A 56,018-nucleotide genomic window follows, 5' to 3' on the forward strand; every position below is an offset into this window, starting at 1 on the left:
CGAGGCGCTCTACAAAGGGAGAATGGCGAATTCCGCTTCCAGGGCGGCTGGCATGTCAATGCCTTCATCGCCGCCGGTATCGGCGCGGTCTTCTCCTCGATCCTGCCCAACTTCACCAGCCTGCTGCCGTCATGGTGGGGCGTCTATGGCTGGTTCTTCGGCGTGGCAATTGCCGGCGTCATCTATTACGTGCTGCGCACGATGGCACTCGGTGCCGGAGCCAGGATAGCCAAAGCTTGAGCGATTCGGGGCGGCGCAAGCCGCCCCGTTCATTCTGCGACCATCTCGGCCAGGCGGCGTACGGTGTTCCAGTTGCGCGAGGTGCCGATGCCCAGGCGTTTGTGACTGACCGCTGCAAGCAGCCGCGAACTCGGCGTCTCGCGCGAAAAGACGATCCAGATGTCGCCGCCGACAATCCGCAGCTTCTCGCCCTTGCCGGCATAGGCCTCAAGCGCCGCGGCGGCCTCGTCGCGAACGGGCGCCCGCATCACGCGCACCGCCACCTGGTCCGCGGCCTCAGCCGATTCGGCTGGGAACGGATTGCCGGCCGCCAGCCCCAGCCAGCAGTCGGCGCGGCGCACGATGATGTCCACGTGGCGGCCGAAAGTCTTTACGAACGCCGCCTCCAGCCGCTGCTCCAACGCCGCAAGTTCTGTTTCTTGCGCCTCGAAAACAAGATTGCCGGTCGCCACCAGCGTGCGCGGGTTATTCAGGCCCAGGCCTTCGGCCATCGCCTTCAGATCGGACATGACGACCCGCCGCCCCTCGCCCAGAACAATGCTATAGAGCAGCGCGACGTAAGTTTGCATGGGCGGCTGTTTAGACCAGACGCGACTGCTCTACCGCCGCTTCGATGAAGCTGGCAAACAGCGGGTGTGGATCGAGCGGCCGGCTTTTCAGCTCGGGATGGTACTGCACGCCGATGAACCAGGGGTGGTCTGGATATTCGACCGTTTCCGGCAGCACGCCGTCCGGCGACATGCCGGCAAACACCAGGCCGCAATTCTCGAGCCGCTCCTTGTAGTCGACATTGACCTCGTAGCGGTGACGATGGCGTTCGGAAATCTGGGTATCGCCATAGATCGCAGCGATCTTCGATCCCTTGGCGAGGTCGGCCTGGTAGGCACCAAGCCGCATGGTACCGCCAAGGTCGCCGGTTTCCCTGCGCTTTTCCAGCATGTTGCCCTTCAGCCATTCGGTCATCAAGCCGACGACCGGCTCCTCGGTCGGGCCGAACTCGGTCGATGATGCGTGCTCGACGCCGGCCAGCGAGCGCGCCGCCTCGATGCAGGCCATCTGCATGCCGAAGCAGATGCCGAAATACGGCACCTTGCGCTCGCGCGCGAACTTCGCCGCCAGGATCTTGCCCTCCGAGCCGCGCTCGCCAAAACCGCCGGGGACGAGAATGCCATGGACCTTCTCCAGCCATGGCGCCGGGTCTTCCTTCTCGAATATCTCGCTTTCGATCCAGTCGAGCTTGACCTTCACCCGGTTGGCGAGGCCACCATGCGACAGCGCCTCGATCAGCGATTTGTAGGCGTCTTTGAGGCCGGTATATTTGCCGACGACGGCAATGGTCACTTCGCCTTCCGGATTGTGGATGCGGTTGGACACCGCTTGCCACCGTTCCATGCGCGGCTTCGGCGCCGGATCGATGCCGAAGGCGGCCAGCACTTCCGAATCCAGCCCTTCATTGTGATAGGCCATCGGCACGTCGTAGATGTGCGGGACGTCGAGCGCCTGGATGACGGCGCTTTCGCGGACATTGCAGAACAACGACAGCTTTCTGCGCTCTTCCTTGGGGATCGGCCGGTCGGCGCGGACCAGCAGTATGTCGGGTGCAATACCGATGCCGCGCAACTCCTTGACTGAATGCTGCGTCGGCTTGGTCTTCAGTTCGCCCGCGGTCGGAATGTAAGGCATTAAGGTCAGGTGGACGTAGACGGCGTTGTTGCGCGGCAGGTCGTTGCCGAGTTGGCGGATCGCCTCCAGGAACGGCATCGCTTCGATGTCGCCGACGGTGCCGCCGATCTCGCACAGCACGAAATCGTAATCGTCATTGCCGTTGAGGACGAAGTTCTTGATCTCGTCGGTGACGTGCGGAATGACCTGCACGGTGGCGCCGAGATAGTCGCCGCGCCGCTCGCGCTCGATGATGTTCTTATAGATGCGGCCGGTGGTGATGTTGTCTTGCTGGTTGGCCGAGCGGCCGGTGAAGCGCTCATAATGGCCAAGATCGAGATCGGTCTCGGCCCCGTCATCGGTCACAAAGACTTCGCCGTGCTGATAGGGCGACATCGTGCCGGGATCGACATTGAGATAGGGATCGAGCTTTTTGATGCGTGCGCGATAGCCCCGCGCCTGCAAGAGAGCCCCAAGGGCCGCCGCAGCAATGCCTTTTCCAAGTGAGGAAACCACGCCGCCTGTGATGAATACATATCGCGCCATGGGAGTCATCGCTTAACGCGGCCGAATTGATTCCGCCAGAGAAAAAACCGCCGCGAAGGCTTTTTCCCAAGAAGGCGCTCTGGTCGTTGGCGTATCAAAACAAAAGGGCCGGCGAGGCCGGCCCTTTTGGCACGATCTGTCAAAGCGTCAGATGATGACGACTTTGGTGCCTACTTTCACCCGGCGGTAAAGGTCCATGACGTGCTCGTTGATCATGCGGAAGCAGCCATTGGAGGCGCTGGTTCCGATCGACTGCGGCGCGATGGTGCCGTGAATGCGCAGGTGGGTATCCTTCTTGCCGTCGTAAAGATAGATGGCGCGCGCACCGAGCGGATTGTCGCCGCCGCCGGGCATACCGTCCTTGTATTGGCCATAGTGCTTGGGTTCGCGCTTTTGCATATCCAGCGTCGGAATCCAGCGCGGCCATTCCTGCTTGTCGCCGACGGCAACCGTACCCTTGAACTGCAGGCCTTCCCGGCCGACCGCGATGGCATAACGGCGGGCGGTTGACGATGATTCGACGAGGTAGAGACGGCGAGCGCTGGTATCGATGACGATGGTGCCCGGGTTGTAGCCAGTGAATTCGACCTCCTGCGGCACGAATTCCGGCTTGACCTTGAACTGCCGCTTGGCCTGCTTCCTTTCGAGTGCGGCGTCGAGCGCGCGTGTTTCCGGAAGCAGCGACATTGACGACGAAGTTGTGCCGCCGAACAGTCCCGCGAACAGCCCGACGCTCTGCGGCTTCTGCCCCACCGGTTCGCTGCGCAACTCGCCATTGTTGCCGGTCAGGGCAACGTTCATGGCCTCGGCCGGGATCGGCTCGGCCGACTGGATCGGCGCAATGGGTGCAATCGGTTCGATGATGTTGAGGGTCTTCTTCTTGGCTGGCGTAGCGTCAGCCACCTTCGCCGCCGCGAGCGGCTGGCTCTTCTTGGCAAGGAATGCCTGCCGTTCCGCATCGGCTTTGGCTTTCGCCGCCTCCCGCATCGCCAGCTTCCTGGCTTCGAGTGCTTTGGCGCGAGCGGCTTCCTTGTCGGCTGCGATCTTGGCTTCGATCTTGCGGATCTGCGCAAGGTCGTCCGGCGTCGGATCTTTCTTCTTCTTGAGGAGCTTCAATTGCGCCGCATCGCTTTTGGCAGCGACGTTGACGACGTCGGTTGTTGCTGCGGCTTTATGGGCCGAGTTTGCCGTCGGCATGGCCGCGTAAGCGGGCGCACCTAGGCTGAGCACGGCACAAAGGCCGGCAAAAATGAAGCTGCGAAGCTGCATGGGGAAGATCCGATCGTTCAATGCTTGTTGCCCACGGCATCGCCCGGCGCCCCCCAAGGACGCCGAGAATGCCGCGTGCAACCTATAATCGATTAGCCGGAAGCGCCTCAAGCGCGCGGTGCGGTCGAATCTTCGTGATCGTGCGGCATTTGCCGCGACTGTGTTCAAACGACAACAGATCGCGGCATAAGATGCCCGATTACTGGTTGGGGACCTGCGGCGTGGCCGGCGCGGTGGCGCCGTTTGTCGCTGGCGGCGTCGCCGGAGCGGTTGCCGGCGGCGTCGTTGCCGCGCCATTGCCGGACGGCGGGGTCGGCGCCGTGGTGCCCGAAGGCGGCGTCGGCGTCGTGGTTCCGGGCAATTGGTTGAGTACGCCCTTGCCTGCCCCGTCCGAGGTCGCCGGCACGCGATCGAGAATGTCGATCGGCTTCTCGCCATAGCGCGCTACGATCGACAGTGTCAGCGACGTGACGAAGAAAGCCGCGGCCAGGATCGCCGTCGCCCGCGTCAGCGCATTGGCGGCGCCACGCGCGGTCATGAAGCCCGATCCGCCGCCGATGCCGAGGCCGCCGCCTTCGGAGCGCTGCAGCAGCACCACGCCGACAAGCGCGAGCACGACCATGAGGTGGACGACGATCAGTACGGTTTCCATAATTTATCCTGGCAAGGCCTGGTGCGGCCGCTGATTTGGAGGCGGCTCAATACAATGCTTTGACGGCATTTCCAAGCCCGTGGCCGGAATATGGGAAGCAATGCGTCCTTTGCAACGATTTCGGCGCCGGCCGTCCGCTCAAATGCAGCAAGCAGCCTTGTATCAAGCGATGTTTCGATAGGCTTCCGCGATGCCGAGGAAGTCCGCCGCCTTTAGGCTGGCGCCGCCGACCAGCGCGCCATCGACATTCCTGACGCCTAGCAACTCGACGGCGTTGGACGGCTTGACCGAGCCGCCGTAGAGAATGCGCATCTTGGCCGCCGTATTGCCGAGCTTCCGGGCCAGTTCTTCGCGGATATGCGCATGCGCCTCGGCGACGTCGGCGGCGGTCGGGGTCAAGCCGGTGCCGATCGCCCATACCGGCTCATAGGCAATGACGGTGTTGGAAGCCGTGGCGTTTGGCGGGACCGAGCCAGCGACCTGGCGCGACAGCACGTCGAGCGTGGCTCCTGCTTCGCGTTCGGCTCTTGTCTCACCAATGCAGATGATGGCCACCAGCCCGGCACGCCATGCGGCGGAGGCCTTGGCCTGCACTAAGGCATCGTCCTCCTTGCGATCGGCGCGGCATTCGGAATGGCCGACAATGACATGGCTGGCTCCTGCATCCTTCAGCATCTCGGCCGAAATGCAGCCGGTATAGGCGCCGCTTTCCTCGGTGTGGCAATCCTCTCCGCCGGCCCGCACCGGTGTGCGCGACAGAATCTCGGCGGCGTGCGCAAGTAAGGTCGCCGGCACGCAGAGCACCGCTTCGGTCTCGGCGTCGAGCCCGCTCATGAAGCCGTTGCCGATCATCCTGAGCTCGTTGAGCGAGGCGCTGGTACCGTTCATTTTCCAGTTGCCGGCGACGAGCGGGCGGATTCCAGGCGTCATGGGATTGTTTCTCCGGGCAATTTCCAGCTGGCCCTCACTATCAAAATCAGGCCACAAAGCAATCGACAGTGAGCAGGAAGGGCGCTATTGCGCTTGTTTCAGACTCGGCGCATGCGAAATGCGCAAAAATCGGAAGTACTCATGCTTGGTATGTTGAGAAGTGCGGCGGGGACCTGGGTCGCGAAACTGCTGCTGTCATTGTTGGTGTTGAGCTTCGCCGTCTGGGGTATCTCGGGACGGCTGATGGGCGGTCTTGCCGGCCATGACGCCGTGATCACGGCCGGAGGCACCAAGGTCTCTATCAACGAATACCGCCTCGCCTACGATCGCCAGCTCAGCGTCATGTCGCAGCAATTCGGCCAGCGCATCAGCCGTGAGCAGGCGACGGCGCTCGGCATCGACAACCAGGTGCTGGCGCAACTCGTATCGGGTGCCGTCCTCGACGAGCAGGCCCGCAAGCTCGGCCTCGGCCTGTCCAAGGACCGGCTCGCCGAACTGACGCGTGAAGACCCGGCGTTCAAAGGGCCTGCCGGAACCTTCGACAGGAGAACGTTCGAGTACCTGCTTCGGCAGATCGGCATGCGGCCGGAAGACTATTTGAAGAACCGCGCCCAGGTCGCGGTCCGCCAGCAGATCGTCGAGGCGGTTTCGGACGGCCTCAAGGCCCCTGATACATTCTTCAAGGCGGTCGCGCTCTATCGCGGCGAAGATCGCACCATCGACTACCTGACCTTGCCGAAATCGCTTGTCGAGCCGATAGAAGCGCCGTCCGACAGCGTGCTTTCGGCCTATTTCGAGGAAAACAAGAAAACCTACGCCGCTCCCGAATACCGCAAGTTCTCCTATGTCAGGCTCGAGCCGGAAGACATCATGGATTTGAGCGCGGTGACCGACCAACAGGTCAGCGACGACTACAACAAGAACAAGGCGCGCTACACCACGCCGGAGATGCGCACCATCGAGCAGCTTGTATTCAAGACGCCTGATGCCGCAAAGGCGGCGCTCGATTCGCTCAGGACCGGCGCGACCTTCGACAAGATCGTCGCCGCCGAGGGCAAGACCCCGGCCGACACGCTGCTCGGCACGCTGGCCAAGGACAAGATCGCCGACAAGGCGGTCGCCGACGCTGCCTTCAAGCTCAACGTCAATGAGGTCAGCCCGGTCGTACAAGGCGCATTTGGTCCCGTTCTGCTGCGCGTCACCGAGATCAAGCCGGAAGTGGTGAAGCCGCTGGCCGAAGTATCCGAGCAGATCCGCAAGGACCTGGCACTGGGCGAGGCAAGCCGCATCTTGCTGGACGTGCACGACAATTACGAGGATACGCGCGCCTCGGGCAGTTCGCTCGCCGAGGCAGCCGCCAAATTGAAGCTGAAGGTCGTCACCATCGACGCCATCGACCGCACCGGCCAACGGCCGGATGGAAGCATCGTCAAAGACCTGCCGGAATCGCCGGCGCTCATCAAGGCAGTGTTCGAATCCGAACCCGGAACCGACAATGAAGGTCTCACCACCGCCGATAACGGCTTCGTCTTCTACGACGTGAGCGCGATCACGCCGGCCCGTGACCGCACGTTGGACGAAGTCCGCCAGAAGGTCGTGGCCGACTGGACCGCGGCGGAGACCACCAAACGGCTCACCGCAAAAGCACAAGAGCTCGAGAAGCGTCTCAAGGCCGGCGCCACGCTCGAGGTGATCGCCGGTGAGCTCAAGCTCGAAAAACAGACCAAACGCGGCGTCAAGCGCGATGCTGACGACGTCGATTTCGGCAAGGAAGGGGCCGCCGCGATGTTCGGCGTCGGCGAAGGCGGCACCGGGCTGATCCCCTCGCCCACCGGCGACGGACAGATCCTGTTCAAGGTTGCCGAGGTATTCGAGCCCGCCGGGGCCGACGCCAGCTCAGTACCCCAGGACGCACAGAAATCCTTCACATCCGGCATGTCCGACGACCTGCTCGACCAGTTAGTAGCGCAGTTGCAGACGCAATATGACGTCCGCATTGATCAGACTGCCGTAACCCAAGCCCTGGCCAGATGAGCGCACTGAAGATCCACATCGCCAAGGTCGCCGCCGGCAGCGCTCTTTCTTTCGAGGAGGCGCGCGAGGCCTTCGACATTATCATGTCGGGCGATGCTACTCCGGGCCAGATAGGCGGCTTCCTGATGGCATTGCGCGTGCGCGGCGAGACCGTCAGCGAGATCGCCGGCGCTGTCGCCACCATGCGCGCCAAGATGCTGCGCGTCGAAGCCCCCGAGGGCGCCATCGACATTGTCGGCACCGGCGGCGACAATTCGCACAGCGTCAACATTTCGACCGCATCCGCCTTCGTCATCGCCGGCAGCGGCGTGCCCGTCGCCAAGCACGGCAATCGCGGACTGTCCTCGCTGACCGGCGCCGCCGATGTGCTGATCGCATTGGGCGTCAAGATCGACATCCCTCCGGAGACGATCGGCCGCTGTATTCACGAGGCCGGCGTTGGCTTCATGTTCGCTCCGGCGCATCACCCGGCGATGAAGCATGTCGGCCCGACCCGGGTCGAGCTCGGCACCCGCACCATCTTCAACCTGCTGGGCCCGCTTTCCAATCCGGCCAGTGTCAGACGGCAGATGATCGGCGTGTTCCTGCCCGAATGGATCATGCCGGTGGCAGAAACGTTGAAGGAGCTTGGCGCCGACCACGCCTGGGTCGTCCATGGCGACGGCTATGACGAGATCACCACCACCGGCGAAACGCAGGTCGCCGAATTGGCCGGCGGCGAGATACGCAGCTTTGTGCTGACCCCGGAAGCAGTCGGGCTGACGCGTCACACCAAGGACGAGTTGCGCGGCGGCGACGCCGCCCACAACGCCCAGGCACTGCGCGACATGCTGGGCGGCGCCGCTGGCGCCTTTCGCGATACGGTGCTGATGAATGCCGGCGCCGGGCTGGTGGTAGCCGGCAAGGCGACGACGCTTGCCGACGGCATGGTAACGGCGGCGCAGGCCATCGACAGCGGCCGCGCGCTGAAAGTGCTCGACAGGCTGGTCGAGATTTCGAACGGTTAAAACCATGTCCGACATCCTGCGCAAGATCGAGGCTTACAAGCGCGACGAGATCTCGGCGGCCAAGGCACGCGTGCCATTGGCCGAGATCAAGGCACGGGCGACGGATGCCGACGCGCCGCGCGGCTTTCTTTCCGCCCTTGAAGCAACGCGCAAATCCGGCGGGTTTGCGCTGATTGCCGAAATCAAGAAAGCTAGCCCATCCAAAGGCCTGATCCGCGCCGATTTCGATCCGCCGGCGCTGGCCAGGGCCTATGCGAAAGCCGGTGCCGCCTGCCTTTCGGTGCTGACCGACACACCCTCTTTCCAAGGCGCGCCCGAATTCCTCACCGCTGCGCGCGCTGCCGTCGAGTTGCCTACCTTACGCAAGGATTTCCTGTTCGACCCCTATCAGGTCTACGAGGCCAGGGCATGGGGCGCCGATGCCATCCTGATCATTATGGCCAGCGTCGACGACGCGTTGGCAAGAGAACTCGAAGCGACAGCTTTCGGGCTCGGCATGGACGCGCTGGTCGAAGTGCATGATGAGGCGGAAATGGAACGTGCGCTGCGGCTGTCGTCGCGGCTGATCGGCATCAACAATCGCAATCTCCGGACTTTCGAAACCAGCCTCGAGACCTCGGAACGGCTGGTACCGATGGTGCCGGGCGGCCGCCTTCTAGTCAGTGAGAGCGGTATCTTTTCGCATGACGATTGCCTCCGGCTGGAGCGGAGCGGCATCGCCACTTTTCTGGTCGGCGAGAGCCTGATGCGCCAGCAGGACGTGGCTGCGGCAACGCGCCTGCTTTTGACGGGCAAGGCGCCGGCAGAGGCGATCTGAGATGGCGGCCGCCCTCACCCATCTTGGCGCGCAGGGCGAAGCCAACATGGTCGATGTCGGCGACAAGGCTGAGACGGTGCGCACGGCAGTCGCGGAAGGTTTTGTGGCGATGCGGCCCGAGACGCTGGACATGATCCTCGCCGGCGACGCCAAGAAGGGCGACGTGCTGGGCACCGCGCGCATTGCCGGCATCATGGCGGCCAAGAAGACGCATGAACTGATCCCGCTTTGCCATCCGCTGCTGCTGACCAGGATATCTGTCGATATCGAGCCGGACGCCGCACTGCCCGGCCTGAAGGTGACGGCATTGACCCGCGTCATCGGCAAGACCGGCGTTGAAATGGAGGCCTTGAGTGCCGTCTCGGTCGCTTGCCTGACCATCTACGACATGGCCAAGGCGGTCGACCGCGCCATGGTCATCTCCGGCATCAGGCTGGTTGAAAAGACCGGCGGTAAATCCGGCGACTACAAGATCACCGGAGACGAGGCCACCGAGGCAGGCCGATAATGGCGCTGGTCCCAGTTGCCGAGGCGCTCGAGCGCCTGCTGGACGGCGCAGCAGCGCTGCCGGGCGAACGCGTCGCACTGCTGGATGCCGCCGACCGCGTGCTGGCGGAGCCGGTTGTGGCGCTCCGCACCCAGCCGCCGTTCAACGCCTCCGCCATGGACGGCTATGCCGTGCGGGCGGCCGATATCGCGTCCGTACCGGCAAAGCTTTCGGTGGTCGGCATGGCGCCGGCCGGACGCGGCTTTGCCGGAACGGTGCAGCAGCGGCAGGCCGTGCGCATCTTTACCGGCGCGCCGCTTCCCGAAGGCGCCGACACTATCGTCATCCAGGAGAACGTCCGCGATCTCGGTGGCGGCAGCGTCGAAGTGACGGAACCGACGGTGCAGGGGCGCAACATCCGCCGCCTCGGGCTCGATTTCGCCAAGGGCGATGTCCTGCTGCCCAAAGGCCGCCTGCTCGACCCGGCGGCCTTGTCGCTGGCGGCATCGGCCAATCACCCCGAGGTGCGCGTGGTCAAACGGCCGCTGGTCGCCATCATCGCCACCGGCGACGAATTGCTGCCGCCGGGCAGCGATCTTGGCCCCGACCAGATCATCTGCTCCAACGCCTATGGTGTCGCTGCCGCCGCACAGTCGGTCGGTGCGCGGGCGCTCGACCTTGGCATCGCGCCGGACCGCAGGGAGGCGATCGCTGCGCTGGTTGAAAAGGCCGTGAAGGCTGGCGCGAACGTCATCGTCACGCTGGGCGGTGCCTCGGTCGGTGACCACGACTTCGTGCATGACGTGCTGACCGGGCAAGGCATGACGCTCGATTTCTGGAAGATCGCCATGCGGCCGGGCAAGCCACTGATGTTCGGGCGGCTGGGAGACATTCGCTGCATCGGCCTGCCCGGCAATCCGGTGGCAAGCCTGGTCTGCACTCAGCTCTTCCTGAAGCCGCTGCTGGCGCGGCTCGGCGGCCGCGCCTTTCAGCAGGATATACGTCGGGCACGGCTCGGTGCCGCCATGCCGGCCAACGATCTCAGGCAAGATTATGTGCGGGCTGTTGTCATAGATGACGCCGGTACGCTCGTGGCGACGCCGTTCGGCATCCAGGACTCCTCGATGCTGAAAATGCTGGCCGATGCCAACGGGCTGATCGTTCGCGCGCCGTTCGCGCCTGCCGCGGCGGCGGGCTCCCCCTGCGACGTGCTGATGCTACGCTGAACCTGCCTCACTCCGAGATCAAGGTCCGGGTCAGCGGATGGTCTGGATCGGCCAAACCGTCGATGATGTTGAAATGATGCCGGTCAGGCTCGACGACCGAGCTGGTCGCGGTACCCAGGCCGATCCAGATGTTGGCCAGCAACGCGCTCTGACGCAGGAATTCGGCGCGCTCGCCGCCGCCGGCCCAGCAGGTCAGGCGGGCCTTGTCCATCGGGCGCAGCAGCACCGGGCTTTCGGCCTGCGCCTCGGCCTCATCGATCGCGATCGTCTTGTTCATGCCGGTGCGCATGATCGGGCGCAAATCATGCACCCCCGAGATCGACACCACGTGACGAACGCGCCGGACGACTTCGGGCGCCAGCGGCGTCGTCGCCGTAACCATCCGGCTAACAAGATGGCCGCCGGCCGAGTGCCCGGTCAGCATCAGCGGCCCTGGGACCATCGCCGCCGCCTTGCCGATCGCCGCGCCGACTTCCTTGACGATTCCGCCAATGCGTATCTGCGGACAGAGCGTGTAGGACGGCATCGCCACCGCATAGCCGCGATCAACAGGGCCAGCGGCAAGATGCGACCAGAAATTCTTGTCGAATTCCATCCAGTAGCCGCCATGAACGAACACCACGAGTCCCTTGGGCTTGATGGCCGGCAGGAAAAGATCGAGCCGGTTGCGTGGGTTGTCGCCATAGGCCATGTCGAGCCGCGCCCTGCCCTCGGTCGAAAGCACGTCGCGGAAAACCCGCGCGGGCTCGATCCAGGCCGCCGGCCAGCGATCGCTGCCGGCTATGTTGGCGCCGTTGGCATAGGCGTTGTCCCAATCGGCAATGTGACGTTCGAACACCCTGCGCCCTCCCTGGCAATATGGCCTTGCAACCTAGCCGTGAGCATCGCGCGGCACGTCGTCGCCAGCCTCACGATTCCAGCTCTCGCATCAATCTCAAGTGACAGCTGCTTTGATGGCGAAGCGCGCATCCTTCCACGCACCGGTGCGCAGGATATCCTCAAGCACTTTGACGGCCTGCCAGACATCGGCATAGCCGACATAGAGCGGGGTGAAGCCGAAGCGCATGGTCGATGGCGCGCGAAAATCGCCGATCACGCCACGTTCGATCAGCGCGCGCATGACCTGGTAGCCATGCTCATGCATGAATGAAATCTGGCTGCCGCGTTTTTCCCCATCGCGCGTGCTTTCGAGCGTGAGCCCGTAAGTGCCGCACTTTGCCTCGACAAGCTCGATGAACAGATCCGCCAGCGCGATGCTCTTCTTGCGCACCGCCGTCATGTCGACATCGTTCCAGATGTCGAGCGCGCCCTTCAGCGTGCGCATCGACAGGACCGGCTGGGTGCCGCACAGAAACCGGCGGATGCCGGTGCCGGCCGCATAGCCTGGCTCGAAGGCGAAGGGCCGTGCATGGCCCCACCAGCCGGTGAGCGGCTGCTGGATGTCGGAAAGATGCCGCTCAGCCACATAGATGAAGGCAGGCGCGCCCGGGCCGCCATTCAGATATTTGTAGGTGCAGCCAACGGCAAAATCGGCGTTTGCCTTGTCGAGCTCGACTGGCATCGCGCCGGCGGTGTGGCAGAGATCCCAGACGATCATCGCCCCGGCTTCCTGAGCCCTGCGCGTCAGCGTCGGCATGTCGCGCAGTTCGCCCGACTTGTAGTTGACGTGGTTGACCAGCACCACCGCGGTGCGTTCGTCGATCAGCTCTTCGATGGTCGGCGCGTCGACCCCCGAGAGGCGCAGCAGCGCATCTTTTCGCGTCGAAACCACACCCTCAGCCATGTAGAGGTCTGTCGGAAAACTATCGCCCTCGGCGACGATGACCTGCCGCTCCGGTCGCATGGCCATGGCGGCGTGCAGCAGCTTGTAGATGTTGACCGACGTCGTATCGCAGACCACCGTCTGGCCGACCGCGGCACCGATCAGGCGCCCTAGCTGGTCGCCAAGTTCAAGCGGCATGTTGAACCAGCCGGCCGTGTTCCATGCGCGGATGAGATCATGCGACCATTCTTCGGTCGCGGCCTTGTACAATTCATCGAAAGCGGCACGTGAAGCAGCTCCTAGCGAATTGCCGTCGAGATAGATCACTCCTTGCGGCAAGACAAAGCGGTCGCGCATCGCGCCCAGCGGATCCGCGGCATCCATCGCCTTTACGGCCACGAGATCGGGAATTCCCGTCATGATTTGCCTGCTCCCTCAAAAAATCCAACGCAACGCCGGACACGCATCAACTGTTCTTCCATTACCGGGTAGCGCGTAGCAAGGCTCCACCGGCGAGAAGCAGCCTGACCAGGCGGTGGAAACCTGGAGTTAGCCCGAGGTTGGCGTTTTGAGTTCGTTTCGTTCACGGTGCATTGACCAAACCGCACAGTCGATACGGGTTCAATTCCGTGCCCTTTGCCGACCGACGGCCGATGCCAGTGCCGCCTTCAAGGAGGCCAGAACGGCGCAAACGAAAGCAGAATCAAGGGGATGAGGCTCGCGGCGGTGAAAATACGGTACGCCGGTAGGGGACGTCGTTTGTTTCCCGAGCCTTAACGCATTCATTAAACTTTAAACAGTTGCGGAACACAACTGGAACAGATAGTGTCTGTTCTGGGTTTGTTTTCTGATTCTGTTGGGGGTCGCTATGCTGACACGCAAACAACACGAACTGCTTATGTTCATCCACGAAAGGTTGAAGGAAAGCGGTATCCCACCTTCCTTCGACGAGATGAAGGAAGCGCTCGACCTGGCTTCCAAATCCGGAATCCACCGACTGATTACGGCGCTGGAGGAGCGCGGCTTCATTCGCCGTTTGCCCAACCGGGCCCGTGCGCTGGAGGTACTACGCCTGCCTGACTCGATCGCCCCCGGCCTCAATGCGGCACGCAAGTTCTCGCCGAGTGTCATCCAGGGCAGTCTTGGGCAAGGTGCCCCTCGGCAGGGCAAGCCCACATCGTCGCGCGTCCCTGCAGCCGGCAATGACGACGATGTCGTCGCCGCCGTTTCGATCCCGGTAATGGGCCGCATCGCCGCTGGTGTGCCGATCGATGCTATCCAGCACCAGACGCATTCGATTTCGGTGCCGCCGGATATGATCATGGGCGGCGAGCATTATGCGCTCGAGGTCAAAGGCGATTCGATGATCGAGGCTGGCATTTTCGACGGCGACACGGTGATCATCCGCAACGCCGATACGGCGAGCCCCGGTGAGATCGTGGTGGCCTTGGTCGACGAGGAGGAAGCGACGCTGAAGCGGTTCCGCCGCAAGGGCGCCTCGATCGCCCTGGAGGCCGCCAATCCGGCCTACGAGACGCGCATCTTTGGACCAGACAGGGTCAAGGTGCAGGGCAAGCTCGTTGGGCTGATCCGCCGCTACTGAGTTGCGCCCTTGGTGCCGGCTTTTGGATTGTCGGCTCTGCGGTATGGCGGCAGGCCGCGCGCCGCGCGTGAAAATTTCCGCTGCACGTGCCAGGGCCGGTATGATTTTTCGACGGCGAAGCGGATTTCGGCGCGTGTTGCCGCTTGTGGATCGAAATAGACGGCCGCACTTCCCGCGCGCGCCAGTTGCCGTTTGGTGACGACGAGGACCAGCCGGTCGTAGTAGCAGGGATTATGGGCGGTGGCGTCGTCGATGACGATCAAGCTGGCGAAGGCGCAGGCTGGCCGTGCGGTATCGCGGTCCTTGGCTTGCGCAATGATCGCGCCGGATGGATGCCTGGCGAGGCAGAGACCGTCCGTGCAAATGAACGGCATGCCCGGCGGTAGGTCGGCCGGATCGGCAATGTCGAATTGCGGATCGTTCTTTCCAGGTGTTTCCGGCGCGACGATAGCCTCTGATGTGAGCGCGCGTTTCCAGTTGTCGATCGTGAACTCATTCGGGCGTGCCCGGTTGACGGCGAGCTCACCGCTGCCGATCGGCAGCGCGACCAGCCGTGCGTCCTCCGAGATCAATACGTCGGGTACGCGCGTCTGCGTTGTCGTTAGCAAGCCGGCGAGCGCAAAAGGAATTGCCGCGAGCCGCAACCAGGTCGTCGCCATGCTGGCAACGACGAGGGCGATCGTCACCAGAAGGACAGATCTCAGCGAAATCAGACCCACCGCATCGATCGGCGAGCGCTCGGAGATCCAACCGGACAGGGCGATCATCGCCGTCAGCCCTTTGCCCATCACGTAAAGGAAAGGCCCATCCGCGCCGAACGGCATCGCCAGCGCGCTGAGCACGGCGAAGGGCATGACGACCAGTGAGACGATAGGCATGATGGCCAGATTGGCGAACAGGCTGAGCGGCGCTACGCGCTGGAAATGCCATATGGCGAAAAGCGCCGTGGCGCTCCCTGCAATGATCGAGGTCATCGCCAGGCCGCCCATGCCCAGCAGGACCTTTCGCGTGGCCAAGCGTAGCGGCGATCGCCGGGGCGGCGGCGTGGTGGCCCTGCCGGTGCGGTAATCGGACCAGCCGGCATAGGCGCCGACAAGGGCCGCCGTCGCGGCGAAGGACATCTGGAAGCTCGGACCGACCACCTCGTGCGGCGACACCAGAATGACCGCGATGGCCGAGATCGCCAGATTGCGCATGGTGAGCGCGGCCCGGTCGAACAGCACGGCGATGAGCATCACCGCCAGCATGATGAAGCTGCGTTCGGCCGCCACCACAACGCCGGAAAAGACGAGGTACGCCGCGATCGAAAAAAGCGCGGCGGCTGCGGCATATTTCTTGACCGGCCGTCGCGATGAGAAGTCGGGAAACAGCGCAAAGGCGCCGCGCAGCAGCGCCATGATGGTGCCGGCGACCAACGCCATATGCAGCCCCGAGATGGAGATGATGTGGTAGATGCCTGTACGCCGCATCGCTTCGTTGATCTCCTCGGGAATGCCGGCGCGCACGCCAACGATCAGCGCAGCAGCAATCTCGCCCTCGGCGCCGCCGATGCGGCTGCGGATATGGTCGGCGATGGATTCGCGCGCGTCTTCGATCGCGGAAGAAAGCCGCGCGGCAAGCGGCATGCTGCCCGAAGCCACGACCTTCGGATTGCCGAGAAAGAAGCCGCTGCCGCCGATACCGGCGAAATAGCTGTCGAAGGAGAAATCATAGCTGTCGGGCCGCACCGGGCCGGTCGGCGGCAGCAACCGCACATAGCCGGCGATCTCGGAACCAGCGGCCAGCTCAGCCGGTATCTTCATCGCCGAAATGCGGACCCGTTCCGGCATGTAGCGCAGCGTCGGCCTGGCGGTTGAGATCACATCGATCGTCAGCCTGATGCGGCCGCTAGCCATGGGTTCGTACGATACGACGCGACCCGTCAGCCGCGTCGAGATTTCAGAACCGAGCACATGCGTCCCGACACGCCAGGTCTCGAACTTGGCGGCAAGCACGCCAAGCGCGCAGAGCAGCGCCACCATGAAACACAGGCGCGTCCTGGGCCATGAACGCGAGACGACCGTACAAAGGGCCGCGAGGAGCACGATTGCGATCGGCTGCGGAAAGGCTGGCTCCACCGACAGCGCGAAATATACGACCACCCCGCATGCGAGGAACACCGGCACCAGCAGGAAGGCGACGCCACGGTCGAGTTCCAGGCCGGCTGCCGAGGTTACGCTGTTGCGGATACAGGACGGTGACGGGAGGCGGAAACGACGGCGTAGGCGCACGATGGGCTCGCCCGCGGGCACGAGAACCGTTGCTGGGTCGCTGGCCGGCAGCGACGGAGCATCGAAGCGCGGAGCGGGCAGCAATGCCGATACCGGCAGGGCAGGCGGGGGAGCGGCAAACAGCAAGCGTTCGCTGACGCCGCTACCAGCGTCCTCGCCCTCGCCCGCACCACGGCCTCGCACAGCCATCGGGTCTGCCCCTTGCGCCCTCGACCTCCTATGCTACATGAACGCGCAACGCGCGAAAGTCCGCAAACCCACTTCCTTGGCCCGCCTGAGAGTTCCATGCCCGATAAGGTCGTCACCCGTTTTGCCCCCTCGCCCACCGGTTATCTGCATATTGGCGGCGCGCGCACGGCGCTGTTCAACTGGCTGTATGCCAAGCACACAGGCGGCACGATGCTGCTGCGCATCGAAGACACCGACCGCGAGCGCTCCACCGAGGCGGCAACCGCGGCCATTCTCGACGGGCTTTCCTGGCTTGGCCTGACATGGGACGGCGAGCCGGTGTCGCAGTTCGAGCGTGCGCCGCGCCATCGCGAGGTGGCCGAGGAGCTCGTTCGCATGGGCAAGGCCTATTATTGTTATGCGACGCCTGCCGAGCTGGAAGCAATGCGCGAGAGCGCACGGGCCAAGGGGCTGCCTCCCCGCTATGACGGACGCTGGCGCGACCGCGACCCGTCGGAGGCGCCGCCCGGCGCCAAGGGGGCGATCCGCATCAAGGCGCCGACAGACGGCGAGACGGTGGTGCATGACCGCGTCCAGGGCGACGTGCGTTTTCCCAACAAGGATCTCGACGATTTCATTATTCTGCGCTCGGACGGCAATCCGACCTACATGCATGCCGTCGTCGTCGACGATCACGACATGGGCATCACCCACATCATCCGCGGCGACGATCATTTGACCAACGCCGCACGCCAGACCGTAATCTACCAGGCCATGGGCTGGGAGGTGCCGTCGATGTCGCATATCCCGCTGATCCACGGTGCCGACGGCGCCAAGCTGTCGAAGCGGCACGGTGCACTTGGCGTCGAGGCCTATCGCGCCATGGGCTACCTGCCGGAGGCGCTGCTCAACTATCTGGCGAGGCTTGGCTGGAGCCACGGCGACGATGAGATCATGTCGATCGCCGACATGATCGCATGGTTCGACATTGGCGATGTCAACAAGGGCGCCGCCCGTTTCGACTTCGCCAAACTCGAGGCGCTCAACGGCGTGCATATGCGCCGGATGAACGACGCGGCGCTGCTCGACATCTTCATCGCCACTCTGCCCTATCTCGAAGGCGGCCCGGCAATCGCCGCCCGCCTCGACGACAGACGCAAGGCGCAACTGCTTGCCGCTTTGCCCGGCCTGAAGGAGCGCGCCAAGACGCTGGTCGAACTTGTTGAAGGGGCTGCATTCCTGTTCGTCGAGCGGCCGCTGCCGGTCGACGAGAAAGCGGCGGCGCTGCTCAACGGTGAGGCGCGCGCGATCCTGCAGGGCGCTCATGCGGCACTGGCCACGGTTTCGGACTGGTCTGCCGCCTCGGCGGAAGCCGCGATCCGCGACTACGCGCAGGCCGGCGGCCATAAACTCGGCGCCGTGGCCCAACCTTTGCGCGCCGCGCTCACCGGCAAAAGTACCTCGCCAGGTGTCTTTGATGTGCTTGCCGTGCTGGGCCGCGAGGAAAGCCTGGCGCGGATCGCTGATCAAATCGATTAGCGAACTGGCCCAAGAAGATTGGCATTGAAAGGTGTGTTTCGCAGTGCAACATTGGGTCTTGGCCTAATCTGGCTCGCAGATTCAATTGCGGGCGCAAATGTGCGTATTCCGATGCTTTTGACGTGTTGGGTTCAGATATTTTGCCTTTGCCGGCCTGAGGAAACAAAAAGGAGTTTGCTATGACCGAACCTGCGACGAAAATGGAATTTGGCGGCAAAACCCAGGCATCGACGGCAAAGCTGGAGCTCGGCGGCAAAACCCATGAATTCAAGATCCGAAGTGGTTCGGTAGGACCTGACGTCATCGACATCGGTTCGCTCTACAACACCGCCGGCGTCTTTACCTACGACCCCGGCTTTACGTCGACGGCGAGCTGCGAATCGGAAATCACCTTCATCGATGGCGATGCCGGCATTCTTTTGCACCGCGGCTACCCGATCGACCAATTGGCCGAGCACGGCGACTTCCTCGAAGTCTGCTATCTCTTGCTCTATGGTGAATTACCGACCAAGGCCCAGAAGGACGATTTCGACTACCGGGTGACGCGCCACACCATGGTGCATGAGCAGATGTCGCGCTTTTTCACCGGCTTCCGCCGTGATGCGCATCCGATGGCGGTGATGTGCGGCGTGGTCGGCGCACTGTCGGCCTTCTATCACGATTCCACCGACATCTCGGATCCGTATCAACGCATGGTCGCCTCAATGCGGCTGATCGCCAAGATGCCGACAATCGCGGCGATGGCGTACAAATACCACATCGGCCAGCCGTTCATTTATCCGAAGAACGAGCTGAATTTCGCAGCCAACTTCCTGCATATGTGCTTCGCCGTGCCTTGCGAGGAATACAAGATCAATCCGGTGCTGGCGCGCGCGATGGAGCGCATCTTCATCCTGCACGCCGATCACGAACAGAACGCCTCGACTTCGACCGTCCGCCTGGCCGGCTCGTCGGGCGCCAATCCCTTTGCCTGTATCGCTGCCGGCATCGCCTGCCTGTGGGGTCCTGCACATGGCGGCGCCAACGAGGCAGCCCTGAACATGCTGGGCGAGATCGGCCATGTCGATCACATCCCGGAATTCATTGCGCGCGCCAAGGATAAGAACGATCCGTTCCGATTGATGGGCTTTGGCCACCGCGTTTACAAGAACTACGATCCGCGCGCCAAGATTATGCAGAAAACCGCGCACGAAGTCCTGGGCGAGCTCGGCATCAAGGACGATCCGCTGCTCGACATCGCCATGGAGCTGGAAAAGATCGCACTGACCGATTCCTATTTCATCGAGAAGAAGCTCTACCCCAACGTCGATTTTTATTCCGGCATCACCCTTAAGGCGCTGGGCTTCCCCACCACCATGTTCACCGTACTGTTCGCGGTCGCCCGCACCGTCGGCTGGATCGCGCAGTGGAAGGAGATGATCGAGGATCCGCACCAGAAGATCGGTCGCCCGCGCCAGCTCTATACCGGCGCGCCGGAACGGGATTACGTGCCGATCGCGAAGCGGTGAAGGTAGCGAGTAGCGAGTAGCGAGTAGCGAGTAGTAGCTGAAGCAGCTTGGCCGTTACCGCCAGCACCATTTCCTACTCGCTATTCACCATTCACCACTTCCTCACCATCCCCGTCACCACCCCCGCAGCAATCTCGCCTGACGGCGTGGCGGTTGCCATACGCCCGGCAATGTCGGCAAAACCGTGCTTCTGCCAGGTGCGGTAGGCGGTATCGGAGAACAGCGCTTCCAGTTGCCGCGCCAGATAATGCGGCCGCACATATTGATTGTAGTGTTCCGGCACAATCGGCCGGTCGGCAATGAGATTGGGCAAGGCTGCGCTCCATACTTTGATCAGCGGCTGCGCCATGCGCATGACCGGATCGAGCCGGTAGCAGGAGATCATCGGCACACCTGCCAGTGCAAGTTCCAGCGATACCGTCCCCGACGCGATCAGCGCCGCATCCGCCTTGCCGAAGGCCTGCCATTTGCGTTCGGCATCAAGGATGATCTCCGGCTTCTCGTCCCAGCTCGCAACCGAGGTCCTGACCAGATCGGCGACGTGCGGGACCGTCGGCAACAGCAGGCGCAAGCGGTGCCCGCGCGCCCGCAGGATCGACACCGTCTCGCCGAACGGCCCGACCAGGCGTCGCACCTCGCCGCGACGCGAACCGGGCAATACAAGCAACGTTTTGACGTGATCTGCGGACAGGTCACGTGGCTGCGCCTGCGCCCTGGCGGCACCGACTATGCCCGGATCGTGTGCAAGGCGATGCCCGACATAGGTCCCGGGCGGCCCGCCCAGGCGAGCGAGTTCCTTCACCTCGAACGGCAGGATGCAAAGAATGTGATCGACATACGGTTTCATCGCCGCCGCCCTGCCCGGCCGCCAAGCCCACACGCTCGGGCAGACATAGTGAACGATCGGGATAGTCGGATCGGCGGCACGCACCTTTTTGGCGACGCGCAGCGAGAAATCCGGACTGTCGATGGTGATAAGGCAATCGGGCTTTTCACCGGAATTCGCGTTTGCCGTCTGGCGGATCCGCGGCTTCTGGGGGGGATGGTGGGGCAGTATTGCGTTAAGCCCCATCAGCGCGATCTCGCTGCCGTCGAACAATGGCGCCAGGCCGAGTGCCTGCAAATGGCGGCCGCCGATGCCGACAAGCCGAACGTCGCGCCCGGTCATGCGTTTTAACGCCTGCACAAGATCGGCACCAAGCAGGTCGCCGGACTCCTCGCCGGCGACGACGGCTATCTTCAACGGCCGCTCATTCGCCATGCGCCGGCTCCGCAGCAGGCAGCCCGATCACGAACAGGCCGAGCGCATTGGCACGCCCGATGGTGGCGGGACCTTCGAGCACCAGCGAGCGGCCGGCTTCTACGGCAATGCCGGCCAGTCCGGCGGCATGCGCCGCCTCGACGGTCAGCGGGCCAATGGAGGGCAGATCGGCACGCAGTTCCTGACCGGGCTTGGCGCATTTGACCAGGACACCGCGCGTCCGGCCAGCCAGCCTGCCGTGCCCGCGCAATTCCCTTGTCCGCTCGAGCAGCCCGTCAGTCCCTTCGACGCCTTCCAGCGCAATGGCGCGGCCGCCGACCGCAACAGCCGCTTGGCCGATATCCAGCGCGCCGATGGCTTTTGCCGCCGCGTGCGCTGCCTCGATGTCGCGCCAGTCGGCTTTGCGTGGCGCCGCCTTGGTCAGCAGGCCTTCGGCTGCGACCAGCTCCGGCACGATCTCGTGAGCGCCGACGACTTTGATGCCGCTGCGCTCGATCCTGCGCACGAACAATTTCAGCACCGTATCGTCTCCCCGGGTTACACCGACGAAGAGGCTGGGCAGCCAGGCGAGCAGGCCCAAATTGAGGCGCATGGCGCTCAGCCTGGGGCGGCGCGTGATATGACCCGCGGTCACCAGATGCGTAACGTGATGCCGCTTGAGGATCGGCACCAGCGAGCCGACGTCTTCCAGCCTCAAGACCACCTGCTCATATGGCTCGAAATCGGCTATGCGATCGACCTCGCCCGCCGCCATCACGATGAAGGGCAATTTGCCTTGCCGGGCGAGCGCTCGGGCAATTTCGACCGGGAGGCTGCCGCCGCCGGCGATGATGCCGACCTTGGCATCTGGCGCGAGATCAAGGCCCTTTCCGGCAGCCTCAATCTTCGTCATCTGCTCTCAGTCTTCATCATCGGTATCGTCGCCGTCGCCACCCTTGAGCGACGGCACGGCATAGTGCCGCTTGCCGCGACCGGCGATGAAATCGACAATCTTCATGGCAGTCGGCGACGAGGCGAACTCCGCCTTGGCGAATTCGATGTTTTCGCCGACGGTCCGGGAGCGATCGAAGATCGTCTTATAGGCTTTGCGCAGCAAATGGATCTCCGAACGTGGCAGGCCGGCGCGCTTCAGCCCAATGATGTTGAGGCCGCGAAGGCTGGCACGGTTGCCAACGGCGATGGCGTAGGGAATGACGTCGCCGACGATCGCCGAGCAGCCGCCGAGAAACGCGTTATCGCCGATGCGGACAAACTGATGAACCGCGGTCAGGCCGCCGATGTAGACATTGTCACCGACTTCGCAATGCCCGCCTAACGTCGCTTGATTGGCGAAGGTGGCGTTCTTGCCGACCACGCAGTCATGGGCAATGTGGGCATAGGCAAGGAAATTGCCGTTGTCGCCGATCGTCGTCTCGCCGCGGCTGGAATCGGTGCCGACATGCATGGTGACGCCTTCGCGGATCGTGCAGTTCTCGCCGATCACCAGCGTGGTACGGCCGCCCTTGTGCTTGGTGTTCTGCGGTGGTCCGCCCAGTATCGCCATCGGATAAACCTTGGTCGATGCACCGATGGTGGTCGCGCCAATCACCGAGACATGGCTGACCAGCTCGACGCGGTCGCCGATCACGGCATCGGGGCCGACGTGACAGAAGGGCCCGATGCGGGCGCCTTCGCCGATTTGGGCGCCTGCCTCGATGACCGACGATGGATGGATGACTGTCTGGATTTTCATTAGCATTCGTTTGTCAGCCGCTTGCGACCATCATCGCCGAGATCTCGGCTTCCGCCGCCTTGGCGCCATCGACGAGGGCCTCGCAAGCGAATTTGAGAAGATTGCCGCGTTTCTTGATTTTCTTCACATGAATTTTCAACTGGTCGCCTGGAACGACCGGCTTGCGGAACTTGGCATTGTCGATGGTCAGGAAATAAACCAGCGACGGCTTTTCCGTACCAAGGCTGCGGATGCAGATGGCGCCGGCCGTCTGCGCCATCGCCTCGATGATCAGCACGCCGGGCATGACCGGCTGGTCAGGGAAATGACCTTGGAAATGCGGCTCGTTTATGGTGACGTTCTTGATGCCGATTGCGGATTCGTCGCCATCTATGTCGACGATACGGTCGATCATCAAGAACGGATAGCGGTGCGGCAGGAGCTTCATCAGCCGCATTATGTCAACCGCTTCGAGCGTCGCCGCTGCGATGTCAGCCATTTCCCCCCTCACCCTGTCTGCGCGTCCGTGCAAGTCTGCGCAAGGCCGCTATCTCGCGCATGGCTTCCGCCATCGGCTGCGCCGGATATCCTCCCCAAATCTCACCGGCAGGCACATTGCTCATAAACCCGCTTCTTGCCGCAAGCTTGGCGCCGGACCCGATGGTCAAATGATCCGCAAGGCCGACGCCGCCACCCATGGTGACGTTGTCGCCTATCGTCACTGAACCGGAAATACCCGAAAGCCCGGCTATTATGCAATTGCGGCCGATGCGAACGTTGTGCGCGATCTGCACCAGATTGTCGATCTTGGTGCCCTGGCCGATGATCGTGTCGGACATGGCGCCGCGATCGACGGTCGTATTCGACCCGATCTCGACGTCGTCCTGGATGATGACGCGGCCGATCTGCGGAACCCGCTCAGGACCCTTTGCGCCGGCCACAAAGCCGAAGCCATCCTGGCCGATCCTGGCGCCGCCATGAATGATAACGCGATTGCCGATCAATGCATATTGCACGCTGGCACCTGGACCGACATAGCCGTCGCGGCCAATCTGCGAGGAAGGACCGATAACCGCATGAGGGGCAATGACGGTTCCGCTGCCGATGGCAGCGCGCGGTCCGATGACCGCGCCCGCTTCGATGATCGCACCGGGCTCGACATGGGCGGTCGCATCGATATGGGCGTGCGGCGAGATACCGGTTTCGCCGGTCATCGGTCCAGGCGTCGCAGCCGCCGGGAAAAGCAGGCGCCCGACCATTGCGAAAGCCTGCTGCGGGCGCGGATGCACCAGAACCGCGATGCCCGCTGGCGCCTTGGCGGCAAATTCGGCAGGGCAGAGAACCGCTGCCGCCCGCAGTGACTGCATCAGGGCGAAATTGCGCCTGCCATCGACGAAGACAAGGGCGTTCTCGCCGCCTTCGTTGGCGGGAGCCAGAACGTCGATCGAAACATCGGAGAGAGCGGAATCGACAAGCATCGAGCCGGTCAGATTCGCGACTTCGCCGGCCGTATACCGGCGTGAGGGCGCGAAGAACACCGGATCGGTCATTCCAGAAGCAATATCCAGCTAGCGCATGACCCCGAAATCGGAAATCGATCCTCGGAAAGGATCATGCGCAAAATCAAATTGCTACAACGTTCTTTGAGCGTCCGATAGGACGCACTGCGCTGTAGTGTCGGATCACTGACATCCGGATCCAAACGAGCCGGAAGCATCGTTACCCGCACATTAGAAGCGGGTCGATATGCCGAAGTTGAATTCCTGCACGTCGTCGGTCTTTTCCTTCTTGACCGGGATCGCATAGTCGATGCGGATGGGGCCGAAAGGCGATGCCCACATCAGACCGACGCCGACAGAAGCGCGCCATTCCATGCCGGTCGTCGACTGATTGACGAGGTTGGAGGCAATCTTGCTGCCGTAGAGCGTTGCCGCATCGGCGAATACCGCGCCGCGCAAACCGAAGCTTTCCGGGATGACCGGCAGCGGGAACTGCGCTTCCGCCGAGGCATTGAAGTAAGTGGTGCCGCCGAGATGGTCATTGCTGTTGTCCGAGGCAACCGGACCGATGCCGCCATATTCGAAACCGCGGATCATTCGATCGCTGCTCTGGAAATGGTCGAAGACACGCAGGTCGCCGCTGCCATATCCCTGGACATGGCCGGCACCGCCAGAAATGAGGCCTACCAGATCCAATTGTTCGGACAACGTCTGATAAATGCTGCCGCGCGCTGTCACCTTGATGAACTTGGCGTCGCCGCCCACGCCAGCCACTTCCGTGCCGACGTTGGCAAAAATGCCTTCATGGGGATTCTTCATGTCGTCAATGGTATTGTAAACTAGGCCGAGACTAACCGACGATTTGAGCCACGGACTCTCTTCGACACCGTTTATAATCGCCTGGGAGACATCGCAGGTGGCAGGGTCGCAGTCCTCGTCGAACTCATACTTCTCCTGAGCGATATTATACGCGAGCTGCGTCGAGATGTTGTCGGTAATCGGCAGGCCGAAGCGCACTGTCGCGCCCGTCGTGTCGCTATCGTAATGGTCATAGTTTCGAGTCTGCTTGTAGATGTCGAATCCGGCAGCGATACGGCGACCAAGGAAGTACGGTTCGGTAAACGAGAAGCTGTAATCGCGCGAGTTCTTGCCGCCGCCAGCCGCCACCTTGATGAATTGGCCGCGGCCGAGGAAGTTCCGCTCACTGATTGAACCTTCTACGGACGGACCAGCCGTCTCGCCACCAGTCGAATAACCGGCACCGACCGAGAACTCACCGGTCGATTTCTCGACCACGTCGACCACCAGCACGACTTGATCAGGCTCAGAGCCCGGAACGGTGGAAATCTCGACTTTCTCAAAATAATCGAGTGCTTCCAGCCGCCTCTTCGCGCGCTGGATGAGAACCTGATTGAAAGCGTCGCCTTCGCTGACATCGAACTCGCGGCGAATGACGTAGTCGCGCGTCCGATCGTTGCCGCGGATCTCGATGCGCTCGATATAGGCCTTGGTGCCCTGGTCGATCGTATAAACGACAGAGATGGTGTGGTTTTCGAAGTTGCGGTCACCGCGCGGCGTCACCTGGGCAAAGGCATAACCAGAACCGGCGACCTTTTCGGTCAGCGCGATGATCGTGTCCTCGACATCCTTGGCGTTATAGACATCGCCCTTGTGGGTCTCGACCACCGATTCAAGCGACTTGCTGTCGACCTCGGGGATCGTGCTTTCGACGCTGACGTCCCCGAACGTATACCGCTCGCCCTCCTGCACCGTGATGGTAACGGTGTATTTGTTGGTTGTGTCGTCGAGTTCGCCGACAGCCGAGACGACCTGGAAGTCGGCATAGCCGTGATTATAATAGAAGCGGCGCAGCAGCTCCTGGTCGGCGCGCAGCTTGTCCTCGTCATAAACATCGTCGCGCAGCACGAACGACAGGAAGGACGAGCGCTTGGTGGAGATGATGTCCGACAGACGGCGGCTCGAATAGGCGCTGTTGCCGACGAAATTGATCGCCGCAATCTGGGTGCGGCCGCCTTCGTTGATGTTGAAGACCACGTTTACCCGGTTGTCGCCGAGATCCATGATCTGGGTGGTCACGGCGGCATCGTCGCGGCCGATACGCCGGTAGGCGGCCTTGACCGCCTCGACATCGGCGTCGAGCTGTTGTTGCGAGAAGGTGCCGCGCGGCTTCAATTGCACCGCGGCTGCAAGCGCGTTGTCCTTGAGCTTCTTGTTGCCCTGGAACAGCACCTGGTTGACGACCTGGTATTCGGAAACCTTGATGACCAGCGTCGATCCGACCTGGTTGATCTGCACGTCCGAAAACAGCCCGGTGCCAAACAGCGCCTTGACCGCATCGTCGATGTCGGAGCTGGAAAACGCCTTGCCGGGCTTGATTGTCACGTAATTGCGGATGGTGTCCGCGTCGACACGCTGATTGCCGGTGACTTCGACTCTGGAGACGACAGCCGCCTCGGCGGCCGATGTGGCAACGAACTGCACTGCGAGCGCGCCTGGTACAACCAGAGCAGCGGACATAGCCACCGCGGACGCGGCGCTCAGAAACTTGGATGCTGCCTTCATCGGGCTTTTGTACCTTTTCTCGAAGTCCCCACGGCGAGAAAACCGGACGTGCGGTAATTTCCCCTACCGTATTAACCGGATTTTCCCTACACGCAAGGCTTCTGGTTAATTTGTATTTACTTAACCCTGTGGCGTGGCTTTCGCGTCACGCATATCCCCACGCATGGTAAACGGCGTCTCAACATTGGTCGCGCTGAAGCCAAATTTCTTCATGATTTCAGCACCCAAACAGATCGTTCCAGAAAACAAAACCCATGAAGCCGAGCACCAGGATGAGGCCGCTCCGATAAGCCATTTCCATCATCCGTTCGGACACCGGCCGTCGGATGACAGCTTCCACGCCGTAGAACAGAAGATGCCCTCCGTCGAGGGGGGGAATCGGCAGAAGATTGAGAATTCCTATCCCGACTGACAGATATGCAACAAGCTGGACGAGCAATTCGAAGCCGAGCTTTGCCGCCTGGCCCGACATCTTGGCGATCTTGATGGGCCCGCCCAGCTGGCACTTGTCCTCGCGGCCAACAACGAAACGCTGCAGGAACTGGCCGGTGCGCTGGATGACGTGGCCGGTTTCCTGGATGGCCGCCCCGACTGCCCCGGCCGGGCTGTAGGTGATCAGCCGCGGCTGGCCGAGTTCCTTGTTGTTGATGACGCCGATCACGGCCACCTGGGCTTTGTTGCCCAATGCGTCTTGTTGTTCCATCAAACGCGGCGTCGCCGTGACGGTGATTTCCTTGCCGCCGCGTAACATAACGAAGGTGATGCTGTCGCCGGCGCGGCCCGAAACCAGACGCTGGACGTCGGCAAAGGTCTCGACCTTGCTGCCGTCGACGCTGACGAATCGGTCACCGGGCATGATGCCGGCCGCCGCTGCCGGACTGCCTTCGGTGACTTCAGCCACCATCGGCTCGTATACCGGCCGACCATATATGGAAAACAGCACGGCAAAGACGGCGATCGTCAGCAGGAAGTTGAACAGCGGCCCCGCCACGACGGTCGCCGCCCGCTTCCAGATCGGCTGCGTGTGGAAGGCAACCTTGCGTTCGTCGTCGCTCAGCGCCTCGACCTCCTCCGAGCTGGGCTGGCTCGACGTCGCGTTCATATCGCCGACGAACTTGACGTAGCCGCCGAGCGGTATGGCGCAAAGCTTCCAGCGGGTGCCGCGGCTGTCGTTGAAGCCGATGATCTCTGGGCCGAAACCGATCGAAAAGGCTTTTGCGCCGATACCGCACCAGCGGCCGACGAGGTAATGGCCCATTTCGTGGACGAACACGACCACGGTCAGCACGAACAGGAAAGGCACCAGCGTACCGAGGACAAGGCCGTCCGTGCTGAAAACCGCGTGAAGAATCTCGTTCAATTCATGCCCTCAAATTCATCCACGGCGCAGATCACGCCGCGACTGTGACATCAATCCAGGCGAATCCATGACGCAGCCCCGCGCCGGCCCACCGACGATGCCGTTCAAACCGGAAACAGCCCCTGTGCCGGATGGTCGGCGGTCGCGGAAATCCAGCCGATGACGTATAGGGCGAAAGCCGCCGCGACAAGCCCATCGACCCGATCCATGATGCCGCCATGGCCGGGTATCAGCGTGCCGGAATCTTTACGGCCGTGGCGTCGCTTGACCCATGATTCGAACAGGTCGCCGGCCTGCGCGACGATCGAAAGCACCAGTGCGACCACGCCAAGCACGGCGAGGTTGCCCGTTCCGGCTACTGCGGCCAGAAGCAGACCGGCCACTACGCCGCCGACCACCCCACCGAGCGCCCCGCTCCGCGTCTTGCCCGGCGAGATCGACGGCGCCAGCCTTGGGCCACCGACGGAGCGGCCGACGAAATAAGCAAAAATATCGGTCGCCCAAACCACGGCGAATAGGAACAGAATGGCCAGCAGCCCTGAATGGTCGCCATCACGCAAGAAGGCCAGCGATAAGCCCGATACGGCCGCATAGGCAAGGCCGGATGCTTCCCACGGTCCTGCCTTTCGCATCGACGCCGCGATGGCAGTGACAGCAACCAGAGCCGCCACGAGCGGCAGCAGCAAAGACGCAGGCAGGCCGGCGACGAGGGCACCAATAAAGACCACGATCAGCGCCTCGGGCAGAAAGCCGAGACCTGCCATAGGACTAGCACCTGCCGGGGCAACGGGGCGGCTCATCCGCGTCCACTCGTAGAAGATCACCGCCGCCATGGCAGCGCAAAGCAACCGGAAGGGCAGTCCGCCGAGCCAGGTCAGGCCAAGCGTCACGATGGCAAGCACGACGGCCGAAATGACCCGGAGTTGGAGGTTGCTCATTCCTCAGCCTGAGGCGACATCTTGGGCGGCAAGTCCGCCGAAGCGGCGCTCGCGGCCGGCGAAATCGCGCAGTGCATCGGACAGGTGCTCGCGACTGAAGTCGGGCCAATAGCAAGGCAGAAAAACGAGTTCACTATAGGCAGCCTGCCATAACAGGAAATTCGACAACCGAAGCTCGCCGCTGGTGCGGATGACCAGTTCCGGATCCGGAATGCCCTCTGTATCGAGCGAGCTGGCAAAGGACTCGGCCGTGATCGCCTCGCTGTCGATCTCACCGCGCGCCACCGCAGCTGCGAGCTTGCGCGCGGTGCGCACGATCTCGTCGCGCCCGCCGTAATTGAAGGCAATGACCAGCGTCAGCGCTTCGTTGCGGAGAGTGAGCGTTTCGGCTTCCTCAAGCAGGCCCCTTATGTCGGGCTGCAGCCCTGCCCTGTCACCGATGACCCTGATCCGCACCCCACTCTGGTGCAGCTCGGCGAGGTCACGTCGGATGAAAAGCTTCAGCAGGCCCATGAGGTCGCTGACTTCAGATTTCGGTCGTGACCAGTTTTCCGACGAAAAAGCGTAGACGGTCAGGAAGGAGATGCCGAGGCCGGGGGCGGCGCGCACTGTCTTGCGCAGCGCCTCAACGCCGGCGCGGTGACCAGCCAGCCGAGGCAAGCCGCGCGCCTTGGCCCAGCGTCCGTTTCCGTCCATGATGATCGCGACATGCGCGGGCGTTGCCATGTTCTCACTTCCGGGCCAGCCGTGGCCAGACCCTAGACCTGCATGATTTCCGCTTCCTTGTCGGAAAGCAGGTGGTCGATGGTGCTGATTGTCTCGTCGGTCAGTTTCTGAACCTGGTCGGCCCGTTTGCGATGGTCGTCCTCACTGATGTCGCCGTCCTTTTCCGCCTTTTTCAGAAAGTCCATGCCGTCCCGGCGAACGTGTCGTGCGGCGACACGGGCATTCTCGGCATAACCGTGCGAGATCTTCACCAGCTCCTTGCGGCGCTGTTCGTTGAGCTCGGGCAGCGGAATCCTGAGATTGGTACCGTCGACGATAGGATTGAACCCGAGATTGGCTTCACGGATGGCACGGTCGACCGCGCTGACCATCGACTTGTCCCAGACCGAAACCGAAATCATGCGCGGTTCCGGAACCGACACTGTTGCCACCTGGTTGATCGGCATGGTGGTGCCATAGGCCTGCACCTGGACGGCATCGAGCAGGTTGCTCGACGCGCGGCCGGTGCGCAGCGAAGCCAGATCATGCTTGAACGCGGCGATCGCCCCGTCCATGCGCCGTTTGAGATCGTCGTATTCGCCATTCATCATCGTCTCCTCGACCCGTTAACCCGGGTTCACTGCTTAGGGTAAGCCCTGTTCGAGCCTCATCCGCAACCGATCCCTTTCGGGTTCATGGTCCGGTCAATCGTCTGCGACGACCGTGCAACGGCCGCCACCCCTCAGGATATCGCCGAAACCACCCTTCTCGTGGATCGAATAGACGATTATCGGAATGTTGTTTTCGCGCGCAAGTGCAATCGCCGCCGTATCCATGATCGAAAGCCCGCGTTTGATGACTTCGTCATGGCTGATCCGCTCGAAACGTGTCGCGTGCGGGTCCTTCTTGGGATCAGCCGAATAGACACCATCGACCTGGGTGCCCTTGAACAGAGCATCGGCTCCGATCTCGGCGGCGCGAAGGGCTGCAGCCGAATCGGTGGTGAAGAACGGATTGCCGGTGCCGCCGGCGAAGATAACGACCTTGCCCTGGTTCATGTAGGCGGTCGCCTGACGCTGCGAAAAACTTTCGCAAAGCTCGGGCATGGCGATCGCCGACAGCACCACGGCGTCGACGCCGATCTTGTTGAGCGAGGTGCGCAGCGCCAGCGAATTGATGACGGTGGCAAGCATGCCCATATGGTCGCCGGTGACGCGGTCTCCGCCTTTTGACGCGACTGCGACGCCACGGAAGATGTTGCCGCCCCCTATGACGACACCGACTTCGATGCCCAATGCGCGGGCCTCGGCGATGTCGGCGGCGATGCGGTCGACCACCGATACGTCGATGCCGAAATGCTGCTCGCCCATTAACGCTTCGCCCGATGCTTTCAGCAAGACACGTCGGTAGAGGGGCTTCACCGTCATCTGGTCCTCGTCATCGTGCGTGTGACGCGTTTCGGTGCGCCCCGAAACACTCGGCGTTCCGATACACGAAGGGCGCCACGATGTCACGCGGCGCCCGAGCCCGAAAACTCTCTTCCAGCTTCAGCTTACACGGCAAAAGCACCTTGCATGAACGGGTTCGGCATGTTGCCAGCCGGCTTGTCACCGACTGTCTGACCTCCGGTAAGGCCATCCTGTATTTCCGAGCCGAAGAACGAATACGAAAAAGGGTGTGAAAGACCGGCTCACCGCATCGAGCCGTGCCCGAAGGTCCTGCGCAATGTCGAAATCGAGCGCGCCGAGGTCGTCCTTGAGTTGATCCTACGCCGCGCAAGAATCGGCCGGGCATCCTCGCGGACACCCGGCCGAAAAAGACTTTTAAACGAATAGTTTACTTCTTGACCGCTGCCGCGACTTCCGCCGCGAAATCGGTCTCTTCCTTCTCGATGCCCTCACCGAGCGCGAAGCGCAGGTAGGCAGCGATTTTGGCTGGCGCGCCGATCTCGCTTTCGGCATCCTTCAGCGCCTTCTCGACGGTGATGTCGGGATTGAGCACGAAAGCCTGCTTGAGCAGCACGACCTCTTCGTAGAACTTGCGCAAACGGCCCTCGACCATCTTCTCGATAATCGCTTCTGGCTTGCCGGACTGGCGTGCCTGGTCGGCGAAGATCGCCTTCTCGCGCTCCACCGCGGCCGGATCGAGCTCTTCAGTGGTCAAGGCCATCGGATTGGTGGCAGCGACATGCATGGCAACCTGACGGGCGAAGGCGTTCGCGGCATGCGCGTTGCCTGTCGTCTCGATGGCCACCAGCACGCCGAGCTTGCCAAGGCCGTCGGCGACCGCATTGTGAACGTAGGTTGCGACAGCGCCGTGCTCGACGGTGAGCTTGGCCGAGCGGCGGAAGCCCAGATTCTCGCCGATGGTGCCGACGGCGTCCTTGATGGTCTCGGCGACCGACTTGCCCGAGCCCGGATAGGGAGCGGCGGCAACGGCTTCGGTCTTGCCGCCATAGGCAAGCGCGACCTTCGCGACATTGGCGACGATCTCTTGGAACGCAGCATTGCGGGCAACGAAGTCCGTCTCGGAATTGACCTCGACGATCGCTGCCTCGCGGACGCCCGAATCGACGCCGATCAGGCCTTCGGCAGCGGTACGGCCAGCCTTCTTGTCGGCCTTGGAAATGCCCTTCTTGCGCAGCCAGTCGATGGCTTCTTCCATATTGCCGTTGGTCTCGTTCAACGCCGCCTTGCAGTCCATCATGCCCGCGCCGGTCAAGTCGCGGAGTTCTTTGACCTGTGCAGCCGAAATGCTCATTGTCGCCTCTTTGTCTAAATGCACTGACGCACCATCGATTTTCGATGATGCGCCTGGTGCCGGTAGCGCTTACCGCGCCAACATATTGGAAAGATGAAGGCCGCAGCCGGCCTTCGCTACTATGCTTCCGGGGTCTGGGCTGCCGGGCTCTCGGCGGCCGGGGTCTGCTCGAGCGCCGGCTCGACCGGAGCCTCGACCGATGCGCCGATATCGACACCGAGCGCGCCCTGCTGACGGGCGATGCCGTCGATAGCTGCCTTGGCGATCAGATCGCAATACAGCTGGATGGCGCGGGCCGCGTCGTCATTGCCGGGGATCGGGAAGTCGATCTTGTCCGGGTCGCAGTTGGAATCGATGATGGCAACGACCGGGATGCCGAGACGCTTGGCCTCGAGAATGGCGATCGCTTCCTTGTTGGTGTCGATCACGAACATCAAATCGGGCGTCGAACCCATATCCTTGATGCCGCCCAGCGCCTTGTCGAGCTTTTCACGCTCGCGATCGAGGTTGAGGCGCTCCTTCTTGGTCAGGCCCTGAGCCTCGCCGGCCAGCATCTCGTCGAGCTTGCGCAGGCGCTGGATGGAATTCGAGATCGTCTTCCAGTTGGTCAGCATGCCGCCGAGCCAGCGCGAATTGACATAGTACTGGGCCGAGCGCTGCGCGGCATCGGCGACAATGTCGGAGGCCTGGCGCTTGGTGCCGACGAACAGCACGCGGCCGCCCTTGGCAACAGTGTCGGAAACCTGCTTCAGCGCCTGGTGCAGCAGGGGCACCGTCTGCGAGAGGTCGATGATGTGGATGTTGTTGCGGGCGCCGTAGATATAGGGCGCCATTTTCGGATTCCAGCGGTGGGTCTGGTGGCCGAAGTGAATGCCAGCTTCCAATAGCTGGCGCATGCTGAAATCAGGCAGAGCCATTCTTATTTCCTTTCCGGTTAGCCTCCACGGACACAGGCATTTTTGGACTTTGTCCTCAAACGCCACCGGAGGTTTCAGCCGGATTTCTCCCGGGCAGACACCAAAGTCCGTGTGTGGAATGAGCGCGCATATAGAGGGGAAGCGCGACAAACGCAAGCGGTGTGGCGTCTTGCGGCTCAGCGTGCGGCGATCAGCGCACCGGTGTCATTGTCGCATCTTCCCCTTCGGCACCCGCACACGCCGGAAAACAGCGACGATCTCCTCGCGGGTGCATTCGATGGCGCCTAACCGCACTGCGCGGTCACGCTCCAGCCCGGTTATGTCATAATGCGGCGCCGATGTCTTGGGTGGCCCTTGATAGGACGAGCGCTTGACGCCGAGCTGCGCGGCGAAGCGATGCAGCTCGTCGGTATCGTCTGCCAGCAGATGACACCAGCGGTGGCCGACCCATTTCCAGATCGCCGCATCGACATAGACCGCCATGAGGTTTGCCGCACTCCTTCATCTTGCGCCGACCAACACGCCGCTAACGATGATAGAAGGGATTGGCACAGAAAATGAAGGCGCCGCCGGCCTCGAGTTGCGTCATCGTCCTGGTGACGGTCTCCTGCATCCGGTCGTGCAGTTCGGCGAGTGCCTCCTCTAAGGAGCCTTGATAGGCGTGCAAGCCAAGCGGCTCCGGTACCCGGACATAGGCGCGGCGTGGGCCTGCCGGCTGCGGCACGAAACGGTTGATCGTATCGCGCAGCGTACCTTTGCAATAGTCGTTGCGGATCCGCTTCAAATGTTCGGCGATCTCCTCCTGCGTGATGCGCGGATTGGCTGAGGCCCACGGCCCGACACGCTGCAGTCGCTGGATCGTATCTGCCAGCGTTCGGACCTGCGCCTGGTTTTCGGCGCCGTCTATGTTCTCCCGCAGCCAGCGCCGCGAGCGCCGCAAAAGCTCGGCAGTGTCGAGCGTGTCGGCGTCGACCGAGACAAGTTCAGCAAGGCGACGGCCGAGTTCCGCGAGCAGGTCTTTTTGACGTGCGTCATACGAAACCCGCTCATCGGACCGCAGGCCATATGCAGCCTCATCGCGCGACAGCAACGTCGCATAGATATGATGGATGCGCTCCGGCAGCGAATCGGCGGCACGGCGTTCGATCTTCAGGCTGTGCTCGACATAGGCACATTCCTTTGCCAGCGGTGCCTCGACATTCCCCGTGAAAGCAAGCTTCCAGATCACGGGCGCGATCCAAACCTTGAAATCCGGATCCGTCAGGCGGCCGCGCTTCAGCGCCTCGAACCGCATTTCGACCGCACCTGGCAGCAGCGGGGCAACGATGTTGGCATGCCAGCCGACACCGCCTTCGGGATGCAGGAGCACGCCGTGCCCCTTCAGCGCCCAGGCCACCGAATGTTCCTTGGCGGCCGCGCTGTTGCCCGGGATTTGCGCGATCAGATTGTTGGCCAACCAGAATTTCTGCATTAGCCGGCCAAGCCCGTTGACGACGCCGTGCGTGGCCCAGGATGCCGTCAGCGGGCTTACCCGCGAGACGACCTCCTTGTCGATCATCCAGTCGGTAAAGAATTCGGGATGGTTGGGCGTGATGAACGTCGCCTTGCCCGCACCGCAACAAGCCTTCAGCCTTTGCCGGTCATCCTCTGGAAAATAGATGTGGCGGACATTGGCGACGCCGCGCAAACCGGCCAGACGGTTGAACGGCAACAGGTCGCGAAAGCCTGGAATGCCGTGCAGCATGACAATTCGGTTGACGAACGTCATGGCCTTGATCAGCGTCGCATTGGGCCGCGGCGCCACAAAAACGTCGATCCTGCTCAACCTGCTCCCCACGGCGCTTACCGTCGTTAGGCGATGATGGGCAATTGCGGCATGCTCAAGTCGATACGACACGCCCGCAAGATCAAGCGCTACTATCCCGGATAGCGGCCGGCGGCTTGTCGTTGGTTCGAGCCTATTTCGACGGGCAGGTCTTTGGCTGATCGAACAGCGACAGATTGACCAGTTTGCCGGTCATCGAGAACTCGCCATAGTCCATGACGAGATCGCGCGTGATGCCGTTCTTGTGCAGCTTGAAGCTGATCCGGTATTCCGGCACCTCCTCGCCGCCTTTGTCGGCATCATCGAAATAGGCGATGTCGACCGGCCAGTATTTGTCGGTGGCGAGCTTGGCCAGCGCCGGCGCTTCCGGATCGGCGTTGTCGGCATCGGCTTGCTTGCCGACGACGACGGTGGTGGTCACCACCTTGTTGGCATCCTCAGAGCCGTCGAACAGGTTGGTTTCGTAGAAGCGCTCGCCCTTTTCCGCCTTGCCGATCATTTCGACCATTTGCTGGGTCGGGAACTGGGTCGGCGCGAGTTCCAGGCTGTTCTTCTCGGGCTTGTCGATATCGACCTTGAGACCGTTGGCCTCCTTCGTTGCGGTACCCTTGACCTCCTTGTCGAGGTTCTGGTCAACAAAGGATTTGTTCACGAAGGAGAAGGTCTTGCCCTCGGCGTCCTCAAAGGTGGTCATCTGCTGGTCTGTCAGCCTGGTGTTGTCGCTGGTTACGATCTGGGTCACCAAACGGAACTTTACCGTATAGCCCTCGCAAGGGGAGCCGTTGAACTCGTAGACCATGCGGCCAGTGATGCCGGTGATGCCGGAGCGGTCGGAGGCTTTGTCGAGTGAAATGTCGTAAACCGCGCGATGCGCCTGCAGCGCCGGCACCGCAAAAGCGGGAGCCGCCCAGGAAGCCGCTGTCAAGAGAACGGCGTTGAATGCGAGGCGCGTTGCGCGCATGGGGTGCTCCGATCATCGCGGCTAATGGCAGGCCGCATGGAAAGATGGTCCAGCTTAAAAAAAGTCGTGGCGGAAGCGAGGCAAAAATAGCAATTTCGGCCCGGCCTGCGCGGCACCTTCAAGCAATAGGGAAATAGCATGAGCGAAACAATCGAAAAGCGGCTAAGCGATCTCGGCGTGACGCTGCCGGCCGCCGCCGCGCCCGCCGCCAATTACGTGCCCTATTGCAGGACCGGCAATCTGCTGTTCACCGCCGGGCAGTTGCCGCTCAAGGACGGCAAGCTCCAGGCGAGCGGACTGCTTGGCAGCGATGTCGACACCGCGACCGGCAAGGAAGCCGCAAAATACTGTGCGATCAACATATTGGCGCAAGCCCAGGCAGCACTTGGCGATCTCGAGAAAATCCGTCGCTTGGTGAAGATCACCGTCTTCGTCGCCTCGGCACCGGACTTTGTCGAACAGCATCTGGTTGCCAACGGTGCCTCGGATTTTCTCGCCGCGGTGCTCGGCGATCGCGGCACGCACGCTCGCTCCGCCGTCGGCACCGCCTCCCTGCCGCTTAATGCCGCAGTGGAAATCGAAGCGATCTTCGAAGTCGAATGACCGGGACTGCAACCATGACCGATCTTTCCTGGCTGACCGCCCGGCCCGTCGCCCATCGCGGCCTCCACGACATGAACAAGACGCGCTGGGAGAACACCCTTTCCGCCTTCGCCGCGGCGGCCGAGCGTGGCTACGCGATTGAATGCGACGTGCACCTGTCTTCCGACGGCGTCCCCGTCATCATCCACGATGGCGATCTGCGGCGGCTGACCGGCGAAAACGGCTTCGTCTGGCAGCGTACGGCTGCCGAAATCACCGCGCTGAAGGTCGGCGGCACCGCCGACCATTTGCCGACGCTGCAGCAGGCGCTTGATCTGGTCGACGGCCGTGTGCCGATGGTTGTCGAACTGAAAGGAGCTGCCGGGCACGACGACGGCCTGGTCGAAAGCGTCGGTAAGATGCTCAAGCAATACAAGGGCAAGACTGCGATCATGTCGTTCGACCATTGGCTGATCCGAGAGTTCCCGAAATATGCTCCCGGCATACCCGGCGGGTTGACCGCCTACGGCAACGACAACCACCTGATCGAGGCGCATTTCGCCATGCTGGCGCATGACATCGCCTTCACCTCCTACGCCGCCGGCGATCTGCCGAACCGGTTCGTCTCCTTCGTGCGAGAAAAACTCGGCATGCCGGTGATCACCTGGACCGTGCACGACCGGCCTGCCGTCGACCTGACCTTCAAATATGCCGACCAGATGACGTTCGAAGGATTCGAGCCAGATCTGGTACGGCTTGCTTGAGCGGGCTTGTATGGGTCAGCAGCGAGCTTAAGTAAGCCTCATGGATCAAGGGGACGACTGCGAAAGACAAACGGCGAACGCGGAGCTGTCGATCCGCATCGCGGCGGGCATCGGGGCCTTTACCAGCGCTGAATGGGACAACCTCGGCGGCACTACACGCGGCGATGCCGAAAACGGCTACAACCCACTTGTTTCATTAGCTTTTTTGAGCGCGCTGGAAGATTCCGGCTGCGCTGTTCGGCGTACCGGCTGGCAAGGCCATCACCTGAGGCTGGAAACCGCCCGAGGCAAGCTGCTCGGGGCGGTCCCCTGCTATCTGAAGTCGCACAGCCAGGGCGAATATGTATTCGACCATGGCTGGTCGGACGCATTCGAACGCGCCGGCGGGCGCTACTACCCGAAGCTGCAATGCGCGGTGCCGTTCACGCCCGTCACCGGCCCTCGCCTGCTGGTCGGCAAGGGCGAGCACAGTCCCACCGTCAAGGCCGGTCTTGCGGCCGGCCTGAAGGCGGTGACGGATAAGCTCGGCGTGTCTTCCGCCCATGTCACCTTCGCGCCGGAGGACGATGTCCAGATATTCGCGGCGGCCGGTTTCCTGCATCGCACCGACCAGCAGTTTCACTTCTTCAACGAAGGTTTTTCGAGCTATGACGATTTTCTCGCGACATTAGCCTCGCGCAAGCGCAAGGCAATTAAGAAAGAGCGGCGCGAGGCGCTCGCCAACGGCATCTCGATCGACTGGCTGACCGGCAAGGATCTGACCGAAAAGGCCTGGGACGACTTTTTCGCGTTCTACATGGATACCGGCAGCAGGAAGTGGGGCCGGCCCTACCTCAACCGCGATTTCTTCTCCCTGATCGGCGAGCGCATGGCCGACGACACCCTGCTGGTCATGGCCAAACGCAACGGACGCTACATAGCGGGCGCCATCAACTTCATCGGCTCAGACGCGCTCTACGGCCGCAACTGGGGCTGCATCGAGGACCACCCATTCCTGCATTTCGAAGTCTGCTACCATCAGGCAATCGATTTCGCCATCTCGCGCAAGCTGAAGGTGGTTGAAGCCGGTGCTCAGGGCGAGCACAAGCTGGCGCGCGGCTACCGGCCCGTGACGATGCATTCGGCGCACTATATCGCCCATCCAGGTCTGCGCAATGCAGTGGCCGACTACCTCCAGCGCGAGCGGCGCGAAGTCGAGCGAATGAGCGAATATCTGGAAGAGCACACCCCGTTCCGCAAGGACATGGCGGAGTAGGGTAGCGAGCCCAATCGCCCAGCCGCGCGGGCCCGCACGGCCGATGTCGATCGATCATCTTGCCCGCCCGGAACAGCTTCGCTACACGAGACAGCGAGCCAAGAACCGGAGCGCGCGCCATGGCCGAAGCAACCTACGACAGCAGCAACATCTTCGCCAAAATCCTGCGCGGAGAAATCCCTTCGCATCGCGTCTACGAGGATGAAGCGGTCATTGTCTTCATGGATGTGATGCCGCAAGGACAGGGTCACACGCTGGTGGTGCCGAAAGCGCCGTCGCGCAACCTGCTTGACGCGGATCCGGCGGTGCTTGGCCCGCTCTTCGCTCACGTCCAGAAAGTTGCGCGGGCCGTAAAGAAGGCCTTCGATGCCGATGGCGTCACGGTTATGCAGTTCAACGAACCAGCTTCGGGGCAGACTGTCTTTCACCTTCACGTCCATGTCATTCCGCGCTTCGAGGGGATTCCCCTGAAACCGCACAGCGGACAGATGGAAAAGCCTGAAGTCCTGGCCCAGAACGCCGGCAAGATAAGGATGGCGCTGGCAAGCTGAACCGGCGCAAACTGCTCCGGCGGGCGCCGGGTGCTTAACCGGAGGGTGTCACAAAAAAAGCCCCGTTTCCGGGGCTTTTTTACTGGCTGGTTCGTCAGTTCTTACGCGGCAGTTGCGGCACGAGACTGCGCTTGCCGCCGTCCTTACCTTTGGGCTCCGGCTTCTGCGCCACCGCCTTTTTTGCAGCGGGCTTCTTCGCCACCGCCTTCTTGGCCTTCGGCACGTCGTCCGGCTCTTCCTTCTTCGGCTTCACCGGCGCCTCGTCGGCGAGCGATTCGAGCTTCAGGCCGGTCTCGCCGGTTTCCTTCTTCTCGACGGTGACACGCACCGTGCCGCCCTTTCTGAGCTTGCCGAACAGCACCTCGTCGGCCAGCGGCTTCTTGATGTGCTCCTGGATGACGCGGCCAAGCGGCCGGGCGCCCATGCGCTCGTCATAGCCCTTGTCGGCCAGCCATGCGATTGCATCCTGCGACAAGTCGAAGGTCACGCCACGCTCGGAAAGCTGCGCTTCCAACTGCATGACGAACTTCTGCACCACCTGATGGATGACCGGCACCGGCAGCGAGCCGAACGGAATGATCGCATCGAGACGGTTGCGGAACTCCGGCGTGAACAGCCGGTTGATCGCCTCGACATCGTCGCCTTCGCGCTTGGTCGAACCGAAACCGATCGCCGCGCGCTGCGCATCGGATGCGCCCGCATTGGTAGTCATGATCAGGATGACATTGCGGAAGTCGATCTGCTTGCCGTTATGGTCGGTCAGCTTGCCGTGGTCCATGACCTGCAACAGGATGTTGAACAGGTCCGGATGCGCCTTCTCGACTTCGTCGAGCAACAGCACGCAATGCGGATGCTGGTCGACGCCGTCGGTCAGAAGGCCGCCCTGGTCGAAGCCGACATAGCCGGGAGGCGCGCCGATCAACCGCGAAACGGTGTGGCGTTCCATATATTCCGACATGTCGAAGCGGATCAGCTCCACGCCGAGCGAGGCGGCGAGCTGCTTGGCCACTTCCGTCTTGCCGACACCGGTCGGGCCCGAGAACAGGTACGAGCCGATCGGCTTTTCCGGTTCCCGCAGGCCGGCCCGCGCCAGCTTGATGGCCGAGGTCAGCGCTGTGATCGCGGTGTCCTGGCCGTAAACGACGCGCTTCAACTCGATGTCGAGGCCTTGCAGCACCTTCTCGTCGTCTGCGGAAACCGTCTTCGGCGGGATGCGCGCCATGGTGGCGATCGTCGCTTCGATCTCCTTGATGCCGATGGTCTTCTTGCGCTTGGCTTCCGGCACCAGCATTTGCGAGGCGCCGGTCTCGTCGATCACGTCGATCGCCTTGTCCGGCAGCTTGCGGTCGTTGATGTAACGCGCCGAGAGTTCGACCGAAGCCTTGATCGCCTCGCTCGTGTAGCGGACCTTGTGGAACTCCTCGAAATAAGGCTTGAGGCCCTTCATGATCTCGATGGCGTCCTCGACCGTCGGCTCGTTGACGTCGATCTTCTGGAAGCGCCGCACCAGCGCGCGGTCCTTCTCGAAGAACTGGCGGAATTCCTTGTAGGTGGTCGAGCCGATGCAGCGGATGGCGCCGGACGACAGTGCGGGTTTTAACAGGTTCGATGCATCCATGGCGCCGCCGGAGGTGGCCCCTGCCCCGATCACGGTGTGGATTTCATCGATGAACAGCACGGCGCCGGGATAATCCTCGAGCTCCTTGACGACCTGCTTCAGCCGCTCCTCGAAATCGCCGCGATAGCGGGTGCCGGCCAGCAGCGTGCCCATGTCGAGCGCGAAGATGGTGGCATTGTGCAGCACTTCGGGAACGTCACCCTCGACAATGCGCTTAGCGAGGCCTTCGGCGATAGCCGTCTTGCCGACGCCGGGATCACCGACATAGAGCGGGTTGTTCTTGGAGCGGCGGCACAGCACCTGGATGGTCCGGTTGATCTCGCTCTCGCGACCGATCAATGGATCGATCTTGCCGGCCTTGGCCTTGTTGTTCAGGTTGACGCAATAGGCAGTCAGCGCGTCCTGCTGCTGCTTCTTCTTGCCGCCTTCCTCCTGCGGCTCGGCTCCGCTCTGGCTGCCCTGCTCGTCGTCGGCGCCGCGCGGGGTACGCGTCTCGGAAGCGCCGGGGCGCTTGGCGATGCCATGCGAGATGTAGTTGACCGCGTCGTAGCGGGTCATCTGCTGTTCCTGCAGGAAGTAAGCGGCGTGGCTTTCACGCTCAGCGAAGATGGCGACGAGCACGTTGGCGCCGGACACTTCCTCGCGGCCTGACGACTGCACATGGATCACCGCGCGCTGGATGACGCGCTGGAAACCGGCAGTCGGCTTGGAATCTTCATCGTAGCCGGTGACGAGATTGTCGAGCTCGGTGTCGATATAGGTGAGAACCGTATGCTTCAACTCGTCGAGATCGACGTTGCAGGCACGCATGACGGCCGCCGCCTCGGTGTCGTCGATCAGGGCGAGCAGCAAATGTTCAAGGGTTGCATATTCATGGTGCCGCTCATTGGCGAGCGTCAGCGCTTGGTGAAGCGCCTTTTCCAGGCCTTGGGAGAAAGCCGGCATGTTACCTCACTTCTTCTCCATCACGCATTGCAGCGGATGCTGATTCTGTCGGGCGAAATCCATGACCTGAGACACTTTGGTCTCGGCCACCTCGAATGTATAGACCCCGCACTCGCCCACCCCATGATTGTGAACATGAAGCATTATGCGTGTGGCGGCTTCGCGGTCCTTCTGGAAAAAGCGCTCCAGCACGTGGACCACGAATTCCATGGGTGTGTAGTCGTCGTTAAGAATGAGGACCCGATACAGACTGGGCTTCTTGGTCTTGGTTTTTGTGCGCGTGATGACGGCCGTGCCGCGACCGGCCTCATTGCCGTTGCTGCCGTTCTGCATTCGCACCACGTAGCTCGTGGCAGTCAAACCTGTAGTCACGTAGTCCTGCCTCTTTCGAATCCTCATGCATGCTCGACATGTAGGTGTTCGATGGACGATTTTAAGCCCTTCTGTTTAGCTGACAATATGGCTAGGTGGCCAAACTTGCCCGATTTTTCAAATCGTGAAGACCGTAGGCCCCCGATTTCGAGCTGGCATGAAAAAACCCGGCCGTGCGTTCGCGACCGGGTTTGTCTTTGCAAGCCCAGGGGCCGGCTCGGAATGTTCGTCGAATTTACTTCGCCTTGGCGACGATCGATTCGAACGGCTTGTAAGCTTCCTTGGCGAGTTCGGCATAGAGATCGCCAAGCTTGGTGGCCTCGGTGACGAAGCTCTCATAGGACTGCTTGGCATAGTCGGACTGGATCTCGATCGCCTTGTCCAGCGACTTGGCGGAAAAGAGCTTCTCGACAGCGGCGCTACCGGCTTCGAAGCTTTTCTTGGTGTACTCGCCCGCCTCGGCGGCGATAGCCTGTGCACCCTTGGACAGCGAGGCGAAGCTCTTCAATCCGGTGTCCGCAAATTCCTTGCCGTATTTGCTGAAATCTTCATAGGTCTGGGTCATTTCACGCTTTCCCTTGAACGGTTGCCTTGGACGATAGACGCGCCTTGTCGGGCCGCGTTGTGCAATGCGTGTAAATATATTGTGCAGTGCACAAAAGTCAAGATTCCCGCGGCAATGCGCATCGTGAGCTGCCGGCAATCGCTAAGATTCGAATAAAGAGAAGCTCAATCCCGCAGAAAATGGTGAACGCGGCGGTTACCATAAACGGATTGGTAACGCTGCCCGCGTTAGCGTGGCCGAAGGTGAGGCAGGACCCCTTTGCCGCCTCCAAGGCAACGGAAATTCAAAGGAACTATCAGTGCGTAAGGCGTTGTCGGGCTTCGTTTCCAAATCCGCGTCCCCCCTCAAAACGATCATGATCCTCGCTATGGCGATGAGCTTCGTCGTCGCGGACGCGGCTTCATCCATGGCGGCCAAGTCGGCGGCCATCGTCATCGATGCCAAGACCGGCAAGGTGCTTTATTCGTCGGATGCCGATGGCCGGCGCTATCCGGCTTCGCTTACCAAGATGATGACGCTTTATCTGACGTTCGAGGCATTGGCGAAGGGCAGGATCAGCAAGAATTCCCCGGTCGTGTTCTCGGCCAATGCCGCTGCCGAGCCGCCGACGAAGCTAGGCGTCAAGCGCGGCAGCTCGGTCACGGTCGAGACCGCGATCCTGTCGATGGTGACCAAATCGGCAAACGATTCCGCAACGGCGCTTGGCGAGATGCTCGGCGGCAATGAAGCCAATTTCGCCCGCATGATGACCGCCAAGGCGCGGGCGCTGGGCATGAGGGGAACCGTTTTCCGCAACGCCAACGGCTTGCCTGATCCCGGCCAGTTCACAACCGCGCGCGACATGGCGATGCTCGGCATCGCCCTGAGAGAGCATTTTCCGCAATATTACGGCTATTTCTCGCAGCGCTCCTTTCTTTATGGGCGGCAGCGCATCAACGGCCATAACCGTCTGCTCGGACGCATCAAGGGCGTCGACGGCATCAAGACCGGTTACACCCGCGCCTCCGGTTACAATCTGGTCTCCTCGGTCTCGGATGGCGATCGGCGGATCGTAGCGGTGGTCATGGGCGGCAGATCCGGCGGCAGCCGCGACAGCCAGATGGCCGGGTTGATCAATGCCTACATGCCGAAGGCCTCGTCGAGCGGCGGCGGCGTGCTGATTGCCAAGGCTGGCGGTGGCAATCCGATTTCAGCCTTGGCCAAGGTATTTCTACCGAACCATGACGCGCCGACACCGGACAGTAAGCCGAACGACGATGCCGTTGCCTCCCTTGTCGAGGAAAATGCGCCCGTCGTTGAAGAAACCACTCCGGTCGTTCAGGCCAAGAGGGTCAAGACGACGGCCGCGGCGACCGTGGACGACGTGGCGACAGCCCGGGTCGCCGCAGCCTATGCCGAACCGGCGGCAGAGGTCGATCCGGTCAGCACGGCCTCGGTGCCATCCGGCTGGGCAATACAGGTCGCCTCGTCGCCAAAACAGGCCGAAGCGAAGGCTTTCCTCGACAAGGCGACGAAGCAGGCACCCTCCGTTCTGGCCGATGCCTCCGGTTTCACCGTCGCCTTCGACAAGGACGGCGTCACCTACTACCGCGCCCGGTTCGGTGGTTTCGGTTCGAAGACCGCTGCCTGGAAGGCCTGCAACGCTTTGAAAAAGAAGAAGATCGAGTGCTACGCCGTCCAGCAGTAAGCGGCGCGCGAAACGATATCTTTCCCGAAAGTTCTGCGTCGAAGGAGACTAGTTGTGATTGGAGAGCAAGACGTCCTTGGCTTCATTGATCCGCGCCGCCAGGAAAGACGTGCCACCGATATCGGGGTGCAGGCGCTGCATCAGGCGGCGGTGCGCCTTGCGGACATCCGCCGCGGCAGCCCCCGCTTCAAGACCAAGGATCTTGTAGGCCTCCTCCTTAGTCATGGCGCCAGAACCTGGCGCAACACCCAGCCCTTCGCCGTCATTCGCATCAGCGTCTTTGCGCCAGATGGGAAATCTGCCGTCAAGATACGTCTCTAGCAATTGGCGGCTCTCCGGATCGCCGGAGAGTTCGCGATAGAGTTGCTGCAATTCGGCACGCCCCATCGAGCCAAGCATCTTGCCTTCATGGCGCCCGGCCAGCACGAGGCCTTCGAGGCCGCCGGTATCGTGATCGAGTTCCATTTCAAGCGCCGCGGTACGAACTGTCGAACGCTTGCCTTGTGCCAGTTTTGCCGCCGGCCGATTCATGCGCATGGAGCCGTACCAGGCGAGCGCAACCGACAGGATCAAGCCGCCGATGCCCTCGCGCCCGACCAGCAGCACGGCGACGCCGACCAGCCCGAGCAGTACAGGTCCAAGCGTTCTCATGCCGCCTGCAAGCTTCGCCGCATCGGCGCGCAGGAAGATGGTGAGCATGCCGAGAAGCACTAGAAGCAACGCTACAAAAGCGATAATTGCGCTCATCAGTTTCCGCCGCCCCGCATATGCTCGATCATCAGCCGGTCTTCCGGTCTGCCCCGGGCCTCCAGTGCTTTCAGCCCGCCGGTCGCAAACACGGCGACGGACGAAAGCAGGCCGGCCAAGGTTGCGGCAGCCCGCCGATCGAAGCGGAACCAGGCCCCTTTCGACAGCCGCGCAATCTCCTTGAACGCCTTTTCCGCGGCGGCATCATCGCCCTCCTGAAAGACGAAGACAGGAACGCCGTGCAGACCGAGGCTGCCGGCCTTTTCGGCCAGATCATCTATGTTTTCTTCCATCGCGTCGCCGATATAGACCAGCGCGTTGACCTTGGCCGCCGCCGTCTGTTTCAGGGCATGGGCGAGCACCTTGCCGATCTGGGTATGGCCGCTGCGGCAGTCGATGCGCGTCATCAGCTGCTTCAGAGCTTCGGTATCGGTGACGAATGCGGAGGAGCGGCACTCGCCAAGGCCGCGAAAATAGACAAGTTGAACCTTGAGCGCCCCGGCCTTGCCGACGGCGTCGAACATCTCGGCCTGCAGCGCACAGGCGAGATCCCAGGTCGGCTGGCGGCTCATCGTCGCGTCGAGGGACAGGATCAGCCTGCCTGACCCGGTGGCGGATGCAGCGAGCGTCCTTGCCTGACGGAGAAACGCGTCGATCTCGCCGGTGCTCGATTGAGACTCGACCGGTGCAGGATTGGCCCTTGCAGGCACGGGCTGCTTCTTGTCGCTCATGACATTCAAGATGTGGCGTTGTTCCCCGGCTTGCAAGCCCAGATGAGGCGACCTGGAGGACCGATGATGCAATTGCGGACAAGCACTTCGGCTGGCGGTCTTGGCGTTGCGGTTCTCGGCGTCAGAGCAGGCCGAGATCGGCAAGCTCTCGCCTGAGCTTCGGCGGCATCTCGATCAGCCCGGCTTTGCCCTTGCCGAGATCGGCCGGCGCGTCCGCCTGCTTCAGGTAGCGCCATCCCTGGAATGCACGGCGCGGTTGCCAGTCAGTGCGCACGACGTCGGGATCGAGGATCAGATGGCAACGGCCGATGCCCTCGTCATCGGTGAAGGGGCGGATTTCGGTGATCAGCTGGCGGCATTGGACATTGCCCTTGATCACCCAGTAGAGCGAGCCGCCGTCGGTAATCTCGACGCCGCGTGTCGGCACCATGCGGGTGGTGTGGTAGTGCTCGGCCGGTTCGCCGGCGCGGCGCCGCTCGTCGAGACGGAAGGCAATCCACTCTTCCAGATCCTCGACGCTGTCACAGCCGACGCAAAGCTTTATGAGATTGAGAGACATCGTTTAAGGTTTAGTCCAGCACGCGAACGCGTCAACGGCCTGATCGACTTCTCCACAGTGGTGGTCCAGGCCACCAGATTGGCTCTCAGCACTCCACGACATTGACTGCCAATCCGCCAAGGCTGGTTTCCTTGTACTTTTCGTTCATGTCGAGGCCGGTCTGGCGCATCGTCTCGATCGCGGCATCGAGCGGCACGAAATGAACGCCGTCGCCCTTGATGGCCAGCGAAGCGGCGGTCACCGCCTTGACGGCACCAAGCGCATTGCGCTCGATACACGGCACCTGCACCAGCCCGCCGACCGGATCGCAGGTCATGCCGAGATGATGTTCCAACGCGATCTCGGCAGCGTTCTCGACCTGCTCGGGCGTGCCGCCCATGACGGCGCACAATCCCGCCGCAGCCATTGCCGAAGCCGAACCGACCTCGCCCTGGCAGCCGACTTCCGCCCCCGAGATCGAAGCATTGGTTTTGATGATGCCGCCGACGGCCGCCGCCGTCAGCAGGAAATCGCGTATGCTGGGCTGGTCGGCTTCTGGATGGAAATGCAACCAGTAGCGCAGCACTGCGGGCAGAGTGCCGGCCGCCCCATTGGTTGGCGCGGTGACGACACGGCCGCCGGCGGCGTTCTCCTCATTGACCGCCATCGCATAGATCGACAGCCAGTCGTTGGCGAGCAGCGGGTTGGGCCGGTTCTGCTGCCATTGCTCCTGCAGCTTGTCGTGCAGCATCCGGGCACGGCGGCGCACCTTGAGTCCGCCCGGCATGATGCCGCCTTGCGACAGGCCGCGCTCGATGCAGCCCTTCATGGCGCTCCAGATGCCGTCGAGGCCGGCGTCGAGCTCCTCGCGCGACATCTGCGTCTCCTCGTTGACGCGCTTCATCTCGGCAATGGAAAGCCCGCTTTTCGCTGCCATGGACAGCATTTCGACGGCGTTCTTGAACGGATACGGAACCTTCTTGCCTTCGGTTGTCGCCGAGCCCCTTGCTTTCATCCGCTGCAGTTCCTCCTCGGACACTACGAAGCCGCCGCCGATCGAATAATAGACGCGCCTCAGCAGCAACCGGTCGCCGGCGTCATAGGCAGAGAAGGCCATGCCATTGGCGTGACCCGGCAGCGGCGTCTTGCGATCCAGCACCAGATCCATTGCCGGGTCGAAACGATAGGACGGATGGCCGGGCGGCGAGATCCGCTTCTCGGCGGCGATGCGAGCGACGATGCCGTCCGCCTGGTCGGGATCCACCGTCTGCGGCGTCTGGCCGGCGAGGCCGAGCACCACGGCACGATCGGAGCCATGGCCGATGCCGGTATAGGCGAGCGAGCCATGCAGGCTGGCCGCGATCCGGTCGACCTTGGCGCCGGCCGGGCGCGGCCAGTCGTCTCCCGCAATCTCGTCGAGAAACCGCCGTGCAGCCGTCATCGGCCCCATCGTGTGCGAACTCGATGGGCCGATGCCGATCTTGAACAGGTCGAAAACCGAAAGGAACACGTGGGCGTTTTCTCCTGGGACCTTGTTGAGGTCTACATATAGGAATTCCCATGGTGTTGTCCGCTGTTTTGAAGATTGCGGCGCTGCACCTGCCGACCTTGTTTGCTCCGGCAGCGACATTCCAGCTTCGGCCATCGAAGCGTCCCCTCCGCCTGTGGTAAAAGCAACGCATGAGCGATTCCTTTCATCTATCGATGGCCGACCTTGCGGCGCTGGGGTTCTTCCTTGCCGCGTGGGTGCTGCATACGCTCGCCGCGGACGGAATGCTGGTCAGCCGCGTCTCGCTGACGAGGGCGATGAACGCGCAGCGCGAGGCCTGGATGCGGACCATGGCCGAGCGCGAGATCCGCATCGTCGACACCGCCATCATGAGCGGCCTGCAGCAGGGAACCGCCTTCTTTGCCTCCAGTTCGCTGATTGCGATCGGCGGCTGTTTTGCTTTGCTCGGCGCCTCCGACCAGGTTCTGACCGTGCTGAGTGACCTGCCGCTTGGCGCCACGTCCTCACGCGCGGCGTTCCAGACGAAGGTGTTCGGCCTGGTGCTGATCCTGGCCTTTTCCTTCTTCAAGTTCGGCTGGGCTTACCGGCTGTTCAACTATTGCTCGATCCTGATCGGCGCCGTGCCGATTCCGCATGGCGAGGCGTCGCGCAATCCGGTCACCGAAACGGCAGTCTGGCGTGCGGCGCGCATGAACATGCTGGCCGGGAAGCATTTCAATTCGGGCCTGCGCGGCGTGTTCTTCTCGATTGGCTATCTTGGCTGGTTCGTCGATCCCGCCGTTTTCGTGCTTTCGACGCTGCTGCTGCTGGCGGTGCTGGTGCGCCGCCAGTTTTTCTCGGCGGCGCGGCAGGCGGTGCTCGGTCAGCCGCCCGGCCCGGGAAAAGGCCGATCGATGCGGCCCGACAGCCAGTAGGCGGTGAGCCCTATCCATTCGCGGATCGCAACAGTGGTGACCTCCAGCCAGTCGCCGGGATAGGGGAACGTGGCGATGCCTTCCCTACCGGAGGTGCGATAGTCGACTGGCCACGGAATGGTCGAAAAGCCGGCTTTGTCGAACAGCGCCTTGGCGCGTGGCATGTGGAAGGCCGAGGTCACCAGCAACCAGGTCTCGCCTGGTTTCGGCATCACCAGTTCCCTGGTAAAGACAGCGTTCTCGTAGGTGTTGCGGGATTTGCTCTCGAGGATCAGCCGATCGGCCGCCACGCCGAGAGCGGCAAAAAGACGCGGTGCGGTATCTGCATCGCCTTCGCCTCCGCGGAAGATTTCGATGCTGCCACCGGAGATAACGACTTTCGCTGTCGGAAACCGCCGCGCCAGCACGGCCGCCTCGACCATCCGGTCGCCACTGGAGTTCATTTCATAGCCGCCACGCACCAGATTGACGGCACCATCCAGACTGCCGCCAAGCACTATGATACCGTCGACCTTTTCCGGCAGCGGCGGCCTGGGGAAGCGCTCCTCCAGCGGATTTAGCATCATGGGGCCGAGCGGGCTCCATGTCGCAACAACAAGGATGAGGAAGGCGAGAGTGCTGCCAACGGCCGCCAATCGCCGCCGGCCGAACATCGCCGCGACCAGCCCCGCCAGCAGCAGGAAGATCGCGAGATTCAACGGCTGAACGAAGAACCAGAGAATCTTGGAGACATAGAAGAACATCCCTCACCCCCTCAGATGAGAAACGATCCTACCACCATTTATCCGGCTGAAATGTGCCGGCCGCCTGTTCGATGACATGGGCGGTCTGGAACAGCGTTTCCTCGTCGAAGGGCCGGCCGATCAGCTGCAGGCCGAGCGGCAGCCCCTTGGCGTCGAGCCCAGCCGGAACCGCTATGCCGGGCAGGCCGGCCATGTTCACTGTCACCGTAAAAATGTCGTTGAGATACATCTTGACCGGGTCGGCGGCCATGTCCTCGTCGGCGATGCCGAAGGCGGCGGAAGGCGTTGCCGGCGTCAGGATGACGTCGACGCCTGCGGCGAACACATTTTCGAAGTCGCGCTTGATCAGGGTTCGAACCTTCTGCGCCTGTAGATAGTAGGCATCGTAGTAGCCGGCGGAAAGCACATAGGTGCCGATCATGATGCGGCGCTTGACCTCGCGCCCGAAGCCGGCGGCGCGGGTCTTTTCATACATGTCGACAATGTCCTTGCCGGGCACGCGCAACCCATAGCGGACCCCGTCGTAACGGGCGAGGTTGGACGAGGCTTCGGCAGGCGCCACGATGTAATAGGCCGGCAGCGCGTATTTGGTGTGCGGCAGCGAGATATCGACGATCTCGGCGCCGGCATCCCGCAGCCAGGCAATGCCTTTCTGCCACAGCGCCTCGATCTCCGCGGGCATGCCGTCGACTCTATATTCCTTGGGGATGCCGACCTTCATGCCCTTGATCGGGCGGCCGATCGCCGCCTCGTAGTCCGGCACCGGCAGGTCGACGGACGTCGTGTCCTTCGGGTCGACCGAAGCCATCGACTTCAACAGGATCGCGGCATCGCGGACGTCGCGCGCGATCGGCCCGGCCTGGTCGAGCGACGAGGCGAACGCTACGATCCCCCAGCGCGAGCAGCGGCCATAGGTCGGCTTGATGCCGACTGTGCCAGTGAAGGCGGCGGGCTGGCGGATCGAGCCGCCGGTGTCGGTGGCGGTGGCGCCTGCGCACAGGAAGGCCGAGACGGCTGATGCCGATCCACCGGACGAACCGCCCGGCACCAGTTGGGCATTGTCCAACGTGCGCGCGGTCCTGGTGCCGCACGCCGAAACGAAGCCACCCTCGCCCTGATGTGTCGTCGGCATCACCACCGTGTCGAGGCGCGAACGCCGCCACGGGTTGATCACGGGCCCATAATACGAGGTCTCGTTGGACGAGCCCATGGCGAACTCGTCCATGTTGAGCTTGCCGAGCATGACGGCGCCATCCGCCCACAGATTGGCCGTGACCGTCGATTCGTAGCGCGGCATGAAGCCGTCTAGCACATGGCTGCAGGCCTGGGTGTGGACGCCTTCGGTGCCGAACAAATCCTTGATGCCGAGCGGGATACCCTCGAGCGACCCGCCCTCGCCCTTGGCCAATTTCGCGTCGGAGGCCTTGGCCATGTCGCGCGCCTTGTCGTCGGTGACCACGACATAGGCATTGAGCGCCGGATTGGCTCGCTCGATCGCCGATAGATAGGCCTCGGTGACTTCGGTGGCGGTGATCTCCCTGGAACGCAATTTGGCGCGGGCCTGCGAAATCGTCAGTTGGGTCAGGTCGGTCATCAGGCAAGGCTCTTTTCGTAAAATACCGACCACTCGGAATCGGGATAATCCAGTACCGGGCCGCAGCGGGAAAAACCGGCGCGTTCGTAGACGGTCCAGGCGGCGGGATGACGGTCCCCCGTCTCCAGCACCAGACGCTTAAGCCCTTCTTGGCGCGCCAGCGCCTCGATACGCTCGACAATCTTCGCGCCGATCTTGCGGCCGCGATGCGAAGGTCGCGTATACATTCGCTTGACCTCGCCGACCACAGCATCGTGGCGCTTCAGTGCGCCGCAAGCGATGGCAAGGCCGTCATCGCGGGCGATGAAAACGGTCGTGTCGCGATCCGCCATCTGCTCGACGGTCAAATGATAGCAATGCTCCGGCGGCGTCAGCTCCAGCAATGTGGCGTTCAGCTCTTCGACCAGCCCACGCACATCGTCCTGCAGCGGCGTCTCAGCGGCGATGTCGATTGCCATCGGCCTGCTACTCCACGACCTTCGGCACAAGGAAGAAATTCTCGTCGGTCGCTGGCGCGTTGGCGACGATGTCAGCTGCCTTGCCGCCGTCGGTGACGACGTCCTGGCGCTTTTTCATTGCCATCGGCGTGACCGAGGTCATCGGCTCGACGCTGGAAACATCGACCTCATTCAACTGCTCGACAAAGCCCAAAATGGCGTTCAATTCGCCGGTCATACGCTCTGCATCCTCCTCGCTCACCGCAATACGGGCAAGGTGCGCGACGCGCTTCACGGTTTTTATATCAACGGACATGTTTGTGCCTCGGGGAAAACCAGCGCTATAGCGGCGCAGCGCGTGCCGCGCAACATGCATCGTGCCGACAACTGCCCTATGGCATCGTGACGCCGTCGCAGAGGAAATAACTGCCGCCGTTACCGCTCTGCTCGCCTTCGTCGGCGGCAGGCCGTACCGATACCAGGTCGATCTGCTTCGGGCTCATCTGTGTCAGTGAGAGAACATCGGGAAAGACGTAGCCCGGCTCCTGGCATATAGCGGTCACCGCCCAGCTTGGTGAGCGTGTCGCTTTGGTGATCTGCAGGAATTCACAATTATATTCGATGCTTTCCAGCCCATTTGCCGACAGCACGATATTGCCGCCCTCGATCACCGTCTGCAGCGTATCCTTTTTGGCCTGCGCGCAGAGATCCTCCGATTGCAGATAGACCCCGTTGATGAAATCCTCGGCGGCCAGCGCCGGCGACGCGGCAACCAGCATGGAAATGCAAAGAGAGTTTCTCAGATCCATGTCGTCATTCCGGTTCGCTGTCGCTACAGCGTAATCGTCTCGCCGATCTTCGGCAACGCCACTTTCACACCCGATCCGTCCAGCCCGGCCACGAATTTGTCGGCGGTCTGATCTATCATCGGAAATGTGCCGAAGTGAGCGGGAACGACCGTCTCGAACTTGAAGAAACGCTGGCAGGCAAGGGCTGCCACCGCGCCGCCCATGGTGAAGCGATCGCCGATCGGCACGATGCCGATCTTCGGTTCATGCAACTCGTTGATCAGGGCCATGTCGGAAAAGATGTCGGTGTCGCCCATGTGATAAAGCGTCTTGTCCTCGGGGAAGTGCAGGACAAGCCCGCCCGGATTGCCGAGATAGGTATTCTGGCCGCCCTCGCCCGGAAACGACGATGAATGCAGAGCCTGAACGAAGGTGGTGGTGAAGCCGCTGCAATCGACCGTACCGCCGATATTGCCGGGATTGATCTGCTTGTTACCGACGCCCTTGCCGACCAGGTACATGCAAATCTCGAAATTGGCGACCAGCATCGCGCCGCTCTTCTTGAGCACTTCGATGGCGCCGCTGATGTGGTCGCTGTGGCCATGGGTGAGCAACACGTGCGTGACCCCTTCGGCCGGCCCTTCCCACCCACCCGTCCACGACGGATTACCGACCAGATAGGGGTCGATGAGGATTTTCGCGCCTTCGATTTCGATTCGGAATGCCGAATGTCCGTACCAGGTCAGTTTCATCAATGCTTTCCTCGATTTTTGCTTCGGTAGAGGATAGAACGCCGACGGCGAAATTAAAGTGCCGCGCACGCTTTGCGCGTATAGGACGTGCGGCGTCGCGGTCAAAGGAAAAGCCATTGGGCATCATCACCATCGAGGAGTTGCCGGCCCGGCTCGGCGGCGGCAAGACCCTGGCCGGTCTCGACCTCGGCGATAAGACGATCGGCGTGGCGGTTTCCGATCGCGGCTTGTCCTTCGCCCACCCGCGCGCTGTCATCATGCGCAGGAAATTCTCGCTCGATGCCGCAGTGCTGCTCGCTCTGCTACAGAAGGAAAATGCCGGCGCCGTGGTGATCGGCCTCCCCATCAATATGGACGGCTCGGAAGGCGCGCGCGCCCAAAAATCCCGCGCTTTCGTGCGCAATATGGCTGGATTGACCGATCTGCCCTTCGTCTTCTGGGACGAGAGGCTGTCGACGGTGGCGGCCGAGCGGACGTTGATCGAGATGGATTTTTCCCGCAAGAAACGCGCCGGCAAGATCGATTCGGCAGCTGCGGCCTTCATCCTACAGGGTGTTCTCGACCGGCTTCAGAGCCTGCTTGCAAACCCTTAACGCCAAGACCAATTGCTTCGCAGATCGCTAGTTTTTCACCACCCTTCGACACGCCAAGGATGGCCCGTATCTGTTCGTCGCGAATATGAACGAATTTTTCCGAAAGGACTTCGACGCGACTGAGGGCCGACAAGTTGTCAACTTGTCTGGAAGATTGCACCTGCCAATCTTGAAATGCCCTCTGTATTGATCTTCTGAAGCCGTCATCATCGCTTACCTGCCGCGGTGCGATTGGCGCAATCGGGAAAAGGCTCCTCCGTGCACATCAGTGGCCCGTCACGCTGCATCAACCCTTTCGAGCTTGGAAGCTTTAATCATTTCGCGCGCCAATTTTTTGGCTGTTTGTAGACCTTGCTTGTAATCGTCCGCCGCCATTGAAAGAGATTCGGGAGATGTTGCCCCTTCAAGATCGTCGGCCGACCAGTCGTCAGAAAGACGCTTGCTGATGGCGTAGCAAGTCACTTTCCCGACGCGAAACGCCGCTGATCGGCGTGCTGCACGGAGGCATTCCGATCGCACAACCTCGGGCTCCCCCGTGCCTACGAGTTCCCGTTCCAAATCGGCGGCCATACGTTCTATGATTGGGTACAGGCCATTGACAAAGAGCGTTTGAGATTCGCTGTAGTATCGTCCAGCACGGCCTTTTACGCCCTTGTCGGAAATCTCATCGGGGTCTAACAGGATCGTGATGGTGGGCACGCGCTCCAGCGCCTGCATCGCTTTGGAGGGCTTAGAACCGGCTGGTGCTTTGCGAACTTTTTCCTGCGTAGCACGTGCACCATTGCGGCCAGTCGGCTCATCGGGGCCGATGAATTCAGTGTTCCCAGGAAGATCTTGGTCGATATCTACGCGCTCGCTTGCGTCGCTACCCTCAAAGTGGCTTTCCATGTTCAACGCGCTAAAGTTTCTAGAAGGTTTGAACGCCACCGTAGGCACGCGAAACTCATCTAAAAGTTTTTGGAGGTCGGTTTGGATGTCATCCAGATTGTCATCGGATTCCGGTGACTCGGATCGAATGACATCTTTCACCCAATCCGGCATCAACTCCCGGACATAGTCGACAAAGTTTTCTGCGGTCAGTGGTGCACGGTCTTTGGGCCACATGAGCCCATCGCGATATTGGTTGGAAAGCGCCATCGTGTCAGGGATTTCGATTTCAACCGTAAGCACCTTCGAGCCAAACGGGATACCGAATTTCGGTGCTGCTGCTGACCAAGCTTTGCTGGTTTTGATGTCATAGCGTTCGCTCTTATGCACCACCGCGCAGAAGGTGGTGGACGAGGTTGCCGGATTGGCTCGAGCACTGAGCGAATGACTCGACATCGGGTGCTTCGGGTCGTGAATGTAATGGATAGTCAGGCCGGTGTCAGCGTCGTGGACGCGCTGGCTATTGGGCAGCTTATCGAGAACGTCCGCGAGTGGTCTGAGTTGCCGGTATTTGCCAGTTTCATCTTTGCCGCCTCCTTTGGTCATCGCGACGTCGATGCGAACTTCAACTCCCTCGGAGAAGGCGGCGAAGCGACGAAAGATGGTACTTGGTACATAGCTGCGATCGACAGATTTTCCTCTGCCCAAAGGTTCCGCGACGGTGTCATGATCCTCGCTTTCACCGAAAAGAATCACTTCGGTCCAGTCGTATTGCGTTTGTCTGCCTTCGGCGACAGCCGCCGCAGTGACGTCATAGACGGTATCGTAACTGCCGTCCGGCAGCATCGCAGGGAAGCGGACATATGTGCCTTCTTCCTTGTCGTAGCCGATGGTTATTTCGGACACTGAGCCGTTCTTGCATGAACGATATCTGATCCCGGCCTTAGACATCGTCAGTCCGGACACTTTGGCTCCGATCCCAAAATTGGCATCAAGAGCCATGTCCTTGCCGATCGATGAGGATAGGTCGGTCGCCCTCTTAAGCTCCGCACCGTCCATGCCAGGACCGGTATTCCAGAAGGCTAATTTGCGCACTCTATCGATCTCGACAGGATAAATCTCGATGCGCCGATTTCCGACCGGTGCCAGCGCCGCGCTTTCATCTGCGTTCTTGAAGAACTCTCGAATTAGGGTGCTGACAGGCGCCTGTTCAATCAGGCGATTA

At 61.9% G+C, this 56,018-nt stretch carries 53 protein-coding genes and 1 pseudogene (2 of these 54 only partly in view); 16 read left to right on the top strand and 38 right to left on the bottom strand.

The genetic code is table 11. The features are described from left to right. Positions 1-240, top strand: a pseudogene (locus NKH42_RS18415) (NCS1 family nucleobase:cation symporter-1) (it extends 1,220 nt beyond the left edge of the window). 29 nt (positions 241-269) lie between these two features. On the opposite strand, the gene NKH42_RS18420 reads toward NKH42_RS18415, so the two are convergent. The 5 genes from NKH42_RS18420 to tpiA form a co-directional block, all read right to left on the bottom strand. Further along, positions 270-809, bottom strand: coding sequence for a DUF1697 domain-containing protein (locus NKH42_RS18420; RefSeq protein WP_352507306.1), 540 nt, complete (start codon positions 807-809; stop codon positions 270-272). A 10-nt stretch (positions 810-819) separates the two neighbouring features. After that, a complete protein-coding gene (gene pyrG, locus NKH42_RS18425) occupies positions 820-2,448 on the bottom strand; it encodes a CTP synthase (protein WP_352478901.1) in 1,629 nt (542 codons plus the stop codon). Positions 2,449-2,595: 147 nt separating this feature from the next. Further along, the gene (locus tag NKH42_RS18430; RefSeq protein WP_352751707.1) at positions 2,596-3,717 is read right to left on the bottom strand and encodes a L,D-transpeptidase; all 1,122 of its coding nucleotides are present in this window, start codon (positions 3,715-3,717) and stop codon (positions 2,596-2,598) included. A 199-nt stretch (positions 3,718-3,916) separates the two neighbouring features. Further along, positions 3,917-4,369: a preprotein translocase subunit SecG gene (gene secG / locus NKH42_RS18435; RefSeq protein ID WP_254817294.1), complete on the bottom strand. Its 453-nt coding sequence runs from the start codon at positions 4,367-4,369 to the stop codon at positions 3,917-3,919. Between the two features lie 162 nt (positions 4,370-4,531). Then, on the bottom strand, positions 4,532-5,299 hold the full coding sequence (tpiA, locus tag NKH42_RS18440) for a triose-phosphate isomerase (RefSeq protein WP_352507308.1): 768 nt from the start codon (positions 5,297-5,299) through the stop codon (positions 4,532-4,534). A gap of 141 nt (positions 5,300-5,440) precedes the next feature. On the opposite strand from tpiA, the gene NKH42_RS18445 reads away from it, so the two are divergent. Genes NKH42_RS18445 through NKH42_RS18465 form a run of 5 tightly spaced genes read left to right on the top strand, consistent with a single transcriptional unit; the run spans position 5,441 to position 10,870 of the window. Next, entirely contained in the window at positions 5,441-7,333 is a 1,893-nt protein-coding gene (locus NKH42_RS18445; RefSeq protein WP_254817296.1) for a SurA N-terminal domain-containing protein, read from the top strand. Further along, positions 7,330-8,340 (top strand): anthranilate phosphoribosyltransferase, encoded by a 1,011-nt coding sequence (trpD, locus tag NKH42_RS18450; RefSeq protein WP_352751705.1) that lies wholly within the window; start codon positions 7,330-7,332, stop codon positions 8,338-8,340. Before NKH42_RS18445 ends, trpD begins: the two co-directional genes overlap by 4 nt. A 4-nt stretch (positions 8,341-8,344) precedes the next feature. Next, positions 8,345-9,157 carry an indole-3-glycerol phosphate synthase TrpC gene (gene trpC, locus NKH42_RS18455; RefSeq protein WP_352751703.1) on the top strand — a complete coding sequence of 271 codons (813 nt, stop codon included), beginning with the start codon at positions 8,345-8,347 and terminating at the stop codon, positions 9,155-9,157. A gap of 1 nt (position 9,158) precedes the next feature. Next, a complete protein-coding gene (gene moaC / locus NKH42_RS18460) occupies positions 9,159-9,665 on the top strand; it encodes a cyclic pyranopterin monophosphate synthase MoaC (protein ID WP_352507312.1) in 507 nt (168 codons plus the stop codon). Beyond that, positions 9,665-10,870, top strand: coding sequence for a molybdopterin molybdotransferase MoeA (locus NKH42_RS18465; protein WP_352507313.1), 1,206 nt, complete (start codon positions 9,665-9,667; stop codon positions 10,868-10,870). The genes moaC and NKH42_RS18465 overlap by 1 nt, the downstream gene beginning before the upstream one ends. 7 nt (positions 10,871-10,877) lie before the next feature. Here NKH42_RS18465 and NKH42_RS18470 read toward each other — a convergent pair whose 3' ends face one another. Further along, positions 10,878-11,708, bottom strand: a complete 831-nt coding sequence (locus NKH42_RS18470) for a hormone-sensitive lipase (protein ID WP_352507314.1) — start codon at positions 11,706-11,708, stop codon at positions 10,878-10,880. A 96-nt stretch (positions 11,709-11,804) separates the two neighbouring features. After that, positions 11,805-13,052: a kynureninase gene (gene kynU, locus NKH42_RS18475; RefSeq protein WP_352507315.1), complete on the bottom strand. Its 1,248-nt coding sequence runs from the start codon at positions 13,050-13,052 to the stop codon at positions 11,805-11,807. Positions 13,053-13,500: 448 nt separating this feature from the next. Here kynU and lexA point away from each other — a divergent pair, with 448 nt between their 5' ends. Then, positions 13,501-14,235 (top strand): transcriptional repressor LexA, encoded by a 735-nt coding sequence (gene lexA / locus NKH42_RS18480; RefSeq protein ID WP_023674949.1) that lies wholly within the window; start codon positions 13,501-13,503, stop codon positions 14,233-14,235. On the opposite strand, the gene NKH42_RS18485 is transcribed toward lexA, so the two are convergent. Then, positions 14,229-16,694, bottom strand: coding sequence for a ComEC/Rec2 family competence protein (locus NKH42_RS18485; protein ID WP_352507316.1), 2,466 nt, complete (start codon positions 16,692-16,694; stop codon positions 14,229-14,231). The genes lexA and NKH42_RS18485 overlap by 7 nt on opposite strands. 96 nt (positions 16,695-16,790) lie before the next feature. Here NKH42_RS18485 and gltX point away from each other — a divergent pair, with 96 nt between their 5' ends. Next, complete coding sequence (gene gltX, locus NKH42_RS18490; protein ID WP_352751698.1) at positions 16,791-18,212, top strand: glutamate--tRNA ligase; 1,422 nt, start codon at positions 16,791-16,793, stop codon at positions 18,210-18,212. A 179-nt stretch (positions 18,213-18,391) separates the two neighbouring features. Then, a complete protein-coding gene (gltA, locus tag NKH42_RS18495; RefSeq protein WP_254817305.1) occupies positions 18,392-19,720 on the top strand; it encodes a citrate synthase in 1,329 nt (442 codons plus the stop codon). A 91-nt stretch (positions 19,721-19,811) separates the two neighbouring features. On the opposite strand, the gene lpxB is transcribed toward gltA, so the two are convergent. The 16 genes from lpxB to NKH42_RS18575 form a co-directional block, all read right to left on the bottom strand. Beyond that, positions 19,812-20,981 carry a lipid-A-disaccharide synthase gene (lpxB, locus tag NKH42_RS18500; RefSeq protein ID WP_352974344.1) on the bottom strand — a complete coding sequence of 390 codons (1,170 nt, stop codon included), beginning with the start codon at positions 20,979-20,981 and terminating at the stop codon, positions 19,812-19,814. After that, positions 20,971-21,873, bottom strand: coding sequence for an LpxI family protein (locus tag NKH42_RS18505; protein ID WP_502896085.1), 903 nt, complete (start codon positions 21,871-21,873; stop codon positions 20,971-20,973). Before NKH42_RS18505 ends, lpxB begins: the two co-directional genes overlap by 11 nt. A gap of 6 nt (positions 21,874-21,879) precedes the next feature. Then, positions 21,880-22,713, bottom strand: a complete 834-nt coding sequence (gene lpxA, locus NKH42_RS18510) for an acyl-ACP--UDP-N-acetylglucosamine O-acyltransferase (RefSeq protein WP_352478915.1) — start codon at positions 22,711-22,713, stop codon at positions 21,880-21,882. Positions 22,714-22,726: 13 nt separating this feature from the next. Beyond that, entirely contained in the window at positions 22,727-23,191 is a 465-nt protein-coding gene (fabZ, locus tag NKH42_RS18515) for a 3-hydroxyacyl-ACP dehydratase FabZ (RefSeq protein ID WP_023674942.1), read from the bottom strand. Then, positions 23,184-24,242, bottom strand: coding sequence for a UDP-3-O-(3-hydroxymyristoyl)glucosamine N-acyltransferase (gene lpxD, locus NKH42_RS18520; protein WP_352688320.1), 1,059 nt, complete (start codon positions 24,240-24,242; stop codon positions 23,184-23,186). Before lpxD ends, fabZ begins: the two co-directional genes overlap by 8 nt. Positions 24,243-24,422: 180 nt before the next feature. Further along, complete coding sequence (gene bamA / locus NKH42_RS18525; RefSeq protein WP_352508490.1) at positions 24,423-26,774, bottom strand: outer membrane protein assembly factor BamA; 2,352 nt, start codon at positions 26,772-26,774, stop codon at positions 24,423-24,425. Between the two features lie 217 nt (positions 26,775-26,991). Continuing rightward, positions 26,992-28,134 (bottom strand): RIP metalloprotease RseP, encoded by a 1,143-nt coding sequence (gene rseP, locus NKH42_RS18530; RefSeq protein ID WP_352508489.1) that lies wholly within the window; start codon positions 28,132-28,134, stop codon positions 26,992-26,994. 104 nt (positions 28,135-28,238) lie between these two features. Continuing rightward, entirely contained in the window at positions 28,239-29,072 is an 834-nt protein-coding gene (locus tag NKH42_RS18535; RefSeq protein WP_352508488.1) for a phosphatidate cytidylyltransferase, read from the bottom strand. Between the two features lie 3 nt (positions 29,073-29,075). Continuing rightward, complete coding sequence (locus tag NKH42_RS18540) at positions 29,076-29,798, bottom strand: isoprenyl transferase (protein ID WP_352508486.1); 723 nt, start codon at positions 29,796-29,798, stop codon at positions 29,076-29,078. A gap of 32 nt (positions 29,799-29,830) precedes the next feature. Then, positions 29,831-30,385, bottom strand: coding sequence for a ribosome recycling factor (gene frr / locus NKH42_RS18545; protein ID WP_352508485.1), 555 nt, complete (start codon positions 30,383-30,385; stop codon positions 29,831-29,833). A gap of 96 nt (positions 30,386-30,481) precedes the next feature. After that, positions 30,482-31,204, bottom strand: a complete 723-nt coding sequence (pyrH, locus tag NKH42_RS18550) for a UMP kinase (RefSeq protein ID WP_023674934.1) — start codon at positions 31,202-31,204, stop codon at positions 30,482-30,484. Positions 31,205-31,613: 409 nt separating this feature from the next. Continuing rightward, the gene (tsf, locus tag NKH42_RS18555) at positions 31,614-32,537 is read right to left on the bottom strand and encodes a translation elongation factor Ts (RefSeq protein WP_352471655.1); all 924 of its coding nucleotides are present in this window, start codon (positions 32,535-32,537) and stop codon (positions 31,614-31,616) included. Between the two features lie 119 nt (positions 32,538-32,656). Then, complete coding sequence (gene rpsB / locus NKH42_RS18560; protein WP_254817316.1) at positions 32,657-33,454, bottom strand: 30S ribosomal protein S2; 798 nt, start codon at positions 33,452-33,454, stop codon at positions 32,657-32,659. A 204-nt stretch (positions 33,455-33,658) separates the two neighbouring features. Then, positions 33,659-33,937 carry a DUF4031 domain-containing protein gene (locus NKH42_RS18565; RefSeq protein ID WP_352508484.1) on the bottom strand — a complete coding sequence of 93 codons (279 nt, stop codon included), beginning with the start codon at positions 33,935-33,937 and terminating at the stop codon, positions 33,659-33,661. A gap of 43 nt (positions 33,938-33,980) precedes the next feature. Continuing rightward, positions 33,981-35,279 (bottom strand): lysophospholipid acyltransferase family protein, encoded by a 1,299-nt coding sequence (locus NKH42_RS18570; RefSeq protein WP_352974346.1) that lies wholly within the window; start codon positions 35,277-35,279, stop codon positions 33,981-33,983. Positions 35,280-35,412: 133 nt separating this feature from the next. Next, entirely contained in the window at positions 35,413-36,240 is an 828-nt protein-coding gene (locus NKH42_RS18575) for a cell envelope integrity EipB family protein (protein WP_023674927.1), read from the bottom strand. Between the two features lie 138 nt (positions 36,241-36,378). Between NKH42_RS18575 and NKH42_RS18580 the strand changes: the two genes are divergently transcribed. The 4 genes from NKH42_RS18580 (at position 36,379) to NKH42_RS18595 (ending at position 39,392) form a co-directional block, all read left to right on the top strand. Continuing rightward, positions 36,379-36,843 carry a RidA family protein gene (locus NKH42_RS18580; RefSeq protein ID WP_352508482.1) on the top strand — a complete coding sequence of 155 codons (465 nt, stop codon included), beginning with the start codon at positions 36,379-36,381 and terminating at the stop codon, positions 36,841-36,843. Between the two features lie 14 nt (positions 36,844-36,857). Further along, positions 36,858-37,586, top strand: a complete 729-nt coding sequence (locus tag NKH42_RS18585; RefSeq protein WP_352508481.1) for a glycerophosphodiester phosphodiesterase — start codon at positions 36,858-36,860, stop codon at positions 37,584-37,586. Between the two features lie 40 nt (positions 37,587-37,626). Next, positions 37,627-38,841: a GNAT family N-acetyltransferase gene (locus NKH42_RS18590; protein ID WP_352508480.1), complete on the top strand. Its 1,215-nt coding sequence runs from the start codon at positions 37,627-37,629 to the stop codon at positions 38,839-38,841. 119 nt (positions 38,842-38,960) lie between these two features. Further along, positions 38,961-39,392, top strand: a complete 432-nt coding sequence (locus tag NKH42_RS18595) for an HIT family protein (RefSeq protein ID WP_352508479.1) — start codon at positions 38,961-38,963, stop codon at positions 39,390-39,392. Between the two features lie 94 nt (positions 39,393-39,486). On the opposite strand, the gene clpA is transcribed toward NKH42_RS18595, so the two are convergent. The 3 genes from clpA to NKH42_RS18610 all read right to left on the bottom strand — a co-directional run bounded on the left by clpA (position 39,487) and on the right by NKH42_RS18610 (position 42,892). After that, positions 39,487-41,955 carry an ATP-dependent Clp protease ATP-binding subunit ClpA gene (clpA, locus tag NKH42_RS18600; RefSeq protein WP_352751692.1) on the bottom strand — a complete coding sequence of 823 codons (2,469 nt, stop codon included), beginning with the start codon at positions 41,953-41,955 and terminating at the stop codon, positions 39,487-39,489. A gap of 6 nt (positions 41,956-41,961) precedes the next feature. Beyond that, on the bottom strand, positions 41,962-42,288 hold the full coding sequence (gene clpS, locus NKH42_RS18605; protein WP_023717744.1) for an ATP-dependent Clp protease adapter ClpS: 327 nt from the start codon (positions 42,286-42,288) through the stop codon (positions 41,962-41,964). 274 nt (positions 42,289-42,562) lie between these two features. Then, the gene (locus NKH42_RS18610; protein WP_023674920.1) at positions 42,563-42,892 is read right to left on the bottom strand and encodes a phasin family protein; all 330 of its coding nucleotides are present in this window, start codon (positions 42,890-42,892) and stop codon (positions 42,563-42,565) included. A gap of 298 nt (positions 42,893-43,190) precedes the next feature. Here NKH42_RS18610 and NKH42_RS18615 point away from each other — a divergent pair, with 298 nt between their 5' ends. Further along, on the top strand, positions 43,191-44,579 hold the full coding sequence (locus NKH42_RS18615) for an SPOR domain-containing protein (RefSeq protein WP_352508478.1): 1,389 nt from the start codon (positions 43,191-43,193) through the stop codon (positions 44,577-44,579). Positions 44,580-44,627: 48 nt separating this feature from the next. Here NKH42_RS18615 and NKH42_RS18620 read toward each other — a convergent pair whose 3' ends face one another. The 4 genes from NKH42_RS18620 to NKH42_RS18635 all read right to left on the bottom strand — a co-directional run bounded on the left by NKH42_RS18620 (position 44,628) and on the right by NKH42_RS18635 (position 48,105). After that, entirely contained in the window at positions 44,628-45,326 is a 699-nt protein-coding gene (locus NKH42_RS18620; RefSeq protein ID WP_254817325.1) for a DnaJ domain-containing protein, read from the bottom strand. After that, the gene (locus NKH42_RS18625) at positions 45,326-46,057 is read right to left on the bottom strand and encodes a vWA domain-containing protein (RefSeq protein ID WP_352508477.1); all 732 of its coding nucleotides are present in this window, start codon (positions 46,055-46,057) and stop codon (positions 45,326-45,328) included. Before NKH42_RS18625 ends, NKH42_RS18620 begins: the two co-directional genes overlap by 1 nt. 121 nt (positions 46,058-46,178) lie before the next feature. Further along, positions 46,179-46,616: a DUF1489 family protein gene (locus NKH42_RS18630; protein WP_352508476.1), complete on the bottom strand. Its 438-nt coding sequence runs from the start codon at positions 46,614-46,616 to the stop codon at positions 46,179-46,181. Positions 46,617-46,701: 85 nt separating this feature from the next. Then, positions 46,702-48,105 carry an L-serine ammonia-lyase gene (locus tag NKH42_RS18635; protein ID WP_352688313.1) on the bottom strand — a complete coding sequence of 468 codons (1,404 nt, stop codon included), beginning with the start codon at positions 48,103-48,105 and terminating at the stop codon, positions 46,702-46,704. Positions 48,106-48,275: 170 nt separating this feature from the next. On the opposite strand from NKH42_RS18635, the gene NKH42_RS18640 reads away from it, so the two are divergent. Continuing rightward, positions 48,276-49,019 (top strand): DUF599 domain-containing protein, encoded by a 744-nt coding sequence (locus tag NKH42_RS18640; protein ID WP_352508474.1) that lies wholly within the window; start codon positions 48,276-48,278, stop codon positions 49,017-49,019. On the opposite strand, the gene NKH42_RS18645 is transcribed toward NKH42_RS18640, so the two are convergent. From NKH42_RS18645 to NKH42_RS18670, 6 genes are all read right to left on the bottom strand, one after another. Next, positions 48,968-49,762, bottom strand: a complete 795-nt coding sequence (locus tag NKH42_RS18645) for a YdcF family protein (RefSeq protein ID WP_352751690.1) — start codon at positions 49,760-49,762, stop codon at positions 48,968-48,970. The two genes, NKH42_RS18640 and NKH42_RS18645, sit on opposite strands and share 52 nt — an antisense overlap. A gap of 28 nt (positions 49,763-49,790) precedes the next feature. Beyond that, a complete protein-coding gene (locus NKH42_RS18650; protein ID WP_352508472.1) occupies positions 49,791-51,356 on the bottom strand; it encodes an amidase in 1,566 nt (521 codons plus the stop codon). Then, positions 51,356-51,814 carry a GNAT family N-acetyltransferase gene (locus tag NKH42_RS18655; protein ID WP_352508471.1) on the bottom strand — a complete coding sequence of 153 codons (459 nt, stop codon included), beginning with the start codon at positions 51,812-51,814 and terminating at the stop codon, positions 51,356-51,358. Before NKH42_RS18655 ends, NKH42_RS18650 begins: the two co-directional genes overlap by 1 nt. A 7-nt stretch (positions 51,815-51,821) precedes the next feature. Continuing rightward, positions 51,822-52,109, bottom strand: a complete 288-nt coding sequence (gatC, locus tag NKH42_RS18660) for an Asp-tRNA(Asn)/Glu-tRNA(Gln) amidotransferase subunit GatC (protein WP_352508470.1) — start codon at positions 52,107-52,109, stop codon at positions 51,822-51,824. A gap of 76 nt (positions 52,110-52,185) precedes the next feature. Beyond that, on the bottom strand, positions 52,186-52,602 hold the full coding sequence (locus NKH42_RS18665) for a hypothetical protein (RefSeq protein ID WP_352478939.1): 417 nt from the start codon (positions 52,600-52,602) through the stop codon (positions 52,186-52,188). A 23-nt stretch (positions 52,603-52,625) separates the two neighbouring features. Beyond that, complete coding sequence (locus tag NKH42_RS18670) at positions 52,626-53,333, bottom strand: metal-dependent hydrolase (RefSeq protein WP_352508468.1); 708 nt, start codon at positions 53,331-53,333, stop codon at positions 52,626-52,628. 116 nt (positions 53,334-53,449) lie between these two features. Between NKH42_RS18670 and ruvX the strand changes: the two genes are divergently transcribed. Beyond that, positions 53,450-53,926, top strand: coding sequence for a Holliday junction resolvase RuvX (gene ruvX / locus NKH42_RS18675; RefSeq protein ID WP_352508467.1), 477 nt, complete (start codon positions 53,450-53,452; stop codon positions 53,924-53,926). A gap of 276 nt (positions 53,927-54,202) precedes the next feature. Here the strand turns inward: ruvX and NKH42_RS18680 are convergent, their stop codons facing one another. Next, on the bottom strand, positions 54,203-56,018 hold the 3' portion of the coding sequence (locus NKH42_RS18680; RefSeq protein WP_352751688.1) for a hypothetical protein. 44 nt of this gene lie beyond the right edge of the window; the window shows 1,816 of its 1,860 coding nt (coding positions 45-1,860); its start codon lies off the right edge, out of view — the gene reads right to left on this strand; it ends in the stop codon at positions 54,203-54,205.

Origin of the sequence: Mesorhizobium sp. M1142, assembly GCF_040318565.1 — a bacterium.
Taxonomy (GTDB): Bacteria; Pseudomonadota; Alphaproteobacteria; order Rhizobiales; family Rhizobiaceae; genus Mesorhizobium.

What these genes read in the sequence shown, in the direction of transcription:
- clpA (WP_352751692.1), bottom strand. Translation starts at nt 41,955, where the DNA reads ATGCCGGCTTTCTCCCAAGGCCTGGAAAAGGCGCTTCACCAAGCGCTG.
- NKH42_RS18540 (WP_352508486.1), bottom strand. Translation starts at nt 29,798, where the DNA reads ATGGCAACGCCCGCGCATGTCGCGATCATCATGGACGGAAACGGACGC.
- NKH42_RS18665 (WP_352478939.1), bottom strand. Translation starts at nt 52,602, where the DNA reads ATGGATCTGAGAAACTCTCTTTGCATTTCCATGCTGGTTGCCGCGTCG.
- pyrG (WP_352478901.1), bottom strand. Translation starts at nt 2,448, where the DNA reads ATGGCGCGATATGTATTCATCACAGGCGGCGTGGTTTCCTCACTTGGA.
- gatC (WP_352508470.1), bottom strand. Translation starts at nt 52,109, where the DNA reads ATGTCCGTTGATATAAAAACCGTGAAGCGCGTCGCGCACCTTGCCCGT.
- NKH42_RS18640 (WP_352508474.1), top strand. Translation starts at nt 48,276, where the DNA reads ATGAGCGATTCCTTTCATCTATCGATGGCCGACCTTGCGGCGCTGGGG.
- NKH42_RS18625 (WP_352508477.1), bottom strand. Translation starts at nt 46,057, where the DNA reads ATGAGCGACAAGAAGCAGCCCGTGCCTGCAAGGGCCAATCCTGCACCG.
- NKH42_RS18610 (WP_023674920.1), bottom strand. Translation starts at nt 42,892, where the DNA reads ATGACCCAGACCTATGAAGATTTCAGCAAATACGGCAAGGAATTTGCG.
- tpiA (WP_352507308.1), bottom strand. Translation starts at nt 5,299, where the DNA reads ATGACGCCTGGAATCCGCCCGCTCGTCGCCGGCAACTGGAAAATGAAC.
- NKH42_RS18580 (WP_352508482.1), top strand. Translation starts at nt 36,379, where the DNA reads ATGAGCGAAACAATCGAAAAGCGGCTAAGCGATCTCGGCGTGACGCTG.
- NKH42_RS18670 (WP_352508468.1), bottom strand. Translation starts at nt 53,333, where the DNA reads ATGAAACTGACCTGGTACGGACATTCGGCATTCCGAATCGAAATCGAA.
- pyrH (WP_023674934.1), bottom strand. Translation starts at nt 31,204, where the DNA reads ATGACGGTGAAGCCCCTCTACCGACGTGTCTTGCTGAAAGCATCGGGC.
- trpD (WP_352751705.1), top strand. Translation starts at nt 7,330, where the DNA reads ATGAGCGCACTGAAGATCCACATCGCCAAGGTCGCCGCCGGCAGCGCT.
- NKH42_RS18420 (WP_352507306.1), bottom strand. Translation starts at nt 809, where the DNA reads ATGCAAACTTACGTCGCGCTGCTCTATAGCATTGTTCTGGGCGAGGGG.
- NKH42_RS18645 (WP_352751690.1), bottom strand. Translation starts at nt 49,762, where the DNA reads ATGTTCTTCTATGTCTCCAAGATTCTCTGGTTCTTCGTTCAGCCGTTG.
- fabZ (WP_023674942.1), bottom strand. Translation starts at nt 23,191, where the DNA reads ATGGCTGACATCGCAGCGGCGACGCTCGAAGCGGTTGACATAATGCGG.
- NKH42_RS18650 (WP_352508472.1), bottom strand. Translation starts at nt 51,356, where the DNA reads ATGACCGACCTGACCCAACTGACGATTTCGCAGGCCCGCGCCAAATTG.
- NKH42_RS18445 (WP_254817296.1), top strand. Translation starts at nt 5,441, where the DNA reads ATGCTTGGTATGTTGAGAAGTGCGGCGGGGACCTGGGTCGCGAAACTG.
- clpS (WP_023717744.1), bottom strand. Translation starts at nt 42,288, where the DNA reads ATGCAGAACGGCAGCAACGGCAATGAGGCCGGTCGCGGCACGGCCGTC.
- secG (WP_254817294.1), bottom strand. Translation starts at nt 4,369, where the DNA reads ATGGAAACCGTACTGATCGTCGTCCACCTCATGGTCGTGCTCGCGCTT.
- NKH42_RS18505 (WP_502896085.1), bottom strand. Translation starts at nt 21,873, where the DNA reads ATGACGAAGATTGAGGCTGCCGGAAAGGGCCTTGATCTCGCGCCAGAT.
- NKH42_RS18630 (WP_352508476.1), bottom strand. Translation starts at nt 46,616, where the DNA reads ATGTCTCTCAATCTCATAAAGCTTTGCGTCGGCTGTGACAGCGTCGAG.
- trpC (WP_352751703.1), top strand. Translation starts at nt 8,345, where the DNA reads ATGTCCGACATCCTGCGCAAGATCGAGGCTTACAAGCGCGACGAGATC.
- kynU (WP_352507315.1), bottom strand. Translation starts at nt 13,052, where the DNA reads ATGACGGGAATTCCCGATCTCGTGGCCGTAAAGGCGATGGATGCCGCG.
- bamA (WP_352508490.1), bottom strand. Translation starts at nt 26,774, where the DNA reads ATGAAGGCAGCATCCAAGTTTCTGAGCGCCGCGTCCGCGGTGGCTATG.
- gltA (WP_254817305.1), top strand. Translation starts at nt 18,392, where the DNA reads ATGACCGAACCTGCGACGAAAATGGAATTTGGCGGCAAAACCCAGGCA.
- tsf (WP_352471655.1), bottom strand. Translation starts at nt 32,537, where the DNA reads ATGAGCATTTCGGCTGCACAGGTCAAAGAACTCCGCGACTTGACCGGC.
- NKH42_RS18465 (WP_352507313.1), top strand. Translation starts at nt 9,665, where the DNA reads ATGGCGCTGGTCCCAGTTGCCGAGGCGCTCGAGCGCCTGCTGGACGGC.
- NKH42_RS18655 (WP_352508471.1), bottom strand. Translation starts at nt 51,814, where the DNA reads ATGGCAATCGACATCGCCGCTGAGACGCCGCTGCAGGACGATGTGCGT.
- lpxB (WP_352974344.1), bottom strand. Translation starts at nt 20,981, where the DNA reads ATGGCGAATGAGCGGCCGTTGAAGATAGCCGTCGTCGCCGGCGAGGAG.
- gltX (WP_352751698.1), top strand. Translation starts at nt 16,791, where the DNA reads ATGCCCGATAAGGTCGTCACCCGTTTTGCCCCCTCGCCCACCGGTTAT.
- NKH42_RS18590 (WP_352508480.1), top strand. Translation starts at nt 37,627, where the DNA reads ATGGATCAAGGGGACGACTGCGAAAGACAAACGGCGAACGCGGAGCTG.
- NKH42_RS18535 (WP_352508488.1), bottom strand. Translation starts at nt 29,072, where the DNA reads ATGAGCAACCTCCAACTCCGGGTCATTTCGGCCGTCGTGCTTGCCATC.
- NKH42_RS18575 (WP_023674927.1), bottom strand. Translation starts at nt 36,240, where the DNA reads ATGCGCGCAACGCGCCTCGCATTCAACGCCGTTCTCTTGACAGCGGCT.
- NKH42_RS18620 (WP_254817325.1), bottom strand. Translation starts at nt 45,326, where the DNA reads ATGAGCGCAATTATCGCTTTTGTAGCGTTGCTTCTAGTGCTTCTCGGC.
- NKH42_RS18585 (WP_352508481.1), top strand. Translation starts at nt 36,858, where the DNA reads ATGACCGATCTTTCCTGGCTGACCGCCCGGCCCGTCGCCCATCGCGGC.
- lpxD (WP_352688320.1), bottom strand. Translation starts at nt 24,242, where the DNA reads ATGACCGATCCGGTGTTCTTCGCGCCCTCACGCCGGTATACGGCCGGC.
- rpsB (WP_254817316.1), bottom strand. Translation starts at nt 33,454, where the DNA reads ATGGCTCTGCCTGATTTCAGCATGCGCCAGCTATTGGAAGCTGGCATT.
- NKH42_RS18430 (WP_352751707.1), bottom strand. Translation starts at nt 3,717, where the DNA reads ATGCAGCTTCGCAGCTTCATTTTTGCCGGCCTTTGTGCCGTGCTCAGC.
- NKH42_RS18485 (WP_352507316.1), bottom strand. Translation starts at nt 16,694, where the DNA reads ATGGCTGTGCGAGGCCGTGGTGCGGGCGAGGGCGAGGACGCTGGTAGC.
- NKH42_RS18595 (WP_352508479.1), top strand. Translation starts at nt 38,961, where the DNA reads ATGGCCGAAGCAACCTACGACAGCAGCAACATCTTCGCCAAAATCCTG.
- moaC (WP_352507312.1), top strand. Translation starts at nt 9,159, where the DNA reads ATGGCGGCCGCCCTCACCCATCTTGGCGCGCAGGGCGAAGCCAACATG.
- lpxA (WP_352478915.1), bottom strand. Translation starts at nt 22,713, where the DNA reads ATGAAAATCCAGACAGTCATCCATCCATCGTCGGTCATCGAGGCAGGC.
- NKH42_RS18565 (WP_352508484.1), bottom strand. Translation starts at nt 33,937, where the DNA reads ATGGCGGTCTATGTCGATGCGGCGATCTGGAAATGGGTCGGCCACCGC.
- lexA (WP_023674949.1), top strand. Translation starts at nt 13,501, where the DNA reads ATGCTGACACGCAAACAACACGAACTGCTTATGTTCATCCACGAAAGG.
- frr (WP_352508485.1), bottom strand. Translation starts at nt 30,385, where the DNA reads ATGAATGGCGAATACGACGATCTCAAACGGCGCATGGACGGGGCGATC.